This is a genomic window from Streptomyces jeddahensis, from assembly GCF_001642995.1.
GTDB lineage: Bacteria > Actinomycetota > Actinomycetes > Streptomycetales > Streptomycetaceae > Streptomyces > Streptomyces jeddahensis.
Genome location: NZ_LOHS01000111.1, coordinates 56669 through 114053, shown reverse-complemented (window position 1 = coordinate 114053; position 57385 = coordinate 56669). Strand labels below are relative to the sequence as shown.

Sequence of the window (57385 nt, the reverse complement as noted above, 5' to 3'; positions counted from 1 at the left end):
GCGAGGAAGGACAGCAGCATGCCCAGCTCGACGCCGGTGACCTTGCCGCCGACGGCACCGAGGACGGCGCCGCCCGGGCCGCCGCCGCGGCGCTGCTGCATCTTGTCGAGGAGGGGCTTGAGGATCTCCCGGAACCCGGCGACGTTGGCCCGGACCCAGCCGGGCCGGTCGACGACGAGCACGGGGGTGTCGTGGGCCTCGTCGGTGGCCAGCCGGGTGAAGCCCCGGACGTGCTCCTCCGATGCCTTGGCATGTCGGCGCAGTTCCGCGACGACGGCTCGGGCCTCGTCGCGGGTCACCTCTGGGCCCGGCCGCACGAGCCGGGTCGCGGTTGCCACCGCGAGATTCCAGTCGACCATCTCGGTGCCACCGATGCTCGTCATGCGTCAACGGTACGTGAGCGTGTCCGGCTGCGGTGGGTGTTGGCTTGCCCAGCTTTGGCTGGACGTACGGCTAGGGGTGCCGTGCGTCGTGGTGCTGTGCCCACCCTCCCCCATTGCCTTAAGGGCATGGGAGGTACCCCCATCGCCCCAGCGGAACGATTGCCCACAGCAGTACAGCGGTCCCAAGCGCCCGCGCCCGGCGGCGTCAGCTGCAACCGCACGCCGCCAGTGCTGACGCCGCTCTGTCCAGGGTCGACTGGGCCGTCTTCGGGTCTGTCGTGCCTGTCGCCAGGAAGGCGAAGGCCAGGAGGCGGCCGTCTGTGTCGACGACCGTGCCCGCGAGGGTGTTGACGCCGGTCAGGGTGCCCGTCTTGGCGCGTACGAGGCCGGTGCCGGGGGCGTCCGCGACGTCGGCGTAGCGATTGCGCAGCGTGCCGGTGAAGCCTGCGACCGGCAGGCCCGTCAGGACCGGGCGCAGTTCCGGGTGGTCCGGATCGGCCGCTCGGGCGAGGAGAGCGGTGAGCAGGCTTGCGCTGAGCCGGTCGGCGCGGTTCAGGCCGCTGCCGTCGGCGAACCGGGCGCCGGTCAGGGGGAGTTTCAGCTTCTGCAGCTGCTCGTGGATCGCCTTCGCGCCGCCGTCGAAGCTCGCGGGATGGCCCGTCGCCAGCGCGGTCTGCCGGGCCAGTGCCTCCGCGATGTCGTTGTCGCTGTTCGTCAGCATCCGCTCGACCAGCGCGGAGAGGGTGGGGGACTGCACCGAGGCCAGCTCCTCGGCGCGGTCCGGCGCCTTGGCCGAGGACGGGTCGGAGGGTTCGGTCTTGATGCCGTGGTCGCGCAGCAGCTTCGCGAACGTACGCGCCGCGTCCGCCGCCGGGTCCCCGCTGCGCGGCGCCGGACCGCTGGCGGAATCGTCGAGGCGCCCCTCGTCGGCCATCAGCGCGCTGACGGGCGCGATGTTCCCGTTGAGGCCGATGGGGTGCACCAGCGGACCCGAGTACAGCGACGTGTCGTAGCGGAGGGAGATGGTGTCCACGCCCTTGGCCTTGAGCGCGCGGGCCGTGTCCTCGGCCAGGGTGCGCAGGCTCGCGTTGCCCTTCGCATCCTTGCGGGCGGTGAGCGTCGGGTCGCCGCCGCCGACCAGTACGACGTTCGCGGCTTTCCCGGAGCCGGGCCCGAGGACCGTACGCGTCGTGATGCGGTGGTCAGGACCCGCCGCGGACAGCACCGCCACGGCCGTCGCGATCTTGGTGGTCGACGCGGGCGTGAGCGCCTCGCCCGCCCCCTTGCCGTACAGCTGCTTGCCCGTGGCGGCGTCGACGACGGCCGCCGTGCGCTGGGCGCCCAGTGAGCCGCCGTTCAGCAGCGGGTCGAGCACCTTCGCCAGTGCCCGCTCCTCGGGGACGGCTGCGGAGCCCGTGCCGGCAGGTGCCGCGAGCGCGGCCAGCACGGAAGGAGCGCTCGGGGCGGCCGCCGGTGTCTTCCGGGCCCGCGCGTCGGTCCCGTCCTTACGGGAGGCCGGGGTGCCGTGATCTGCGCCACCCCGGTCCTCCAGGGCGGCGGCCCGCTCCCGCTCGGCCGTACGCTGGCCGGAGTCCCAGGGACCGGCCGCGGCGACCGAGCCGGCCGCGAGGGCCAGGCCGGCGACGGCCGCGCCCGCCGTGAGCTGCCAGGTTGCGAGTTTCGCGAACCGCACCCCGCACCGCCTCGCGAACCGCCCAGCCGTCAGCTCTGGCACGAGCACCAGCCCCTTTCGCGATCACACAACTGCGTGAGGGACACTTAATCACTGCGTCTTGCCGCGGGACCGCACCACGGCAGGCCCGGCCACACGTCCGGCCGGGTATCCGGGGGCCCGCGGCGGAGCCGTTTGACACATACGGCCCCGGGAGGATGCAGCACCACCCGATGAATGTGCATGTATGTGCTGATCATGGAGGAGCCACCGGTGGAGTTCGACGTCACGATCGAGATTCCGAAGGGTTCGCGTAACAAGTACGAGGTGGACCACGAGACCGGTCGGATCCGCCTGGACCGTCGCCTCTTCACCTCGACCAGCTACCCGGCCGACTACGGCTTCGTCGAGAACACCCTCGGCGAGGACGGCGACCCGCTGGACGCCCTGGTCATCCTGGACGAGCCGACGTTCCCCGGCTGCCTCATCCAGTGCCGCGCCATCGGCATGTTCCGGATGACGGACGAGGCCGGCGGCGACGACAAGCTGCTGTGCGTCCCGGCGCACGACCCGCGCGTGGAGCACCTGCGTGACATCCACCACGTGTCGGAGTTCGACCGCCTGGAGATCCAGCACTTCTTCGAGGTCTACAAGGACCTGGAGCCCGGCAAGTCCGTCGAGGGCGCCAACTGGGTCGGCCGCACGGACGCCGAGGCCGAGATCGAGCGTTCCTACAAGCGCTTCAAGGAGCAGGGCGGTCACTGACCCCCGCATTCCCGGACGGGCCGCGTGATCCCTTACGGGACCGCGCGGCCCGTTCGTGCGTCCGCGTCCGTCCGGGGATGCACGTATCCGTGCGCATACTGGGGCGTACTGGATGTCCAGACGAGTCGTACGAAAGGCGGGGCAACAGTCCGTGGCTCACCCCGAGGCGGAGGACCGCAAGCCGCAGTCGGACGAGGCGAGGAGCGCCTTCATACAGCCGACCGGCGTGGTGTCCCCACCACCGGCGGCCGAGGACGAGTCGCAGACGACGTCCGAGTTCGCCATCCCGGACGGGCTGGCCGCGCCGCCGGCGGCCACGCAGGAGCCGGAGGGCTCGGCGTTCAGCACACCCAGCGCGTACAGCGCCCGGCACACCGTGCCCACGTTCACTCCGCCGTCGGGCATCCCCATGGTCAGGCTGACCAAGGAGGCTCCCTGGCAGGACCGGATGCGCACGATGCTGCGCATGCCGGTGGCCGAGCGCCCGGCGCCGGAGCCCGTGCAGAAGCACGACGACGACTCCGGGCCCGCTGTTCCGCGCGTGCTGGACCTGACCCTGCGTATCGGCGAACTTCTGCTCGCGGGCGGTGAGGGCGCCGAGGACGTGGAGGCGGCGATGTTCGCCGTCTGCCGGTCGTACGGCCTGGACCGCTGCGAGCCGACCGTCACGTTCACCCAGCTGTCGATCACGCACCAGCCCTCGCTGGTGGACGACCCGGTGACGGCGTCGCGGATCGTCCGCCGCCGGGGCACCGACTACACGCGGCTCGCGGCCGTCTTCCAACTGGTCGACGACATCAGCGACCCGGATACCGAGGTCTCCCTGGAGGAGGCCTACCGGCGCCTCGCGGAGATCCGACGCAACCGGCACCCGTATCCGGGCTGGGTGCTGACCGCGGCGGGCGGCCTGCTCGCGGGTGCGGCATCGGTCCTGGTCGGCGGCGGCTTCATCGTGTTCGTCGCGGCGGCGGTCGGCGCGATGCTGGGCGACCGGCTCGCCTGGCTGTGCGCGGGGCGCGGGCTGCCGGAGTTCTACCAGTTCGTGGTGGCCGCCATGCCGCCCGCCGCGATGGGCATCGTCCTGACGCTGGCGCACGTCCCGGTGGCGGCCTCCGCGGTGGTCACCGGTGGGCTCTTCGCGCTGCTGCCGGGGCGGGCCCTCGTGGCGGGCGTGCAGGACGGGCTGACCGGCTACTACATCACCGCGTCCGCGCGACTCCTAGAGGTCCTGTACCTGTTCGTCGGCATCGTCACCGGTGTCCTGGTGGTGCTCTACTTCGGCGTGAAGCTGGGCGCCAAGCTCAATCCGGACGCGGCGCTGCTCACCGTCGAGCGCCCGGTGTGGCAGATCGCCGCCTCCATGGTGCTGTCGCTGGCCTTCGCGGTGCTGCTCCAGCAGGAACGGTCCACCGTGCTGTTGGTGACACTGAACGGCGGCGTGGCCTGGGTGGTGTACGGCGCCCTGCACTACGCGGGCGGCCTCTCACCGGTGGCGTCGACGGCGATCGCGGCGGGTCTGGTGGGCCTGTTCGGCCAGCTCCTGTCGCGCTACCGGTTCGCGTCCGCGCTGCCCTACATCACAGCCGCGATCGGCCCGCTGCTGCCCGGTTCGGCCACCTATTTCGGCCTTCTGTCGATCGCTCAGAACAACGTCGACAAGGGCATGGTCTCGCTCACGAAGGCCGCTGCGCTTGCGATGGCCATCGCGATCGGCGTGAACCTGGGGTCGGAGATCTCCCGGCTGTTCCTGCGGGTGCCGGGCGCCTCGGCGGCGGGCCGCCGCGCGGCCAAGCGGACGCGCGGCTTCTGATCCGTACGCGTACCGGCTGATCCGTACGCGTACCGGCTGATCCGTACGCGTACCGGGGGCCCGTCAGCGCTTGGCGTGGCGGCCGCGCTGGGTCGCCGGAGCCACCGTGTCCCGGTCGGGCTCGGCGCCCGCCGCGGCGGCCTTCTTGCCCTTGCTGCGGGCGCGCAGCAACTCGACGATGATCGGCAGCACCGAGATGAGGACGATCAGGATCAGGATCGCCTCGATGTTCTTGTGGACGAAGTCGATGTTGCCCAGCCAGGAGCCGAGCAGGGTGACGCCCGCGCCCCAGAGCACGCCACCGAGGACGTTGTAGAGGAGGAACGAGCGGTACCGCATGCCGCTGACGCCGGCGATGATCGGCGTGAACGTACGCACGATGGGCACGAAGCGCGCCAGAACCAGCGACTTGGGGCCGTACTTCTCGAAGAACTCGTGGGCCTTGACCACGTTCTCCTGCTTGAAGAAGCGGGAGTCCGGGCGGCTGAAGAGCGCTGGGCCGACCTTCTTGCCGAACATGTAGCCGGCCTGGTCGCCCAGGATCGCGGCGACGCAGATCAGGGCGATGGCACCCCACAGCGGGAAGTCCAGCTGCTCCGACGTGATCAGCAGACCGGCGGTGAACAGCAGCGAGTCACCCGGCAGGAAGAAGCCGAAGAACAGGCCGGACTCGGCGAAGACGATGAGGAGCAGGCCCCACATACCGAAGGTGTTGAGCAGGTAGTCCGGATCCAGCCAGCTTGGTCCGAGCGCAAGCGTCATCACGGTTCCGGGCTCCTGAGGGGTCATAGGGGGCAACATGGCGGTCCTGGCCGCACAAAGTTACCAACGCGAGGTGACACCGCCAGGTTCCCCCGGCTTCTTCAGGGTGCACTGTGCGCGAACTGGGGCAACCTTTGGCCACCCCAGCCGCATTCGTCCCCGACCTGAGCCAGCGCCCGGTCCTGATCCTGGTCCTGGCCCTGGTCCGTCAAGGTCCGGACCGTGGCCCTCGTCCCGGTCCCTCCGGGTCAGGCCGCGCGCCGTGTGGCGTTGGCCACGATCGCGTCCCGCAGATGGACCGCGAGCCCCGGCCGCATGGAGTCGTAGAACTCCTTGAACCGCTCGTCCGAGACGTACATCTCGCCGAGACCCCGGTGGATCTCGAGGGTGCACTCGTAGAACCACTTGGTGATGTGCTGCCGGTGCTCCTCGGCCATGTCCATGGCCCGCTCGCCCGACGACGGCTCCCCGTCCGCCATCAGGGCGTCGTAGCGCGCACCCCAGTCGGCGACCTCGTCCTGCATCCGCTTCCAGTCCGCCTTCGTGTAGCGGGCGGCGCGCCGCTGGGATTCGGCGTACGCCTCCGTGCCGCCCCAGCGTTCCTCGGCCTCGTCCGCGTACGCCTCCGGGTCCTTGTCCCCGAAGACCTCGAACTTCTCCTCGGGCGTGAGATTGATGCCCAACTTCCTCGCCTCCATGGCGTGCTCCACGGCCTCGGCCATCTTCTGCAGCTCGGCGATACGGGCGGTCAGCAGTTCGCGCTGGCGCCGCAGATGCTCCCGCGGGTCCGCTTCCGGATCATCGAGCAGGGCCGCGACCTCGTCGAGCGGAAACCCGAGCTCCCGGTAGAACAGGATCTGCTGCAGCCGGTCGAGGTCCGCGTCGCCGTACCGGCGGTGGCCGGCGTGGCTTCGCTCACTCGGTACGAGCAGCCCGATCTCGTCGTAGTGGTGCAGGGCCCGCACGGTGATCTTCGCGAACCGGGCCACCTGCCCCACGGAGTAGCTCATCGCTCCCGCTCCCTTCTCGGTACGCACGCCACGATGCGGCCTCACGCGACGTGAGGTGCAAGCCCGGATCCGCACCGAGTGCGTGAGTCGCTGCGACTACCCGGCGTCGCCCCTGTGCGGCACCCCGGTGGCATAGGGGTTCTCCTCCCCCTCCGCCAGCACCCCCACAAAGGGCTCCCCCTCCCCCGCGAACGTGTAGGCCCCGCCCTTGATGCGGTCGATCAGACCCTGGGTCCACTCGGCCCCGCGGTCCGCCGAGTACACCCAGAAGTTCATGATCTCGCCGATGTGGCCGAGCTGTTCGGGACCGTCCGCCGGGGTGTAGTACTCGGTGACGGCCGCGCGCCACTCCCCTATGGCGCGCACCCGCTCCTCGAGGAGTTCGAGCGCCTCCTCGCGCTCCAGGTCGACCATGAACCCGAGGGCGGCCGACAGGACGTCCGGTTTCTGGTCGTAGGCGGTCAGGGACTCGCGCAGCAGCTTGAAGTACTCGCGGGTGCCCTTGTCGGTGACCTCGTACTCGGTGCGCGGCGGGCCGCCGGCCGTGGAGGGCGCGATCTCGTGGGCGTGCAGCAGGCCCTGCTTGGCCATCTGCTTGAGGGCGTGGTAGATCGAGCCCGGCTTGGCGTTGGACCACTCATGGGCGCCCCAGTACTCGAGGTCGTTGCGCACCTGGTACCCATGGGCCCGTCCGTGCTGGCGGACCGCACCGAGCACCAGCAACCGGATCGCCGACATCCCACGCCCCTCGCTCCATGCTGGTCAACTTTGACCAGCGTAGCCCTGCTGCATGGCCACGAGCTCGAAGGCGGTCCTGCCGTCGAGCGACTCACGGATGATGTCGGCGTGCCCGGCATGCCGGTCCATCTCGCTGATCAGCCGGAGCAGCAGCCAGCGCATCGAGACGCGCTCCTTGGGGAACCACGGCTGGTCCGGCAGCGCGAAGGTGTCGTTCAGGCTGGGCACCGCCCGGATGAACTCCTCGGTCTGGCGGGCGATCTCCGCCCAGTGCGCGAGCTGCTGCTCGACCGTCTCCTCGCCGACGAGCTGGAAGCACTCGTGCCAGGTCTCCTCGGTCCGCTCGACCGGCGGCTGCTCACCCTTGGCCCGGTCCACCCAGCTCTGCTCGGCCTCGGCCACGTGCTTGAGCAGCCCGGACAGCGACAGCTCGCTCGCGCAGGGCTTCTTCGCCGCCTGCTCCTCCGTCAGGCCGAGGAGCGTCCGCCGGATGCCGCCGCGCGCCTCCTCCAGGAAGCCGAGCAGCGCTCCGCGCTCGTCGCCGTGTGCCTCTGCGGGAACGTGCATGACCATGACCGGGCCGCCTTTCGTCGGTGCGTTGCCGCTTTCGGTACGTACGACGCTAGGCACCCATGCGGTCAGCCTCGGTCCGCAACTGCGCGGTCCGATCCGCAACTGCGCGGAAGAGCCGCGGTGAGGCCCGGACTCAGAGCGGGAACTCGCTCCGCCCGTGCTGCACCGAGATCCACCTCTTGGTGGTGAAGGCGTCCACCGTGGACTCGCCGTTCAGCCGCCCCAGGCCCGAGTGCTTCTCGCCTCCGAAGGCGACCAGCGGATCGTCGTGCACCGTGCCGTCGTTGACGTGCACCATGCCCGTCTCGAGACGCCGTGCGAAACGCACCGCACGCTCGATGTCGGCCGCGTGCACGGCACCGCTGAGCCCGTACGGCGTGTCGTTGGCGATACGTATCGCCTCCTCCTCGCCGTCGAACGGGACGAGGAGGGCCACCGGGCCGAAGATCTCCTGCCGCAGCACGGGCGAGTCCGCCGGCAGCCCGGTGAGGACGGTCGGCTCCACCAGGTTGCCCATGGTGCGCCCGCGTACGAGCGCCGTGGCACCGTCGGCGAGCGCCTGGTCGACCAGGGTGGTGAGCGCGTCGGCCTGGAAGGCGTTGATGAGCGGGCCGATGTGGGTGTCCGGATCGCGCGGGTCGCCGGTCTTCAGCGCCTTGACCCGGGCGGTGAACTTCTCCGTGAACTCCGCTTCCACCGAGCGGTCGACCAGGATGCGGTTGGCGGCCATGCAGACCTGCCCCTGGTACACGTAGCGGCTGAAGACCGCGGCGTCCACGGCGTAGTCGACGTCCGCGTCGTCGAGGACGACAAGCGCGCTGTTCCCGCTCATCTGCAGGATGACGCGCTTGAGGTGGCCGGCCGCCACGGAGGCGATGTGCCGCCCCACGCGGTCCGATCCCGCGAACGAGATGACCTTCGCGAGCGGATGCTCGATGAGGGCGTCGCCGATCTCGGCGATGTCGGTGACGATGACGTTCAGCAGCCCGGGCGGCAGGCCCGCGTCTTCGAAGATCTGGGCGATGAGTCCGCCGCCGACGACAGGCGCGTTCTGGTTGGGCTTGACGACGACGGCGTTGCCCAGGGCCAGCGCGGGCGCGACCGACTTGAGCGTGATCAGGAACGGGAAGTTGAAGGGGCTGATCACCGTCACGACACCGGCGGGCTGCCGGAAGACGCGGCTCTCCTTGCCGGGGACGGGCGAAGGCACGATCTGCGCCTCGGGCCCCATCGCGATGTGCATCGCCTCGCGGATGAACTCCTTGGCGAGATGCACCTCGTACCGCGCCTTGGTCCACGTTCCGCCGAGCTCGTCGACGATGGCCTCGACGATCTCGTCCTCACGGGCCTCGGTGATACGCAGCGCCCGCTCGAGCACCTGCCGTCTGTCGTAGGGGCCTGCCTGCGACCAGGACTTCTGGGCCCGCTCGGCGGCACGGAAGGCGGCGTCGACCTCGGAGACGGTGGCAACCGTCAGCGCGGCGAGCTTCTCACCGTTGTACGGGTTGAAGTCGATGATGTCCCACGAGCCGCTGCCGGTCCGCCACTCGCCGTCGATGTACTGGTGAGCCAGGTCGGTGAAGAAGGACATGCGATCCCCAACTGCGAGAGGCAGACGCCTGATGAGACGTCATCGTACTTGTGTCTTATATGAGTTGGAGCAGCCCTCGGAGCACGTCCCGCGATTGGGCCGGATCCGGACTCTCGCTCTGCAGCCGGTCCATGGCTTTTGCGTACTGTGTGACGTCTTCCCGCTTGTCCAGGTAGAGCGCGCTGGTGAGCTGTTCGAGATAGACGACGTCGGACAGATCGGACTCGGGGAAGCTGAGCACCGTGAAGGCACCGCTCTCACCTGAGTGCCCGCCGAAACTGAAGGGCATCACCTGGAGCCTCACATTCGGCCGCTCGGACACCTCGATCAGATGCTGGAGCTGACCGCGCATGACGTCCCTGCTGCCGTAGGGCCGGCGCAACGCGGCCTCGTCCAGGACGACATGGAAGTCCGGAGCACGTTCGGAGACGAGTAGCTTCTGGCGCTCCAGGCGCAACGCGACGCGCCGCTCGATGTCGGCCGCGCCAGCACCCTCTCCCATGCCGCGCTCGACGACCGCGTGCGCGTACGCCTCGGTCTGCAGCAGGCCGTGCACGAACTGGACCTCATAGACACGGATGAGGGATGCGGCGCCTTCCAGTCCCACATACGTCTGGAACCAGCCGGGGAGCACGTCCGAGTAACTGTGCCACCAGCCCGCGACGTTGGCCTCCTTCGCAAGGGCGAGCAGCGCGCTGCGCTCGGCCTCGTCCGTGACGCCGTACAGCGTCAGCAGATCCTCCACGTCCCTCGCCTTGAAGCTCACCCGTCCCAACTCCATGCGGCTGATCTTCGATTCGGACGCACGGATCGAATAACCGGCCTTCTCGCGCGTGACGCCGCGCGCTTCCCGTAGCCGCCTGAGCTGTGAACCCAGGAGGATGCGCCGCACCACGGAGCCTCCGCCAGGGCTCAGCGCCTGGGGGGACCCCCACGACTCGCCTGCGGTCACTTCGTCACCCTTCCCAACGTCTCCAGAGGCCGAAGTCTGCCACTAAAACGCTCCACCCCGTACTCGTCCGGTTACAGAAATGGAAAGGCTTTCGAGGAGTGACGGAAGCAGACAGAGGAAGAAATGCATAAGAATCGGGTCAGGAATGCTCAACTCCGGCGCGTGCACGTGCATCTGCCCTTGCATCTGCCGAACGCATTCGGAACCATGGTCTCGCACCACCGCAGTATCGCCGCGACCGCGAATCCCGGGAGTGCCTCGCATGGGGATGAATGGATCGACCATGCTCGAGCCGTTAAGGCAGGGGCTTCCCCCGATAGACCCCGCAGCCGTCTCCACCGCAGCGTCCTGTTCTCTGCCCGCCCGCTACGAAGCGGTGCGCGAGGCGCGGCAGTTCACCGGTCGAACGCTCTCTCAGTGGAACCTGTCGGAAAGATTCGACGACGTCGCACTGGTCGTCTCCGAGCTCGTCACCAACGCGCTGCGGCATGCACTGCCCTCCGACACCCCGCGCGACGACGAGCCGCCCGTGCGGCTGCACCTCATGCACTGGACGTCGCGCCTGGTGTGCGCGGTGCGCGATCCCAGCCACCAGAACCCCGTCGCCCGCGAGACGGAGGAGGACTGCGCCGCCGAGTCGGGCCGCGGCCTGCTGCTGGTCGAGTCGTTCGCCGACAGCTGGGGCTGGCACCCGCTCGCCGGCGCGCTGACCGGCAAGGTGGTCTGGGCGCTGTTCCGCCTGCCGACCGACTAGTCGAGCCCGGCGGCTTTCGTATGCCGGTGGTCTACGCGCGTTGTTACGAAGAGTCGCCCCCTGATCGCGCTCAGCCGCCCGCGATCAGATGGTCGAACTCGCCGTCCTTGATCCCCAGCAGCATGGCCTCGATCTCCGCGCGCGTGTAGATGAGCGCGGGGCCGTCGGGGAACCGCGAGTTGCGTACGGCGACGTCGCCGCCCGGCAGTCTCGCGAACTCCACGCATGAACCCTGTGAATTGCTGTGCCGGCTCTTCTGCCAGGCCACCCCGTGAAGCTCTGTGGCCGCCATGCCGTTGTACACGTCGTGCACAGATCGCTCCCCGTGTGGCTGGGCTGATGCAGCGGTCAACTGTTCGGGATCATAGCTCTGTTCACGTGCCGATGCATGGGCAGATGCACGTGCACGACGGGTGTTCCTACGGTTACAGCTGCGGCGTGCCTGCCCCCGGGTTCGCATTGCATGCGGGAACGGAGGGCTCCGCCCTGGCCATCCCCCGTCTCGCCACTCAGATAAGCGCCGCACACGGTAGAGACGTGTGCGGGGGCGTTCTTGTTCCGGGCCGCCGTTGGGGGTGCGGCCGACTGGCGCTTTGCACAGGTACGAGGCGAGGGCCGGGCCGCAAGAAACAGCCGCCGCAGGCCCCGCGGATCGCGGGCCCTGCGGCGGCGGCAGTTGGTGGGGCGGGGCTACCGCCCCGACGCGCCCGTCCCGTACGGCAGCAACGCCATCTCCCGCGCGTTCTTGATCGCGCGGGAGATCTGCCGCTGCTGCTGCACGGTCACCCGCGTGACCCGCCGACTCCGGATCTTGCCCCGGTCGGAGATGAACTTCCGCAGCAGGTCCGTGTCCTTGTAGTCGACGTACGTGACACCGGCCTGGTCCAGCGGGTTCGGGCGGGACTTGCGTGACGTGGGCTTGCGGTCGCCCTTGCGGGGCATGTCAGACCTCCAGAAGAGAGTCGAAGGCGGGCGGCAGCCGCTTCCAGGCGTCCCGCCCGGCCGCGTACTCCGCATCGGTCAGCAGGCAGGACTCCAGGAGCCGTTTGAGCCCCTCTCGGTCGAGCCCGGGCGAGGTGAAGACGAGGTGCTGGCAGCAGTCCCCGTGCTCCGGGTGCCAGTCGAGCGCGGCGGCGGCCCGGCGCATCGGCGGCACCATGTCCCACGCGGCGTCCGGCAACGAGGCCAGCCAGGGCCCGGCGCTCTCGACGCACAGGGCGCCGCCCGCCGCGTCCCAGGCGAGCAGCGTGTCCGGCCTGTCGGCGAGCCAGAACCGTCCACGGCTGCGGGCCGCCGCGCAGGTCAGGTCCTCCAGGGCCGCGTACAGCCGCTCCGGGTGGAAGGGCCGTCGGCGGTGCCATACGAAGGTGGAGACCCCGCTCTCGTCCGCCTCGGCCGGCAGCAGGGCGCACGCCGGGTGCTGCGCCGCCGCGGCGGCCTCCACGTCGAAGCCCCCCAGCGCCGCGCCCGCCAGGTCGCCGTGGGCGATGGAGACTTGACGGGCGGTCGGGTGGAGCTGGGCGAGCAGCGCCCGGTCCTCGTCGTCGGCCTCGTCGGAGTACGCGACGGCGAGCACGGGGGCGTACTCGAGCTGGCGGGCCCAGGTGTCGGCGACGGTGCGCTGGTCCGTGGCGGCCGCGGCGAGGCCGGCCTCCATGAGGTCGTCGCCGTTGCCGAGGTAGGGCAGCACCAGGGCCGGGTCGACGGCGGTGATCACCGCGGTCACGGGGAAGCCACTCGCGACGACGACCTCGGCCATCGCCTTCGGCTCGACCGAGTCCCACAACTCGACGATGGCCAGCCGTCCGGGAGCACCGGCCGCGGGCGGAGGCGTACCGCTCACCGGTTCGTCCGCGAGCCGCTCCAGCTCCGGCACGAGGTCCTCGCGCAGCGCGCAGCACGCACAGTCGTTGACCAGCGGCGCCTCGCCGGTGGAGAGCACACCGGTGGCGTCGCGGACGGTTCGGAGGACCGTCCCGCCCACGGCCGTCGAGAGGTCGTGGTGCAGGGCGACGCTGCCCGGGACGGTCGCGAGCAGCCGTTCGACGGCTGCCTTCCGGGCGTCCGCGTGCAGCCCGCCGACGATCGCGACGCCGAGCCGGCTCCGCTGCGCCGACGGCTCGGGGGTCTCCATCAGCGGGCCTCGCGAGTGCCGTAGCGGCGCTCGAAGCGCTCCACGCGGCCCGCCGTGTCCAGGACTCGGGCCGTGCCCGTGTAGAAGGGGTGGCTGACGTTCGAGATCTCGACATCAACGACGGGGTACGTGTTGCCGTCCTCCCATTCGATGGTCTTGTCGCTCGTCATGGTGGAACGCGTCAGGAAGGCGTGGCCGGCGGCGCGGTCGCGGAACACGACAGGGCCGTACGCGGGGTGGATTCCGGGCTTCATGTCTCAGGCCTTCCGTTCAGCGCTCTTCGCGGAAGTCGACGTGCCGGCCGACGACCGGGTCGTACTTGCGCAGGGTCATGCGGTCCGGGTCGTTACGGCGGTTCTTGCGGGTGACGTAGGTGTATCCGGTCCCCGCCGTGGACCGGAGCTTGATGACGGGGCGGAGTTCGTTGCGGGCCATGCGGCTAGTATATGAAAACGAATCCCATTTCCAAACGAGACGCAGAGAGAGGTGCACGGCCCATGTCGGCCCACTGCATGCTGACCGGCGCCCAGCCCGGATTCGGCAACAACATCTCCCACTCGCACCGGCGCACGTCCCGCCGCTTCGACCCCAACGTCCAGCGCAAGCGCTACTGGCTGCCGAGCGAAGGCCGGTACGTGCGGCTGCGGCTCAGCGCGAAGGGAATCAAGACCGTCGACACGATCGGCATCGAGGCCGCCGTGGCCCGGATTCGCGCCCGTGGGGTGAAGGTCTGATGGCGAAGAAGAGCAAGATCGCGAAGAACGCCAAGCGGCAGGAGATCGTCGCCCGGTACGCCGCGCGCCGCGCCGAGCTGAAGGAGATCATCCGGCGTCCGTCCAGCAGCGACGCCGAACGCCTGGCCGCCCAGCAGGAACTGCGCAGGCAGCCGCGTGACGCCAGTGCGACGCGGGTGCGCAACCGCGACAGTGTCGACGGGCGGCCGCGCGGATACTCGCGCACCTTCGGGTTGTCGCGGGTGAACCTGCGCCAGCAGGCGCACGCCGGATTCCTGCCGGGAGTACGCAAGTCGTCCTGGTAGCGGCTGCGGCGGTGCCTGGTAGCTTGCTGCGGTCTGATGAGAGACACGCCAGCCAGTGCCGTATCACTGCCGTACGAGTGCCATAGGGGGACACCAGTGACCACCGTCGCCTCTGCCGCGTCTGCCGCGTCTAGCGTGCTCGGGTGGCCGCGGGTGCGGGTCGCCGCAGCCGCGGCCGGAGTCGTGGCAGCGCTCGTTCTGACCGGCTGCAGCAGCGGCGGAGGGGACGACGGCGGCAGCGGCACGGACAAGGGCTCGGACAGCGGCTCTTCCGCGTCCGCCTCGCCGTCCGCGTCGTCGGACTCCGGCGACGGCAACGGCAGTGGCTCGGGCTCGGCCGGCGGACGCCTGGAGGGGAGCTGGCTGGCCACCACCGACGGCAAGGCCGTCGTACTGGTGATCAACGGCAAGCAGGCGGGCCTCTTCGCGACCGGCGGGACCGTGTGCCACGGCACGGCCGAGGAGCAGGCGGGCATGCAGATGATCGCGCTCACGTGCAAGGGCGGCGACGACCGCGAGGGCATGGTCGAGTCGGTCGGCGACACGACGATGAAGGTCGACTGGGAGGGCCTCGGCGAGGAGACCTACCAGAAGGCCGAGGGCGGGAAGCTGCCGACAGAACCGCCGACGGCGTCGCTCCCGGCGTCCTGACAGACCGGAAGCCTCAACGGGCCGTGGGACCCTCTTGGTTCCGCGGCCCGTCCGCGTTGCCGGGCCCGCCGGCCGGCGCGATCCCGCTCCCGCTCCCGGCTCCCGTCTCCGTCCCCGTCCCCGCGCGCCTGGCGCTCGTCCCGTCCAGGGACATGGGCGGCGCGGCCGTGTCGAGAGCGTCGGAGAGTTCGTCGAGGGTCTCCAGGAGCAGGCCCGCTCCCCTGCGTACGACCCGGTCGGGGACGCCCTCGCCGTCCCATTCGTCGAGCGCGGCTCGGACGGCGTCCCACTTGGGTACGCGTCGTTCGCGTACCGCCTTCGCGCCCTGCTCCGTCGACGTGCGCAGCGCCTCGGCGAGGCGGGCGGCGGCGGGCACGGGTGTCGTGCCGCGCTCGGGGAGGTGGGCCTCCATCAGCATCGCGACCCGCGCCATCTGCGCCAGGGCCTCCTCGGCGTCGTCGGCCGCGGCGCGGGACAGGCCGCGGTGGCGTACCGGCTCGGTCCTGGCTCGCGCCGACGCCTGCTGCCAGGCGATACGGGCGTCGCGGGCGGCCAGCAGGGCCTCCCGTACGTCCGGGGACGTGCGGCCCGCGGGGGCGGCGTAGCGGCCGACGACCACGGCGGCGTAGCGGCCGTTCTCCAGCAGCCAGTCGGCGAGCCGCGTGCGCAGCCGCGGGGTCTCCCAGGCCGGATAGACCGCGTACGAGAGCATCGCCAGGAACCCGCCGATGAGGGTCAGCAGGACGCGTTCGGGCACCGTCTGGGTCCACTCCTCGCCGCCCATGCCGAGCAGGAAGACGACGTACGCGGCGACGCACGCCTGCGCGGCGACCTGGCCGCTGCGCATCAGCAGGTACATCAGGCCTGCGCAGACGACGGCGAGTGCGCCCGAGACATACGGTCCCAGGTCGGTGATCTGCACGATCGCCGTGGCCACGGCGACGCCGACGAGGGTGCCGGCGAGGCGGCCGACCGCCCGGGAGTATGTCTGCGAGAAGTCCGGGCGCATGATCATGACGGAGGTCAGAGGGGCCCAGTAGCCGTGGCCGAGGGGCAGGGCATCGCCGATCACATAGCCGGCTCCGGCCACGACGGTCACGCGCAGCGCGTGGCGCAGCACCGGGGAGCCGCGGCGGAACTCCTTCCGTACGGACTTCAGGGCCTCCGGGACGAGGCCGAGCAGCGTGGGCCGGACGAGGACGATCGGGCGGGTGTCGGAGTGGCTGCCGTCGGGGTGAGCACGGTGCGCAAGGTGAGCGTCTTCGGCGGCGGTGCCTTCGGTGGCGCCTTGCCGATCCGGGGCCGCCTGCGTCGCCTCGGCGGGCGCGGCGGCCTCCGCGTCGGGAGGCGCCGTAAGAGAGACAGGGGTGCGCGATGCGCCCGCTGTCTCGATCACGTCCTCCAGGAGAGCCGCCAGCCGGGTGGCCGCGCGCTTGGCGGGGCCGGTCAGGATGGCGGCCGTGTCCGGGGTCCTGAACGCGGCGGCCGCGGTGGGCGGGAGGTCGACGGGTTCGCCGTGCCGGATGGCGTGGGCCGCGGCGTCCAGGATCGCGCCCGAGGCGGCGAGCAGGTCACGTACCCGGGCCCGTTCGGGGCCCTCCTCGGGGACGCCGACCGCCGGATCGGCGAGGGACGCGAGCACCGGACGGATACGTTCCGCGAGCCCGCGGGTCCCGTGCAGCTCGGCGGGGCGGCTGCGGGCCTGGCGGCGGGTGACGGCGGCCGCGTTGCGGGCCTCCATCAGCGGTTCCGGGTCGAACGGCGCGACCGGGTCGTGGCGGAGCCGCCGGGCGTAGTCCGCCTCGCCGGCCAGCGCGTCGGCGAGCGCGTCGCGGTGGGCGCCCCATCTCCGTATCGGGAAGAGCACGATCAGAGCCGCCTGCACCATGCCTCCGACGACCATGATCAGGGCGTGGCCCGCGGCCTGGGCGACCGATGTCGGCAGCGTGACGGTGACCAGCATCATCGCGACGTTCGACGAGGCGATGAGGCCGATGGTCGGGCCCGCGGCCCAGGTCAGCCCGGCGAGGAAGGCCCACAGGGCCAGCAGGGCCAGGAACAGGGCCTCTTGGGAGATCGTGAGGTAGCCGAGGAAGGTGGTGACGGCGAGGCTCGTTCCGGAGGCGAGGGCCAGTTCCGGGCGGGGGCGCCAACTGCGCTGGAACGTGGCGATGGCCGCCTGGAACGCGCCGAACGCGGAGCTCACGGCGGCGACGGGGCCGAGGGCCCACACGCTCAGCGCGATCACGATCGCGAGCCCGGCTGCGCCGCGGAGCGCGACGAGGGGTTCGAGACGCGTCCGCTCGATCTTCAGTCCCGCACGGGCGGTCTCCGTCAGCGCCCGGAGCCAGCTCATTCCGTCAGCGTAAGGGAGGGTTTAGGACATCCGCGGGTTCAGGACATCCGCGGGTCCTGAGAGTGCGGAGGGGTCGCAGAGGACGGCGGCGGAATTGTCAGTGCCTGCTGCAAGACTCGCGGACATGACCGAACGGTGGGTCCTGGCGGCGACCGAGGACGGCGGGGCAGAGCTCGCCGCCCTCGGGCCCGGCGGGCTGCCCGCCGGACCCGTGCGCCGGGAACCCGATCTCGCCGAGTCCGTGCGTTCGCGTCCCGGCGTCACCCGCTGGGTGTGGCGGTCGACGGCCGAGATCTATCCCCGTCTGCTCGCTGCGGGCGTCCGCGTGGACCGGTGCTACGACATCGAGGACGCCGAGACGCTGCTCCTCGGCCACGAGGGCCGGCTCGGCGAGCCCCGTTCGGCGGCGGCCGCCTGGGCCAGGCTGCGCGGCGGTCCCGTACCGCCGGATCCCCCGCAGCGGGCCGCCGAGCCGCCCGGCTCGCCGTCCCCTCTGTTCGAGCCGCGGCCCGCGGAGGACATACCGCTGGACGCGCTCATCGAGGTGTACGCCGACCAGCAGCGCCGCCATGACGCGACCGCGCACCCGGACCGGATGCGGCTGCTGACGGCCGCCGAGTCCGCCGGGATGCTGGTCGCCGCGGAGATGAACGAGGCCGGGCTGCCGTGGCGGGCGGACGTGCACCGCGAGGTGCTGCACGAACTGCTCGGCGAGCGCTACGCGGGCGGCGGGGAGCCCCGGCGGCTGGCGGAGCTGGCGGACGAGGTGTCGGCGGCCTTCGGCCGGCGGGTCCGCCCCGATCTGCCCGCGGACGTGGTGAAGGCGTTCGCGCAGGCCGGGATCAAGGTGCGGTCGACGCGCCGCTGGGAGCTCGAGTCCGTCGACCACCCGGCCGTGCAGCCCCTGATCGAGTACAAGAAGCTGTACCGGATCTGGGTGGCCCACGGCTGGTCGTGGCTGCAGGACTGGGTGCGGGACGGCCGGTTCCGGCCGGAGTACCTGCCGGGCGGGACGGTCACGGGGCGCTGGGTGACCAACGGCGGCGGAGCGCTGCAGATCCCCAAGGTGATCCGGCGCGCGGTGGTCGCCGACCCCGGCTGGCGGCTGGTCGTCGCCGACGCCGACCAGATGGAGCCGCGCGTCCTGGCCGCGATTTCCCGGGACCCCGGCCTGATGGTGGTCGCGGGCCGCGCGACGGACCTCTACCAGGCGGTGTCGGACCGGGCGTTCTCCGGCGACCGCGCCATGGCCAAGATCGCCGTACTGGGGGCGATCTACGGCCAGACGTCCGGCGACGGCCTGAAGAACCTCGCCGCGCTGCGCCGCCGCTTCCCGAAGGCCGTCGCGTACGTCGACGAGGCCGCCCGCGCGGGCGAGGAGGGCCGCCTCGTCCGCACGTGGCTGGGCCGCACCTGTCCCCCGGCGGCGGGCTCGGCCGACGCCGGGGAGGAGGCCGGCATCCCCCAGGACGATCCCGACGAGCAGGCCGCAGGGGGCACCTGGGAGTCGGGGCGCCCGGGGGAACCGGACTTCACACCCGGGTACGCGTCCACGAACACCCGCGCCCGGGGCCGCTTCGCCCGCAACTTCGTCGTGCAGGGCAGCGCGGCCGACTGGGCCCTGCTGATGCTCGCGGCGCTCCGCCGCAGCTGCGCAGGGCTGGCGGCCGAGCTGGTCTTCTTCCAGCACGACGAGGTGATCGTGCACTGCCCGGCGGAGGAGGCGGAGGCCGTGACGGAGGCGATACGGGAGGCGGCTGAGCTGGCGGGCCGCATCGCCTTCGGCGAGACACCGGTCCGCTTTCCGTTCACGACGGCGGTGGTCGAGTGCTACGCGGACGCGAAGTGACTGCCCCTCGGGTGGACTTCCCGGAGGGCCACGTGCCACAACTTTCGGCGGCCTGTTGCCCCGGCCCGGCCGGGCGGTCGATGGTGGAGAGACCGAGGGCGCGGCGTGGGCGGAAGCGGGATGAGGGCCATGGCGGGATCGGGAACCGCGGGGCGCGGCGGAAGACCGGCATGGCGCGAGGACCTCGTCGACGAGACGGCCACGGCCAGGGTCACGGTGGACGCGCAGGGCGTCGTGACCGGCTGGAGCGAGGGCGCACGGCGGCTGCTCGGATACGAGTCGTCCGAGGTCGTCGGACGGCCTGCGGCCCTGTTGCTGGCGGAGGATCCGCCCGCGGGGACGCCCAGGGACCTGGCGGGGCTGCGGCGATGGAGCGGTACGGCGGCGCTGCGGCACCGGGACGGCCACCGCATCGACGTGGCTCTGCTGGCACACCGCCGCAAGCTGAACCGGAATCAGGAGGGCCCGGACAGCGAGTGGTTCCTGGTATCCGCGCTCGACCCGCTGGTGTCCGCCCTCGACGCGCCGGACGGCCCGTCACGGTCTTCACGGTCTTCGGGAGACGACGCCCTGGTGATGTGGGGGTTCGCCCAGTCCACGTGCACGCTGGCCCTCTACGACACCGGACTGCGGCTCCGGCGGGCGAACGCCGACATGGAGCGCGTGATGGGCCTGTCCGAGGACGCCATGCGCGGACTGCGCCTGCCGGAGATCGTGGCCGACCCGCAGGCCGAACTGACCGAAGAATGCATGCGCCGGGCACTGGAGACCGGCGAGGAACAGCAGCTCGAGGTCTCCGTGGGCCTGGCCGGCCATGACCGCGTGACGGTCTGGGCGACGTCCCTCGTGCCCGTGCGGGACGCCGGTGGAGTGCTGCAAGGGGTGCTGCTCTCGGCGCACGACGTCACCGACCAGCATCTGGCCCGGCAGCGGCTGGCCCTCCTCAACGACGCCAGCGTCCGCATCGGCAGCACGCTGGACCTCGCGCGCACCGCGCAGGAGCTCGCCGACGTCGCCGTCCCCGCACTCGCGGACTTCGCCACGGTCGACCTGCTGCCCTCCATCGAAGGCAGCCAGGATCCGCGGAGCGGCCCGGTGTCCGGCACCGTCACGCTCCGCCGCGTCGCCTGCCAGTCCGTCCTGCCGGGATGCCCGGAGGCCGTGATCGAGCCCGGAGCCCTGGCCGCCTACCCGCACGGGTCGCCCGCGGCCGAGTGTCTGGCCGCAGGACGGCCGCTGATCCGCCAGGTGACCGCCGCCGCCGTGGCCCGCTGGGAGAGCGCGGACGGGGACCGGGCCGAGCGGGTGAGACGGTACGGCTTCCACTCGGTGCTGGCCGTCCCGATGCAGGCCCGCGGCATCACCCTCGGGGTGGCCGCGTTCTCCCGGCACCGGCGCCCCGAGCCGTTCGTGGAGGACGATCTGCTGCTGGCCGGGGAGATCACCGCCAGGGCCGCCGTGTGCATCGACAACGCCCGCCGCTACACGACCGAGCGCAGCACGTCCCTCACCCTGCAGAGCAGCCTCCTGCCCCAGCGGCTGCCCCGGCAGGCCGCCGTCGACGTCGCATCCCGCTATCTGCCGGCCAGCGGACAGAGCGGCGTCGGCGGGGACTGGTTCGATGTGATCCCGCTGTCCGGCGCCCGGGTGGCCCTGGTCGTCGGCGACGTCGTCGGCCACGGCATCCAGGCCTCCGCCACCATGGGACGGCTGCGCACCGCCGTACGCACCCTCGCCGACGTCGATCTCCCGCCGGACGAGCTGCTGACCCACCTGGACGACCTGGTCAGCCGCCTGTACGTCGACGACGGCGACGGCGACGGCTCGACGTACAGCACCGCGGACGCCGGCGCGATCGGCGCGACCTGTCTGTACGCCGTCTACGACCCGGTCTCCCGCCGCTGTGCCGTGGCCCGGGCGGGCCATCCCGCGCCCGCGCTGGCGACGCCCGACGGCGGGGTGGAGCTCCTCGACATCCCCGCAGGACCGCCGCTCGGCCTGGGCGGCCTGCCCTTCGAGGCCGTCGAGCTGGAGCTTCCCGAAGGGAGCCTCCTGGCGCTGTACACGGACGGTCTCATCGAGGTCCGCGGCCGCGACGTCGACGAGGGCATCGCCACGCTGCGCGAGGTGCTGGCCCATCCGGCCGCGTCCCTGGAGAGCACGTGCGACGCCGTGCTCCACTCCCTGCTCCCGGGCCGCCCCATCGACGACGTGGCGCTGCTGCTCGCCCGTACCCGCGCCCTGGACACGGACCAGGTGGCCACCTGGGACGTGCCGGCGGACCCTGCCGCGGTCGCCCAGGCCCGTAAGCTCGCCTGCCGGCAGCTGGCCGAATGGGGACTGGACGAGGCGGTGTTCGTCACCGAGCTGGTGGTCAGCGAGCTGGTCACCAACGCCATCCGGTATGCCGCCCCGCCCATCCGGCTGCGGCTGATCCACGACCGCACCCTCATCTGCGAGGTCTCCGACGCCAGCACCACCAGCCCCCATCTGCGCCGCGCACGCACCTACGACGAGGGCGGCCGAGGCCTGCTCCTGGTGGCCCAGCTCACCCAGGCGTGGGGCACCCGCCAGACGCACGGCGGCAAGACGATCTGGGCGGAACAGACGCTGCCGGCGCCCGTCTGACGGGCCTTGCCCTTGATTGGCCTTCCCCTTGATTGGCGTTCCGCTTGGTTCGCGTCCGGCGGTCAGATGCCGCAGCTGGGCGCGGACCAGTACTGGCTCGACCGGTGGTCGACGTGGGTGTGGTCGTTGTGTCCGGGGTAGCCGGGGCCGAGGATGCCGCGGAAGCCGTGGTAGCGGGCGCGCTGCGCGAGGGTGCACAGCGAGTGCGGTCCTGCGGCGAGGTCGGCGGCGTCGCCGTAGAGGTGGCGGCTGTCGGAGGCGCCGCCCACGGCGCTGTTGCAGGCGTAGGAGCGGAAGCCGCTGGTGACGGTGATCGGCTGGTCGCCGAGGGCGTGCCGCAGCGCCTCCAGCTTCCACATGGTGCGCAGAGCGTTGGACTTGGCGGTGGCGGCGCTGACGGCACCGCCGGACCAGTCGCTGTTGCAGTCGTTCAGCTCGCTGTACGAGAAGTGGACGGGCGTGCAGTCGTCGTCCTGGAGGGCGTACAGCTTGTTGAAGGTCTGCGCACCGGCGATGCCGTCGGCGGTCAGCCCGTACGCCTGCTGGAAGCGGGTGACGGCGGCCTTGGTGGCCGGGCCGAAGTCGCCGTCGGTCGCGAGCACCCCGCCGTACCCGGCGTAGCCGCCGAGGCGGATCTGCAGCTGCGTGACGTCGGCACCGGATGTGCCCTCGGAGAGCGTTCTGGACCAGGTGTAGCAGCCGTCCGCGTGCGCGGTGCCGGTGGTCGCCACCGTCCCGCCCACTACACCGATCATGATCATGACAATTGACGCGAGAAGTCTTGCGGTACGCCGGAGCACGGGGCCTCCATACCTGGACGGATGTGGGGAACGACGTGAGACGGGTGCCGAGAGATGTACACCGAGAAGGATGTACGGAGCAGAGAGTGGCGGGGTTGTCGACGCGCGTCAACCCCGCGGGGAGGCGGCCCGGACCGGCGAGGCCGCGGGCCATCACCCGTCATGTGGGCTGCCACCGTCGATGCCGAGCAGAACGGGGCCGACGCGGACCCCCGCACCTGGCGGAGGTCCTTTCCCGGATCCGGCGTGGCCCACAGGTGCCGTTGGCGAGGCTCTGCTGGCGGGGCGCATTCTGGCCGGCGTCAGCGAGCCCGGCACGATCTGGACGGCGGCTAAAGCACGATGATCACGACGCCTCCGTGGACGACGCGGTGATCGAATCGGTGATCGAAGCGATGGTCGAAGCGGTGATCAAATCGGTGGTCGAATCGGTGGTGAGAACGGTGGTCCAAGCAGCGCCACCCGCCCCAGTCACCGCGGTAGCCGCACCAGTAGGTGGTCGCCTGGGTATCCACGGCAGGGGCTGCTGCTGCGGCCGTACCTGCCGAGCCGATCGCGGCGCCACCGCCCATCAGAAGGCTGGCCGCGGACACCGCGACGAGACGCCTCACGCGTTGTCCTCGCATGGTGAATGCACCTATCCCTCCATTCGCCCCGCGCGACTCTGAGCGCACGAGGTGGATGGCCGCAGCCGCAAGGGAGGAGAGGCACGGTCGCGCGGTTACGGGTGTCGCCCCGTGCAACAGCAGCCTGAAGCGTCCCCCTGGTTACGGCCCTACTAGATGTACGTTGGCGGCGCCTTTTGGGATTGGCCGAATCGGCGCTTCCACCTCCTCGTACTGCGCCAGGCTGGCGTCCCCCCCGAAGGCCTCGGCGTCCCTTCGGGCCGGGGCCTGGGCCGACCTCACGGCCGAGCACCGCCATGGTGAGCTTCTCCATCACCGCACTCGGTGATCATGTCCATGGCGGCGGCGAGCGCGTCCTCGCGGGGGCGGAGCGGGGGTGCGGCGGCGGGCTCCCGGGGCGGTCATGCCGCACGCCCCGGCGCACCGCAGCAGCCGATCTCCTGCGAGGCGGGGTTTACCTGACCACGGCCCTCGGCTGCTGCTGAGTGATGCAGTGGATGCCGCCGCCGCCCGCGAAGATCGTACGGGCGTCGACCAGGGTCACCGTCCGCTCGGGGAACAGCCGGCGGAAGATGACGGCCGCGATCTCGTCCCGGGGGTCGTCGAAGCCGCACAGGACGACGCCGCCGTTGCAGAGATAGTGGTTGATGTAGGAGTAGTCGGCCCAGTGGCCGTCGGCCTCCAGGACGGTCGGGGCGGGCACCTCGACGACCTCCAGACGGCGGCCGCGCGCGTCGGTCTGCGCCTTCAGCAGGCCGATGACCTCCTTGGTCACCTCGTGGTCGGGGTGGGCCGGGTCCGGCTGCACATGGGCCACGACCACACCGGGACGGGCGAACGCGGCGACGATGTCCACATGGCCGAGGGTGCCGAAGCCGTTGGGGGTCCCCCCACGCCTTTCGGGCAGTGGGGGAGGATAGTCGCCGGTGAGGCCGCGCGGCAGCCAGATCGCCTTGCGGGTGCCGAGGTGGGCGTGGATCTCTGCCTCCACCTGCTCGCGGGTCCAGTGCGGGTTGCGTTCCGGCCCGAGCTGGACCGTCTCCGTCAGCAGGACCGTGCCCTCGCCGTCGACGTGGATGGCACCGCCTTCGTTGACGAGTTCCGAGGTGTACGTCTTCGCCGAGCCCGCAAGGTCGGAGACGTACACGGCGATCTTCGCGTCGTGCTCCCAGCGCGCCCAGTGCTGGGCACCCCAGCCGTTGAACGTCCAGTCCACGGCGGCGAGTTCACCGGCGTCGTTGGTGAGGAACGTGGGCCCGATGTCGCGCATCCAGGCGTCGTCGAGGTCCCGCTCGACCGTGTCGATGCCGTGCCCGAGCAGAGCGCGCGCCTCGGCCGACTGTCCGGGGCCGCACACCACCGTCACCGGCTCGAAGCGGCGCACCGCGCGGGCGACCGAGGCCCAGGCGATGCGCGCGGCGGCGAGGTCCTCGGGGTCGTCGAAGGTCGGGTTCGGGCCCGGCCACGCCATCCAGGTGCGCTCGTGCGGGGTCCACTCGGCGGGCATGCGGAAGCCGTCGGCGGCAGCAGACATGAGGGATCCTCAGAGGAAGTAGAGGCGGTTGAGGGAGACGGAATCGGCCGGTTCGGAGCGCAGCGGCTCTCCGTCGAGCGTGACCAGCCCCGTACGCTGGTCCACATCGACCGCTCCGGTACGGGAGTTGAGGCGCAGGTCAGCCGGCCCGATGCCGCGCGTGCCCCGTACGGCGACCCTGCGGCGCCGGGTCGGCATCGAGTCGTTGCCCTGGTCGACGGCCGCCTGGGCGACGAAGGCGACCGAGATGTCGGCGGGCGTGGCGCCGTGGGCCCCGAACTGCGGGCCGAGGACAAGGGGTTCGCAGGTGTCGGTCGCGGCATTGGGGTCACCGACCACGCCGTACGCCGGGAAGCCGGCCTTGAGCACCAGCTGCGGCTTGGCGCCGAAGTACTCCGGCCGCCACAGCACGATGTCGGCGAGCTTACCGACCTCGATCGACCCGACCTCGTGGGCGAGGCCGTGCGCGATGGCCGGGTTGATCGTCAGCTTGGCCATGTAGCGCAGGACGCGCTCGTTGTCGTGGTCCTCGGGTGCGCCGAACTCGGCCTTCATCTTCCCGGCCATCGCGAACGTACGGCGGACGGTCTCGCCGGCCCGCCCCATCCCCTGCGCGTCCGACGACGTGATGCCGATCGCGCCCAGGTCGTGCAGCACGTCCTCGGCACCCATGGTCCCGGCGCGGATGCGGTCGCGGGCCATGGCGGCGTCGCCGGGCAGATCGGTCTTGAGGTCGTGGACGGAGACGATCATGCCGTAGTGCTCGGCGACGGCGTCCCGGCCGAAGGGGAGGGTGGGGTTGGTGGAAGAGCCGATGACGTTCGGGACGCCGGCCATCTTCAGCACGTTCGGGACGTGTCCGCCGCCGCAGCCCTCGATGTGGAAGGCGTGGATGGTCCGGCCCTCCAGCACGCGCAGGGTGTCCTCGACCGACAGGCATTCGTTCAACCCGTCGCTGTGCAGGGCCACTTGGACGTCATGTTCCTCGGCGACACGCAAGGCGGTGTCCAGGGCGCGCGTGTGGGCGCCCATGTCCTCGTGCACCTTGAAGCCACTCGCCCCGCCCTCGGCCAGCGCCTCGATCAGGGGCGCCTCGTGCGAGGACGAACCGCGGCCCAGGAACCCGATGTTGACCGGCCAGGCGTCGAAGGCGTTGAACGCGTGCCGCAGCGCCCACGGCGAGTTGACCCCAACGCCCCACACGGGCCCGAACTCCTGCCCGATGATCGTGGTGACGCCGGAGGCGAGCGAGGCTTCCATGATCCGCGGCGACAGCAGGTGGACGTGGGTGTCGATGGCTCCGGCGGTCGCGATGAGCCCCTCGCCGGACACGATCGAGGTGCCGGTGCCGACGACGACGTCGACGCCGTCGAGGGTGTCGGGGTTCCCGGCCCGCCCGATCGAGCAGATCCGGCCCTCCCTGATCCCGATGGAGGCCTTGCGGATCCCCAGCGCCGCGTCGATCACGACGACGTTGCTGATGACGACGTCACAGGTCTCGCGGACGGCGGCCGCCTTGAGGTGCAGTCCGTCCCGGGCGGTCTTGCCGAACCCGGCGAGGAACTCGTCGCCGTAGCGCTGGGAGTCGGACTCGACGCGGATCGTCAGGCCAGAGTCGCCCAGCCGGATCCGGTCGCCCGCGCGCGGGCCGTGGGTGGCGGCGTACTCGTACGGGCTGAGGCGGCGGGCCTCTGCGGGGTGGCCTCCTGGGCGGCTCATCGCTCGACCTCCTGATCAGGTGCTTCTGGTACGCCGAGGTAGCCGCAGGCGGCGGCGCGGCGCAGTGCCTCCTCGCGGGCGCCGGGCGCGTCCAGTGCCCCGTCGACCAGACCGGCGAACCCGATGGCGACCCGGTCGCCCCCGATGGGCACCAGCCCGACCTCGAGGCTCTCCCCCGGCCCGAACCGCACGGACGACCCGGCGGGTACGGCGAGCCGCATCCCGTAAGCCCTTTCCCGTGGGAAGTCGAGCCGCGGGTTGGCCTCGAAGAAGTGGAAGTGGGAGGTGACGGAGACCGGCACGGTGGCGGTGTTGGTGACCGTCAGCCGGTCGGCCGCCTCGGGCTCGGCGTGCTCGGGTCCCGGCAGCAGCGCGCCCGGAGCCCGCTCACCGAGACTCCCGCCGATCGGGTCGCTCACGACCGCGAGCCGCGAACCGTCGTCGAAGACCGCCTCGACATGCACCTCGGTGACGACGTCCGCGACACCCGGCAGCACGTCGTCCGGGCTGAGCACGGATCTGGCGCGCTCGACGGCCTCCGCGAGCCGGGCACCGTCGCGGGCGGCCTCGCAGACGGTGTCCGCGATCAGCGCGGTCGCCTCGGGGACGTTCAGCTTCAGCCCGCGCGCCCGCCGGGCCCGCGCGAGCTCCGCAGCGCCGAACAGCAGCAGTCGGTCGCGCTCGGTGGGAGTCAGCCGCACAGTTCCTCCGGCCACTGGTGGGTGCTGAAAGAGGCGTTCGTATTGCCGTGGTGCATGGCGACGATCTGCTTTCTGTAGAACTACGGGTCGGTCCGGTGACGGAATCACGCCGCTGCGGGAGGCGCGGAGTGGGGCGGGAACGGCGGGCGCCGCCGGGCCGCTCTGGCGGGATCCCATGGCGATGGCGGGTCGCGGCGGATCAGTGCCCGCGACTTGGGCGGGCCGTGCCTCAGTCGCCTCGGTGGACCACATAGCCGCCGGTCACGGTCAGGCGTACCGGTGCGTCTGCCAACTCGTCGGCGGGTGCCTGCACCGGGTCCACGGACAAGGCGGTGAGGTCTGCCCGGTAACCCGGGGCGATGCGGCCTGTGGTGTCGGCCTCCCCCGCGGCGCCGGCCGCATGGGTGGTGCAGCCTTCCAGCGCCTCCAGGCCCGTCAGTCCTGCCCGCCCCGAGGCTGCGCCCCTCGGGCTGCGGGCCGTTGCCAGGACCGCCCGTGCGTCGTAGTGGGCGATCGGCCAGTCCGAGCCAAGGGCGACCGTTGCGCCCGCGTCGCGCAGGTCCCGCAGGCGCCAGGCGTGGGCCGCGCGGGTGGTGCCCAGGCGCCGGGACCATTCGTCCGTGCCGTCGGCCCGGGTGTAGCCGGTGTGCGGCGGCTGCATGGACGCCGCCACCCCCAGCTGCGCGAACCGGGGCAGCAGATCGTCCGGTGCCGTCTCGATGTGCTCGATCCGGTGCGCCCCGCGGCCGCTCGGCCCGAGGCCCGCCACGACGTCCAGGACGTGGCGCACCGCCGCGTCTCCGATAGCGTGCGTGGCCGTCCGTACACCGGCCGCGTGGAGCTTGCGTACGGCGGCGGTGTACGCCTCCGGATCCGGCCAGAACGCCTGCGTGCCCTGGCCGTGGCAATCCGCGTGCTCCAGCCAGGCCGTGCCGCCCTCCACGGTGCCGTCCATGAAGAACTTGACCCCGCCGACCAGCCAGTGCCGCCCGCCCGTGCCTTGCAGCCTGATCAGCTCCTCCAGGGCGGCGGCATCGGCGCCGGGCATGCACCAGGGTGCGAACCGCAGATGCACCGGCAGCACCGTCTCCCGGGCCACCGACTCAACGAGTTCGACATCCCCGCCGTCCATCACGTGCGCCCCGGTCAGCCCGGTCGCCGCCATCGCGGAGAGCAGCTCCAGCAGACGCGACCGGCGTGCGGCGTACGACGGCCGGGGCATGACGTCCGTCACGAGGTCCATTGCGGCGTGCTCGACGAGGTGCCCGGTGGGCCGCCCGGAGGCGTCACACACCACCTGGGAGCGCTGGGTGAAGGCCCGCGGTCCGGTCACCCCGGCTACGGCGAGCGCCGCGTCGCTGGCGAGCGCGGAGTGGCCGTCGTACAGACGCAGGAAGGCTGGTGCTCCGCCGAGTACGTCCTCGACGAGGTCGCGGTTGATCGGCCTGCCCTCGAAGGCATTGTGGTCCAGGCCGTAGCCGATCACCCAGCCATCGATGCGTTCGGCGGTGGCGAGCGCGGTGCGCAGGGCGGCCAGGTCCCTCACTCCGGACAGGTCCGTGCCGGTCGCCATCTCCAGGCCCCACACCGGGTGGCTGTGCGCGTCCACCAGGCCGGGCACGAGGTGCGCACCGTCCAGCCGTACGATTTCTGTGTCCGGGCCGCGCCAGTCGCGTACGTCGGCCTCGTCGCCTACCGCGGCGATCACCCCGTCGCGCACGGCGACGGCGGTGGCCTGCGGGCTGCCGGGATCTAGGGTGCGGACCCGGGCGCCGGTGATGATGAGGTCGGCGGTGGGCATGCGGTGAACTCCCTTGTGCGTACGGTCATTCGGCGGGTTCGGCGGGTTCGGCGGCGAAGTCGGCGTACAGCTGAGGTCGTCTGACGCGCAGCCACCATGCGAGCGCGAGGCCGACGGCGAAGACGGCGGGCGCCACGACGACCAGCAGGGTGTTCACGGTCGGGGATGCTCCGGTGAACAGGTCGATGTGGCTCACAACGAGGACGATCGCCGTGGCCAGCAGGACGGTGGCGGTGATCGGTGCGACCAGGGTGCGCAGGGCGCCCTCCTGGTGGCGGACGCGGCGGAAATAGCAGGGCACGGCGACCGCGGCAAGCAGCTGGAGCAGCAACAGGCCGAGCATTCCTGGGGTGTTGACCCACAGCAGCAGCTGCCCGTACGGGTCCGCGCCGGCCGCCCAGAAGCCGAGGACAACGACTGCGCCGAGGACGGTCTGGGCGATTCCGGCGACGTACGGGGAGCCATGGCGCGAGTGGATCCGGCCCAGCTGCCGGGGCAGCACGCCTTCTTCGGCGAGGGCCAGGGCGTAGCGGTTGATGGCGTTGTGGAAGGCGAGAAGGGAGGCGATGACGCTGGTGACGATCAAGACGTGCATGAGGTCGGCCGCCCAGCCGCCGACGTAGACGGTGATCGCAGTGAAGAACAGGCCGCTCGGGTCCTCTCCGGCCGCCCGCACGACCTCCTCGTTGCCGAAGGCCTGGATCACCACCCACACAATGAACGCGTAGAAGAGCCCGAGGAAGCCGACGGCGAGGTAGGTCGCGCGCGGAACCGTGCGCTCCGGCGCGCGGGCCTCCCGGCGATAGATGACGGTCGACTCGAAGCCGGTGAACGCGGCGAAGGCGAAGGCGAGGACGGCCGCTGTGCCGGGGACGAGGACGTGGGCGGGGGCGAGAGAGGCGGCGGACAGGCCGTGCGCGCCGCCCCTGACCAGCACGCCGCCTGCGAGCAGCACGAGTATCCCGGTCTCGGCGACGAGCAGGACACCCAGCACTTTGGCGCCGAAGTCGATGGAGCGGTAGCCGCCGTAGCCGATGAGCAGCAGGCCGGCGAGGGAGATCGGCAGCCAGGGGACGTCGGCGCCGAACAGGGCCTGCACGGTGTCCTGGGTGGCAGTGGCGAGGAGGCCGTAGACGCCGATCTCCATGCCGGTGTAGCCGACGAGGGCGAGTAGGGCGGCGCCGATGCCGACGGGGCGGCCCAGGCCACGGGTGATGAAGGCGTAGAAGGCGCCGCCGCTCCTGATGTGCCGGCTCATCGTGGTGAAACCGACGGCGAAAACGGCGAGCGTGATGCCGGCCAGGAGGTAGCCGACGGGAGCGCCGATGCCACCGAGCGAGATCGCGAGTGGGGCGACGCCGGCCATGACGGTCAGCGGCGCGGCGGCGGAGACGACGAAGAAGGCGATGTCGGCAGTGCCCAGAGAGCCGGAGCGGAGGGTGGCCGTGGCGGACGGCGCTCCCTCCTGAGGAACCTCAGGGGTGGTCACGGACATGAAGGAAGCCCTTCGAGCGGCGGACGGGAAGGGGTCCCGGCGTGCGGGGGCCGGGGTTCGGGCGTGCAGGATCGCGCCGGCTATCCCGGCGCACTACGGATGACGTGCCCCGGGAACCCCACAAACCTAAAGGCTTTCGGTTTCCGCAATGTAACCTTCCGTTGGGCATTCGGGAAGACCCTCAGGGAGAACGCTGACCATGGGACGGCCGCGCACACCGCTCCTCGACCGTGAGCGCATCACCACCACGGCGCTGCAACTGATCGATGAGCAGGGCGACTTCAGCGTGCCGCAGATTGCCAGGCGGCTCGGCGCGCAGACCGGCTCGGTCTATCACCATGTGGACGGCCGGGACGGCATCGTGGAACTGCTGCGCGAGCGGATCGTGTCCGCGATCGAACCGGCAACCCTGGATCTATCGCCGTGGGACGCCGCGCTCGCGGCCTGGGCGCGCTCGTACCGTGCCGCGTTCGCCGCGCACCCGAAGGCGATCCCGCTGCTGATGACGTCACCCGTACGAGCGCCCCGGGTGCTGGAACAGTACGAGCGGGCAGTGACCCTGCTGCTGGAGGCCGGCTTTGTCCCTGCCGACGTGATGCCGCTGATCATCGCCCTGGAGAACCTGGTCCTGGGGTCGGCCCTCGACCTCGCCGCGCCCGAGACGATGTGGGAACTCACGGAGCAGATTCCCACGCCCCATCTCGCCCAGGCCCTCGCCGCAGTGGGCGAGGGCCGGGCGGACCGGGCGTTCGAGGTGGGACTGGCCGGCTTCATGAACCACGCACGAGCCCTACAGGCGGATGGGACCCAGTAGTGCGCGAATCGAAGATCACACCTCTCGAGGGACGCGATGCGCCGCATGGGAGACGCCTTCATCCCCCGGCAGGAACCCTCGACTGAGACCAGAACTGAGACCGCCGACAGCCGCGGCCGTCGCCGCCGCATTCGCTGAACGAAAAACCCCAGCTCAGAAGGGTCTGAGCTGGGGCTTTGGTGGAGCCGCCTTCGGGATTCGAACCCGAGACCTACGCATTACGAGTGCGTTGCTCTGGCCATCTGAGCTAAGGCGGCTTGCGCGATCACTATGGTGCGATCAGCGGCGCCGCCAAGTCTACACAGTTTCCGGGGGTGCTCCGCACACCCCCGGAATCCACCGGTCCGTCCGCGGCTACGAGCAGCGCTTTCCGTCCTCCGGAGCGATCCCGTCGATCAGATAGCGGTTGATCGCGGAGTCGATGCACGTGCTGCCGCGGCCGTACGCCGTGTGGCCGTCGCCCTCGTACGTCAGGAGCCGGCCGGAGGAGAGCTGGCCGGCCAGGGCCTTGGCCCAGTGGTAGGGGGTGGCCGGGTCACGGGTGGTGCCGACGACGACGATGGGGGCCGCGCCGTTCGCCTCGATGCGGTGCGTCCTTCCCGTGGGCCGCACCGGCCAGTACGCGCAGTTCAGCGACGACCAGGCGAGTGCCTTGCCGAAGACGGGGGACGCCTTCTCGAAAGCCGGGAGCGACTGCTCCACCTGCTCGGGCGAGGTGAAGGCCGGCGGCAGGTCGAGACAGTTCACGGCGGCGTTGGCGAACATCAGGTTCGTGTACGTGCCCTTCTCGCCGCGCTCGTAGTAGCTGTCCGCGAGTGCCAGCAGGCCCGCGCCGTCCTTCTTCTTCATCGCCGCGGTGAGGGCCTCGCGCAGCTGGGACCACGACGCCTCGTCGTACATCGCCGCGATCACACCGAAGGTCCCCAGCGACTCGGTGAGCTTGCGTCCGTCCGAGGAGCCGGCGGCGACGGGTACGGCGTCCAGCTGCTGGAAGAAGGCATCGAGGTTCTTGCCCGCGGCCTCGGCCGTGGTGCCCGGGCCGCCGAGGGGGCAGTCCGTACGCTTCACGCAGTCCTCGGCGAAGGCGCGGAACGCGGTCTCGAATCCGGCGGTCTGCTCCTCGTTCAGCCGGCGGGCGGCCAGCGACGGGTCCATCGCGCCGTCCAGCACCAGGCGGCCGACCCGCTCGGGGTACAGCCCCGCGTACGTGGCGCCCAGGAATGTTCCGTACGAGGCGCCGACATACGTCAGCTTCTCGTCACCCAGCACGGCGCGCAGGACGTCCATGTCGCGGGCCGCCTCGACCGTGGAGACATGCGGCAGGACCGCGCCCGACCGGCTCTCGCAGCCGTTCGCGAACTTCTTGAACGCGGCGGCGAGCGCGTCGGTCTCGCGCTGGTCGTCCGGCGTGATGTCGGTCTGCGTGTACGCGTCCATCTGCCAGCCGTCGAGGCACTCGACGGGCTCGCTGCGCGCCACGCCGCGCGGGTCGACGGCCACCATGTCGTACCGCGCGCGCACCTCGGCCGGATATGCGAGGGCCGCGTACGACTGGAGGTAGCCGACCGCCGAGCCGCCCGGCCCGCCGGGGTTGACCAGCAGGGAGCCGAGGCGTTTGCCGGGGCCCGTGGCCTTCTTGCGGGCGACGGCCAGCTTGATGTCGCCGGAGTCCGGCTTCTCGTAGTCGAGCGGGACCTTCAAAGTGGAGCACTCGAATCCGGGGGCACCGCAGTCACGCCAGCGCAGCTTCTGGCCGTAGTACGCCGAGAGATTCTCCGGCGTGGACCTGGGCAGCGCTGAGAGCGCGGCATCGGTCGTCGAACCGCCCGTCGAGCAGCCGGTGGCGAGCAGCCCGGCGGCGAGGAGGAGGGCGCCAGCCGCCCGGAGCCCGCTTGCCTTGATGTGACGCGTGGTGTTCATCACGCGAGCCTAACCGTACGCAGTGCGATGAACGCGTTGCATAGCGTCACGGACTTGTGCGAGTCGAGCGGCGATCACGTATGGCGTCGGGACAGGGCGGATCACGTACGGCGGGACAGGGCGGGATGTGCAAGTCGCCCCGTCCGTCGCGGGGTCTCGCCCCGTCCGTCGCGGGGTCTCGCCCCGTCCGTCGCAAAGTCTTACCTGCCCTGGTCCGGCGGCCGGTGACGGTCACCCCGCCCGCAGGGCGACCGTCATCGCCTCCACGGCCAGCAGCGGTGCGACATTGCTGTCGAGGGCCTCCCGGCATGCGGCGATCGCCTCGATGCGGCGCAATGTCGACTCGGGCGAGGTGCTGCGGGCTATGCGCTCCAGCGCGTCCTGCACCTCCGTGTTGGCGACGGCGAGACGGGAGCCGAACTGTAGGGCGAGCACATCGCGGTAGAAACCCGTCAGGTCGACCAGGGCCAGGTCCAGGCTGTCGCGCTGGGTGCGGGTCCGGCGGCGCTTCTGCCTGTCCTCGAGCTCCTTCATCACGCCCGCGGTGCCACGCGGCATCCGGCCGCCCTGAGCCGCGCCCAGTGCCGCCTTCAGATCCTCGGTCTCCTTCGCGTCGACCTCCTCGGCGACCTGCTTGGCGTCCTCCGCCGCGGCGTCGATCAGCTCCTGCGCGGCCTTCAGGCACCCGCCTATGTCGCCGACACGGAGCGGCAGCTTCAGCACGGCGGCGCGGCGCTCCCGCGCGCGCTCGTCCGTGGCGAGGCGCCGGGCGCGGCCGATGTGCCCCTGCGTGGCGCGGGCCGCGGCGGCCGCGACATCCGGCTCGATGCCGTCGCGTCGTACGAGCACGTCCGCCACCGCGTCCACCGGCGGCGTACGGAGCGTGAGGTGGCGGCAGCGCGAGCGGATGGTGGGCAGGACGTCTTCGAGGGACGGTGCGCACAGCAGCCAGACCGTGCGGGGCGCGGGCTCCTCCACGGCCTTCAGCAGGACGTTGCCCGCGCCCTCCGTGAGGCGGTCGGCGTCCTCGAGCACGATGGCCTGCCAGCGGCCGCCTGCGGGCGACAGCTGGGACCGGCGTACGAGATCGCGGGTCTCCTTGACGCCGATCGAGAGGAGGTCGGTGCGGACGATCTCGACGTCCGCATGGGTGCCCACCAGCGCCGTGTGGCAGCCGTCGCAGAAGCCGCAGCCGGGGGCGCCGCCGAGCGCGCGGTCGGGGCTGACGCACTGGAGAGCGGCCGCGAAGGCGCGCGCGGCCGTGGAGCGGCCGGAGCCGGGCGGGCCCGTGAACAGCCACGCGTGCGTCATCTTCGACGCCTCCGGCAGCGAGGCGTCCGATGCGGCGGCGGTCACCAGGGCGTCGGCGTCGCGGGCGGCGGCAGCGAGCTGGGCGCTCACCTTCTCCTGGCCGACCAGGTCGTCCCACACGCTCATGGGTCCACCGCCTTTCGTCGCACTTCGGCTTGTCCGGTCCATTGTGGGGCCGCCCACTGACAGTGACGGTCAGGCGGACCGGGAGCCGTACCGCCCCTCAGCGACGCCCCCGGCCGCCCCCGCCCCAGCGCCCGCCGTCGTCCCCGTCGTGGTGGTCCTCGTGCGGCCCCAGCAGTTCGTCCGCCAGGGTCGGGAGGTCGTCCAGAGGGGTCTCCTCGGCCCAGTCGGGCCGGGGGCGGCCCGGGCGGCCCTCGGCGTCGACGCGGGGCAGCTCGTGCGTCCTCTCGTTCGAACCGTCCGGCTGCGGGCCGGCCGGGCGTTCGTCGCGGAAGAAGCCCGGCGGCACCCGGTCGGCGGGATCATCGCCCGGCCGGGCATCGCGTACGGGAGGCAGAACGGCCGTTTCGTCCGCCGCGCCCGCGGGCTCGGCGGGAGCCGCGGGCGGCTGCGGCAGCACCGTCGTCTCCTCCGCGTCCGGGCCGGCGGCCGCGCCACCGTGCTGCACGGGCGGCAGCACGGCCGTCTCGTCGGCCGCGCCCGGCTCCTGCACCGGCGGCAGCACCGCCGTCTCGTCCGCCGCACCGGGCTCCTGCACCGGCGGCAGCACCGTGGTCTCGTCCGCCGGTCCGCCCGAGGCGTCGGCCGGCGTGACGATCGGCGTGGGCACCGTCCGCTCGTTGTCCGGCGACACGCCGGACCGTCCCGGGGCCGTACCGGCCGTCTGCGCCGCGGACGCCGCTGCCGAGGCCGCAGCGGCCTCCGCCGCGAGCCTCCGGGCCTCCTCCGCCCGCAGCAGCGCCTCCTCCGCCTTGCGCTGCTTCTCCCGACGCCGTTCCTCGGCCTCGGCGCGCAGCCGGGCCTCTTCCTCCTTCTGCCGGCGCAGCCGCTCCTGCTCGGCGGCCCGTGCCTGCTCCTCGGCCTCCCGCCGGGCGCGCTCCTCCTCCGCGAGGCGGCGGGCCTCCTCGGCGCGTTGCCGGGCCTCCTCCGCCTGGCGTTCGGCCTCGCGGCGCTGGGCCTCCTCGATCTCGCGCCGCTTGCGCTCCTCTTCCTCGGCACGGAGCTTCGCCAGCTGCTCCTGGCGCTCGCGCTCCAGGCGCTCCTCCTCCGCCTTGCGCGCGGCCTCCTCCTCGGCCTTCCGTCGCGCCTCCTCCTCGGCGGCCTTGCGCGCCTCCTCCTGAGCCTTCACCTCGGCGGCGGAGAGCGGCAGCATCACGTCGAGCCGGTGTCGGATCACGGTCGTCACCGCCTCCGGCTCCTGAGCTGCGTCGACGACCAGGTAACGGCCCGGGTCGGCGGCCGCGAGCGTCAGGAAACCGGCCCGCACGCGCGCGTGGAACTCCGCGGGCTCCGACTCGAGCCGGTCCGGCGCCTCCGTGAACCGCTCCCGCGCCGCCTCCGGCGAGACGTCCAGGAGGACGGTCAGATGCGGGACGAGCCCGTCCGTCGCCCACCGCGAGATCCGGGCGATCTCGGTCGGCGACAGATCCCGGCCCGCGCCCTGGTACGCCACCGACGAGTCGATGTAGCGGTCGGAGATGACGACGGCGCCGCGCTCCAGAGCGGGCCTCACGACCGTGTCGACGTGTTCCGCGCGGTCGGCCGCGTACAGCAGGGCCTCCGCCCGGTGCGACAGACCCGCGGACGACACGTCGAGGAGGATCGACCGCAGCCGCTTGCCGACCGGCGTCGCGCCGGGCTCGCGCGTGACCACGACCTCGTGGCCCTTCGCGCGGATCCACTCCGCCAGCACCTCGGCCTGCGTGGACTTCCCCGCGCCGTCACCGCCCTCCAGAGCGATGAAGAAACCGGAGGCGGCGGGCGCCTGGGCGGGATCCCCGCCACGGAACGCATCCCGCAGGTCGCGCCGCAGCGGCACCCCGGACCGGTCGTCGGTCTTCGCCAGCACCAGCGCGGCCACCGGCAGCAGCAGCGCCCCGACGAGCATCAGCGTGAACGCCGCGCCGCCGTGCGCGAACACGAACTTGCCGCTGGCCAGCCGGTACGGCCCGATCGCGCCCGCCAGCACCGGCGCGGCCACGGCGCCGAGCGCGACGGACACCCGTACGACCGCGTGCAGATGCTCGGTCGTACGCGCCCGCCGGTACTCCTCGGTCTCCTGGTCGAGCAGCGTGTGCCCGGTGTTCGCGGCGACACCGGCGGCGGCGCCGGCGAGCGCCGCGATCAGCAGCACGCTCGTCACATCCGGTACGAGACCCGCGGCGAGCAGCGCCAGGCCGGTGAGCGCCACGGCGAGCGCCAGCAGCCGGCGGCGCGACAACGACGGCAGGACGGACGGCGCCGTCCGGATGCCCACGACGGTGCCGCCGGTCAGCGCGAGCACCAGCAGCCCGTACAGCACCGGCCCGCCGCCCAGGTCCTTGGCGTGCAGAACCGCCACGGCGACCGCGGCCGCGAGGGCCGTGGCGACCGCGGCACAGGCCAGCACCAGCAGCGGAATCGCGTTCGTACGCCCCTTTTCCACGCCGGAGCCCGTCTTGGGGCGGCGCAGACCCTCGAGCGGGGAACGCGCGCGTGGCGTCTGCGCGTCCGGCAGTTCCAGGAAGTACAGGACGGACAGCGACGCGGCGAACAGGCCCGCTGCCACATACGAGGCGAGGGCGGCCTGATGCTGCCCGAACCAGGCGACGCCCGCACCCAGCAGATTGCCGATGAGCGTCACCACGACCAGCCCGACCGCGGCGATCGGCAGCGCCACGAAACCGGTACGCAGCGACAGCCGCCGCAGCGCGTCCATGTGGTCCGGCAGCGGCCGCACCGCGGCGCCCTCGAGCGGCGGCGGGGGCAGCAGCGCGGGCGCCGCGCTCTCCCGGCACACCGTCCAGAAGCGTTCGGCGACGCCCGTCACGAAGGCCGTGACGAGCAGGAGCGCGAGGGCATTGTCCGGGGTCCAGTCGATCCACAGCGGGGCGACGATCAGCAGCGCGGCGCGCACGCCGTCCGAGCCGACCATGGTCCAGCGGCGGTCCAGGGGGCCGCCCGGGGACGTGAGAGAGGTGAGCGGACCGAGCAGGACCGCGCCGAACAGCAGCGTCGCGAGGATCCGCGCCGCGAAGACGGTGGCGACGGCGGTCGCCACCCCGCGGTAGCCGCCACCGAAGGACCCCTCGGAGATCGCCGCCTGGAGGGTCAGCAGGACGAGGACGAGAAGCGCGAGTGCGTCTCCCACCCCGCCCACGAGCTGTGCGCTCCACAACCGCTTCAGCTGGGGCCCGCGCAACAGGGCGCGGACGGCGCGCTCTCGGGAATCTGCGACCAGGGCGTCGTCAGGGGCCGGATTCTGGGCCGGTGGCTGCTCGGCTCGCGTCATCCTGCAAGGGTATCCGGAGGCGGGTACTCCCCGGAGGGCACCCGAACAGTTGGGCGCCCCGGCGCCGGGTGGCGCCGGGGCGTCGCAGGTCAGCCCGGAGGTCCGGGGACCGCTCTGCTCAGTCCTCCGAGGCCGCTCAGTCGTCCGTCACCGCCGAAGAAGCCGCCGTCTTCCTGACGGTGGTCTTCTTCGCCGTGGTCTTCTTCGCAGCCGTCGTCTTGGCCGCCGTCGTCGTCTTCTTCGCAGCGGTCTTCTTGGCGGCCGTCGTCTTCTTGGCGGCCGTCTTCTTCGCCGGGGCCTTCTTCGCCGCCGTCTTCTTGGCGGTCTTCTTGGCCGGGGCCTTCGCCCGCTTCTCGGCGAGCAGCTCGAAGCCGCGCTCGGGCGTGATCGTCTCGACGCTGTCGCCGGAGCGCAGCGTCGCGTTGGTCTCGCCGTCCGTGACGTAGGGGCCGAAGCGGCCGTCCTTGACCACCACCGGCTTGCCGCTGACCGGGTCCTCACCCAGCTCCTTGAGCGGCGGCTTGGCCGCGGCCCGCCCGCGCTGCTTGGGCTGGGCGTAGATCGCCAGCGCTTCGTCCAGCGTGATGGTGAAGAGCTGCTCCTCGTTCTCCAGGGAGCGCGAGTCCGTGCCCTTCTTCAGATACGGGCCGTAGCGCCCGTTCTGCGCGGTGATCTCGACGCCTTCGGCGTCCGTCCCGACGACGCGCGGCAGCGACATCAGCCTGAGCGCGTCCTCGAGCGTCACCGTGTCCAGGGACATCGATTTGAAGAGCGAGGCGGTACGCGGCTTGACCGCGTTCTTGCCCGTCTTCGGGGTGCCCTCGGGCAGCACCTCGGTGACGTACGGGCCGTAGCGCCCGTCCTTCGCCACGATCTGGTGGCCCGTCTCCGGGTCCGTGCCCAGCTCGTAGTCGCCGCTCGGCTTGGCCAGCAGTTCCTCGGCGTACTCGACTGACAGCTCGTCCGGAGCCAGATCGTCCGGAATGTCCGCGCGCTGGTGGCCGTCGGTGTCGCGGTCACCGCGCTCGATGTACGGGCCGTAGCGCCCGACGCGCAGCACGATGTCGTTGCCGACGGGGAACGTCGACACCTCGCGGGCGTCGATCGCGCCCAGGTCGGTGACGAGCTCCTTGAGGCCGCCGAGGTGGTCGCCGTCGCCGTTTCCGGCGTCGGCCGCGCCGCCGTGGCCCCCCGCGGCGAAGCCGCTATCGGGCACTGTCTCGCCGAAGTAGAAGCGCTTCAGCCACGGCACGGCCTGCGCCTCACCGCGGGCGATGCGGTCGAGGTCGTCCTCCATCTTCGCGGTGAAGTCGTAGTCGACGAGCCGGCCGAAGTGCTTCTCCAGCAGGTTGACCACGGCGAAGGACAGGAAGGACGGGACGAGCGCTGTGCCCTTCTTGAAGACGTAGCCGCGGTCGAGGATCGTGCCGATGATCGACGCGTACGTCGACGGGCGGCCGATCTCGCGCTCTTCCAGCTCCTTGACCAGGCTCGCCTCGGTGTAGCGGGCCGGCGGCTTGGTCGCGTGGCCGTCGACCGTGATCTCCTCGGCGGACAGCGCGTCGCCCTCGGTGACCTGCGGCAACCGGCGCTCGCGGTCGTCGAGCTCGGCGTTCGGGTCGTCGGCGCCCTCGACGTACGCCTTGAGGAAGCCGTGGAAGGTGATCGTCTTGCCGGACGCGGTGAACTCGGCGTCCCGGCCGTCGCTCGCCACACCGCCGATCCTCACCGTCACGCTGTTTCCGACGGCGTCCTTCATCTGGGACGCGACAGTCCGCTTCCAGATCAGCTCGTACAGCTTGAACTGGTCGCCGGTCAGCCCCGTCTCGGCGGGAGTGCGGAAACGATCGCCCGAGGGGCGGATCGCCTCGTGCGCCTCCTGTGCGTTCTTGACCTTCCCGGCGTACGTACGCGGCTTGTCCGGCAGGTATTCGGCGCCGTACAGGTGCGTGACCTGTGCACGGGCGGCAGCGATCGCCGTGTCCGACAGCGTCGTGGAGTCCGTACGCATGTACGTGATGTAGCCGTTCTCGTACAGCTTCTGCGCGATCTGCATCGTGGCCTTCGCGCCGAAGCCCAGCTTGCGGCTGGCCTCCTGCTGGAGGGTCGTGGTGCGGAACGGCGCGTACGGCGAGCGGCGGTACGGCTTGGACTCGACCGAGCGCACCGAGAACTGCGTGTTCTCCAGTGCTGCGGCGAGCGCGCGGGCGTTCGCCTCATCGAGGTGGAGGGTGTCGCTCTTCAGCTGCCCGAGCGAGTCGAAGTCGCGGCCCTGCGCGACGCGCTTGCCGTCGACCGTGTTCAGGCGCGCGACCAGCGACGACGGGTCCGACGAGTCGCCGGGGCGGCCGGTCGCGAAAGTGCCGGTCAGGTCCCAGTACTCGGCGGAGCGGAAGGCGATGCGCTCGCGCTCCCGCTCGACGACGAGCCGGGTCGCGACGGACTGGACGCGGCCCGCCGACAGCCGCGGCATGACCTTCTTCCAGAGCACCGGCGAGACCTCGTAGCCGTAGAGCCGGTCGAGGATGCGGCGGGTCTCCTGGGCGTCGACCATGCGCTTGTTCAGGGCGCGGGGGTTCTCGACGGCCTCGCGGATCGCGTCCTTGGTGATCTCGTGGAAGACCATCCGGTGGACCGGGACCTTGGGCTTGAGCACCTCGAGCAGGTGCCAGGCGATCGCCTCGCCCTCGCGGTCCTCATCGGTGGCGAGGAAGAGCTCGTCGGAGTCGCGCAGCAGGTCCTTGAGCTTCTTGACCTGGGCCTTCTTGTCGGCGTTGACGACATAGATCGGCTGGAAGTCGTGTTCGACGTCCACGCCGAGGCGGCGCACCTCGCCGGTGTACTTCTCGGGCACCTCCGCGGCGCCGTTGGGAAGGTCGCGGATGTGCCCGACGCTCGCCTCGACGGTGTAGCCGGGGCCGAGATAGCCCTTGATCGTCTTCGCCTTGGCAGGCGACTCGACGATGACGAGTCGGCGGCCGCCCTGTGCGGTCTCGCTGGTCGGGGACAACTTCGCTCTTCTCTCCGGTCGGCACTCGGTTCTGTGCGGTACGTGGGGTGACGCTGCGGAGTGTGACGGTACATCCCGCCCCCGTGTCAAACGGGAAAAGCCCACAACGGCCACTCGAACGGTAACCCGAGTACCGGTATTCCTGCCGCACGGAGTGGCGACCTGCTCTTTTCCGGGTGGACCCGCGCGGCGAGCGGCGCCGGGCCCGGCTACACGGCCGCCGCCGACGTCACAGGCGCCCGAAGCACCACAGACCGAGCAGCAGGGCGCCCGCTCCGGCGAGGGTCGCGAGGGTCGCCGATGCGACGGGGTTCACACCGTGTGCCACGGGGGCCCCGTGCCGGACCCTTGCCCCGGTCCAGAGCAGCAGCCCGGCTCCGAACAGCACGAACACCGTCCCCGCGAAGATCGCCGGTGCGCTCTCCATGTGCCCCCTGCCCTCCACCACTGGGTTGGGTCCGGTGAGGCTCATGGGGCCCTTGTGCTCCCTGAGTGCCTCGGCTCCCGACCCCTGCGGGCCTTGGCTCCCGGAGTCCCACCCCTGGCTGCCTCGGCTGCCTGCGTCAGCCCGTGGCTTCCTGGCCGCTACCAGACCGACCGGTCCGGAGCGGGAGGCTGGCACAGCCGGACAGCCATGGCGCGAACCCGAGGTGAACAGCAGACGGCATCGCAGCGCGCACTCGGAGGAGCGGCCTCCCTCCGACCCACGCATGCCGGGCCCAGCCGGTGACCCACGCATGCCGGGCCCGGCCGGTTCAGGCCGAGCCCGGCGCCGGTATCTCTCCACTCGACTTCTTGCCGTCGGCCCGGCCCACCGTGCACACGACCTTGGTGACCCCCGCGTCCCAGTCGTCCTTGCCCGGAACCCAGCCGTACACGGTGAGCTCGGCGCCGGACGCCCAGGCCGATTCGTACTTGTTCTCGCAGAGCTTGTTGGCGTTGTCGAGTGCCTTCTTGTGCTCCATGTTCTCCGGGGCCGGGACCATCCCGACGACCTGGTCGGTGTGCGGTTGCGCGCAGTCGGTGAGCGGCGCCCGGTAGGTGTCCTTCTCCTCGACGTAGGTCCAGCAGTCGCCGATGCTCATCTGGCTGACCCACAGGTCCGTGCCCGTGTCACGGAAGTTCCCCACTTCACCGCCGATCGGGACATGGCGTCCCAGTACGAGGCATGCCGTGCCGCCACCGGCCGCCAGGAACCCGTCCTTCGCCGGCTTGAGGGCGTAGGAGCCCGCGTCGGGCATGGCCGTCGCTATCTCCTCGGTCTGCTGCTCGCAACGCCTCGCGCCCTCGCTGAGGGCCTGGTCGTAGTCCTTGGCGACGTCGACGGCCACGACCTGGCCGTCCGGAATGTCCTCGGAGCAGTCCACGACCCCGAGGTTGGGCACGGACTTGAACGCCTCTCCGGACCAGACGGCGTTCACACAGTCGCCGACCCGCAACCGCTTGGTCAGGCCCGCCTCTTCGCCGTACGGATACGTGGGGCCGGTCGGCGGCAGGGAAGCGCTTGGCGATACCGATTGCTTGGCGCTCGTGTCCTTCTTTCCTCCGTCGCCGCCTCCGCCGTCGGCGAGCGAGAGGGCCGCCCAGGTGCCGGTGCCGATGGCGAGCACGACGGCGATCACGATCGCGACGACGGACGCGGCGGGCAGCCGGCGACGCGGGCCACCTGGTCCACCCGGCCCCGGGCTGCCCGACCCCGGACCCCCCGGACCACCGGTCTGCCCGGGCCCGCCGAACGGGGACCCCGACACCCCCGAATAGGGAGAACCGGAACCGGAATAGGGCGCCCCCGGGGCACCGGACCCCACCGCGTACGGATTCCACCCCTCGTACCCGGAGGCACCGCCCTGGACGGGCGCCGGTGAGCCGAACGGCGCGCCCATGGGCGCTCCCACCTGCGGGCCGCCCGGTGTGCTCGGTCCGGACGCCGGGGTCTGCGGTGTGTGCGGTGTTTGCGGGGCCGGGGCGGACTGTGGCGTCTGCGGAGTTCCGGCGCTCGCCCCTCCGGGCGTAACCGGAGTCCCCGGCCCGGATCCGTACCCCGACGCGTGCCCTGCCGCTTGTCCCGCTTGTCCCGCTTGTCCCGCCGCGTGCCCGGATCCGTCCGACGTCGGTCCGGATGCCCATCCCGCCGGTCCCGCCGCCGGCACAGGGTTGATCACCGGCGGAGGCCCGAAGAAACCACCCGCCGGGCCCTGGAGGACCCGCTCCAGACCGCGGGCCGCCGCCTCGGGAGCCAGCCGCCGCACCGGGTCCTTGATCAGCAAACCGTGCAGCACAGGAGCGAGTTGGCCCGCGCGCTGCGGTGCATGAGGGTCCTCGGTGAGCAGGGCCGTCAGCGTCGAGTACTCGTCGTTGCGGTCGAAGGGGCCCCGGCCCTCCACTGCCTGGTACAGCGTGGCCCCCAGCGAGAACAGGTCCGCCGCGGGCGTCGGCGGCTCGCCACGGGCCCGCTCGGGGGCCAGAAAGCCGGGAGTACCGAGGATCCCCGCGGTCGCGGTCAGCCGGGGCTCCCTCGACTCCGGCTGCAGCGCGATGCCGTAGTCCGTGAGCAGCACGCGCGCGTGAGGATCGCCCGAAGCGTCCGGCGCCAGAAGGATGTTGGCCGGTTTCACATCCCGGTGCAGGATGCCGATGCGATGGCCCGCGGTGAGCGCGTCGAGCACCGCGAGCCCGATCCGGGCCGTCTGCTCGGGCGTCCGCGGCCCCGACCGGCGGACCAGCGCGCCGAGGTCGACCGCGTCCGGCACGTACTCCATGACGATCCACGGCAGCCCCTCGTGCAGCAGCACGTCATGCACCGTCGCCACATGCGGATGGCCCCGCAACCGCGCCGCGTGCCGCGCCTCGCTGCGCGCCCGCGCGATGCGGTGGGCGGGCTCCGACGCGTCCATCGGCACATCCGGCATGGCGATCTCCTTCATGGAGACCTCGCAGGCCAACTCCTCGTCGTACGCGAGCCAGACGCGGCCCATGCCGCCCGCGCCCAGGGTCCTCAGCAGCCGGTACCGGCCGTTGATGACCCTGCCTTCACCGTGATCCGGCGTCTCCCCCGCCATGGCGCCTCCCCCGAGACAGCGCGCCTCCCCCGAGGACGCGTGGAGCTGGTCTCACGAAGGTAGCTTCGCAGACACCACTGACAGGAGACCTTTTGCGGATCAATCCCGTCATACCCGACCCCTCAGCCCCATGAGCGCGGTCCAGCCCCAGCGGCAACGGCAACGGCAGTCAACCGTGCCGTACGGCATGGTCAACCGCGCCGTACGGCAGGAATCAACCCGCTGCGGCAGGAGACGCAGCGGAACCCCTACGGAACCGCCGGCTCCAGGAACCCCTGCTCGATCAGCAGCCGGATCTGAGCGGGCGTCCGGTCGCGCAGCAACACCGGGTCCTCGCCGACCAGTTGCGCGATCGCGTCGAGGATCCGTCCCGCGCTCAGCGTGCCGTCGCACACACCCGCGAATCCGGCACCGACCGTGTCCACCTTGGTCGCCCGGCGCATCCCGCGGTGCTGACGCAGCACCACATGCTCGGGGTCCTCGGCTCCGGGCAGCCCGACCTGCTCCTGCACCACCTCGGCGGCGAGCGCGAAGTGCGAGGTCAGCAGCGACGCGTCGTCGTGCGTCCGCAGATAGTCCTGACGCTCGAAGTGCCGCCGCACGGTATCGCCGAGCGGCTGTTCGACCGGATGCGGCCACTCCTCCACCGTGATGGAGGGTTCCGCCGAGTCCGTCCTGCGCAGCGTGATCCATCCGAAGCCGACACACCTGGTCTTGCGGGCCTCGAACTCGTCCAGCCACGCGTCGTACCGCGCGACGTACTCGGCCGGGTCCGTCCGGTGGTCGCCCGCGTCGCGCAGCCACAGCTCGGCGTACTGCGTGATGTCCTGCACCTCGCGCTGCACGATCCAGGCGTCACAGCCGCGCGGCACCCAGGAGCGCAGGCGGTCGGTCCACTCCTCGCCCTCCACCTGCTGCCAGTTGGCGAGGAACTGCGCGTACCCGCCCGGGTTCAGCCGCTCTCCCGCCTGCTGGACGAGCGTCCGGCACAGATCGTCCCCGCCCATCCCCCCGTCCCGATAGGTGAGCCGGGGGCCGGGCGAGATCACGAACGGCGGGTTGGACACGATCAGGTCGTACGTCTCGCCGGCCACCGGCTCGAAGAGCGAACCCTGGCGCAGATCCGCCTCCGGGGCCCCGGACAGCGCGAGCGTGAGCCGGGTGATGTGCAGCGCCCGGGGGTTGAGGTCGGTCGCCGTCACCCGGGTCGCGTGCTGGGCGGCATGCAGCGCCTGGATGCCGGAGCCGGTGCCGAGGTCCAGGGCCGACGCCACGGGCGTACGCACGGTGATCCCGGCCAGCGTCGTGGACGCCCCGCCGACCCCCAGGACGACCCCCTCCGCGCGGCTGCCGATGCCCCCGGCACCGCCGACCGCGCACCCGAGGTCGGAGACGATGAACCAGTCCTCCCCGTCCGGTCCGCCGTACGGCCGCACGTCCACCGTCGCCGCGACCTCGCCGCCGCCCGCCTGAACCAGCCAGCCGCTGTCGAGGCACTCCTCGACCGGCAGAACGTCCGCCATGCGCGCGTGCGCCACGGGCTGCTGCAGCAGGAAGAGCCGTACGAGCGCTTCCAGCGGTGTGTCACCGCGGGTGGCGCGCAGCGCGGGGACGGTCTCACTGCGCGCCAGCGCCGCGTACGCGGGGGCGCCGAGCAGCTCGAGCAGCCCGTCGGCGGTGAAGTCGGCGGCCAGGAGGGCGTCGCGCAGCCGGGCGGCGACGTCGGCCCGCGCGGGCGAGGGCAGGGAGGACAGGGAGGACTGACTGACGGTACTCACGCGACCCATTGTGTCGTCCGGGAGCCGGATCGGCGCGGCCCCAGGTCCAGGGCGCGCCTCCGAGGCCCCCGAAGGGGCGGCGCCGCGTCACCCCTGCGTAGCCGCCGGCGAGGAAGACGCACTCTTGCAGCTCGCCTGCCGCTGCATGGCCTTGCCGACCTCGCCCTCCTCGAGCTTCTGCAGCGCGTCGTTGCCGCTCTTGCTGAGCTTGTCCAGCTCGCTGGCGATGTCCTTGAGGCCGTCGGCGAACTTCGCCTGGTCCTCGGTGTTGAGGTCGTCGACCTTCTTCTTCAGGTCGGCGTACGCCGCGGAGATGCTCTTGAGCTCCTTGACGGCCGCCTGCTGCTTCTTCGCACCGTCGTCGACCGGCGGCGCACCGGCCTTGTCCACGGCGGCGCCGATCGCCTGGTACGCGTCGGACATGTCCTGGAAGGCCCCCGAGTCGGTCTTCTGGACGTCCTCCGGGGTGCTGTTGTCCGAGGTCTGCTTCTGGATCGCGGCGTTGGCGTCCTCGATCGCCTTCGCCTGCGGCTTCACCGCGTCGCAGACCGACTTGGCCCAGGCGTCCAGCTCCTCGTTGCTGTCGCCACTGCATCCCGACAGCGCCAGTACCAGTACCGCACCGCCGGACAGTGCGGCCGCGAGCTTCTTGTTCACCGGATTGGTCCCTTCCATGGCTCTCGGCCCCGGAACATACACGCCAAGTGGGCGACTATCTCATGCCGGACGTCCGATATGAACGCTATTGAAGCCATTTGCACCAAGAGAGAGAAGGGTCACGAGCGGGCAGAAACGGGCGTGCGGCGCGCAGTGACGCGCCGCACGCCCGCTCGTCGAGCCCCGCCCGACCAGGATTCTGACCCGCTGTCAGGAAACCACCGCCGGATCGGCCGGCTTGGACGTCTTCTCGGCGTTGCCTTCGTCACCCACAGCGATGCCGCGCCGCTTGGAGACGAAGACCGCACCGATGATGACGGCAATGGCCACCACCGCGATGAGGATCCGGATTCCGAGACTCGCGTCGTCCCCATAGTTGAATTTGACTACTGCGGGCGCGATGAGCAGCGCCACCAGGTTCATCACCTTCAGGAGCGGGTTGATCGCGGGCCCGGCGGTGTCCTTGAAGGGGTCGCCGACCGTGTCGCCGATCACCGTCGCGGCATGGGCCTCGCTGCCCTTGCCGCCGTGGTGGCCGTCCTCGACGAGCTTCTTCGCGTTGTCCCAGGCACCCCCGGAGTTGGCGAGGAAGACGGCCATCAGCGTGCCCGTGCCGATCGCGCCCGCGAGATAGGCACCGAGGGCCCCGACGCCGAGCGTGAACCCGATCGCGATCGGTGCCATCACGGCGAGCAGGCCCGGCGTCGCGAGCTCGCGAAGCGCGTCCTTGGTGCAGATGTCGACCACACGCCCGTACTCCGGCTTCTCGGTGTAGTCCATGATCCCGGGGTGCTCGCGGAACTGCCGCCGCACCTCGTAGACCACCGCGCCCGCCGAACGCGACACCGCGTTGATGGCGAGACCGGAGAAGAGGAAGACGACGGCCGCACCGGCGATCAGACCGACCAGGTTGTTGGGCTGCGAGATGTCCATCAGCAGGTTCATCGGCGCGTCCCTGCCTGTGACGCTCTCGCCGACCTCCTGTGCGGCGGTGACGATCGCGTCCCGGTACGAGCCGAAGAGCGCCGACGCCGCGAGGACGGCCGTGGCGATGGCGATGCCCTTGGTGATGGCCTTCGTGGTGTTGCCCACGGCGTCGAGGTCGGTGAGCACCTGGGCGCCCGAGCCCGTGACGTCGCCGGACATCTCGGCGATGCCTTGCGCGTTGTCGGAGACCGGACCGAAGGTGTCCATGGCGACGATCACGCCGACCGTGGTCAGCAGACCGGTTCCGGCCAGCGCCACCGCGAACAGCGCCAGCATGATCGACGTACCGCCGAGCAGGAACGCCCCGTACACACCCAGGCCGATCAGCAGTGCGGTGTAGACGGCCGATTCGAGACCGACGGAGATGCCGGCGAGGACGACGGTGGCCGGACCGGTGAGCGAGGTCTTGCCGATGTCCCGCACGGGCCGCCGGCTCGTCTCGGTGAAGTAGCCCGTGAGCTGCTGGATCAGCGCGGCCAGGACGATGCCGATCGCCACGGCGACCAGCGCGAGGATCCGCGGGTCACCGCTCTTGGCCTGGATCGCCGCGTCGGTGACGCCCTTGAGGTCGGCGTACGAGGACGGCAGGTAGACGAAGACCGCGGTGGCCACCAGCGCGAGCGAGATCACCGCCGAGATGAAGAAACCGCGGTTGATCGCGGTCATGCCGCTGCGGTCCGCGCGGCGGGGCGCCACGGCGAAGATGCCGATCATCGCCGTCACGACGCCGATCGCGGGAACGATCAGCGGGAAGGCGAGCCCGGAGTCGCCGAAGGCCGCCTTGCCGAGGATCAGCGCGGCGACCAGCGTCACGGCGTACGACTCGAAGAGGTCCGCGGCCATACCAGCGCAGTCGCCGACGTTGTCGCCCACATTGTCGGCGATGGTCGCGGCATTACGCGGGTCGTCCTCCGGAATGCCCTGCTCGACCTTGCCGACCAGGTCGGCGCCGACGTCGGCGGCCTTGGTGAAGATGCCGCCGCCGACACGCATGAACATCGCGATCAGGGCGGCGCCGAGACCGAAGCCCTCCAGCACCTTCGGCGCATCGGCCGCGTACACCAGCACCACACAGGAGGCGCCCAGCAGACCGAGCCCCACCGTGAACATGCCGACGACGCCGCCGGTACGGAAAGCGATCTTCATGGCCTTGTGCGAGACGGCCGTCAGATCCTTTTTCGGTTCTCCTTCAGCGGGAGTCGCTTCACGGGCGGCGGCCGCCACCCGCACATTGGCCCGTACGGCGAGCCGCATGCCGATATAGCCGGTGGCCGCCGAGAATGCCGCGCCGATCAGGAAGAACACCGAGCGTCCGGCGCGCTGATTCCAGTCGTCTGCCGGCAGCAGCATGAGCAGGAAGAACACCACGACGGCGAATACCGCGAGAGTGCGCAGCTGCCGGGCCAGATAGGCATTCGCGCCTTCCTGGACCGCCGCCGCGATCTTCTTCATGGTGTCGGTGCCCTCGCCTGCCGCGAGCACTTGGCGCACCAGCACTCCGGCGACCACCAGAGCCGCGAGCGCGACGGCCGCGATGACCGTCACGATGAGCCGGTTGTCGTCGGTCAGTACCGCGGCTGCGAAGGTTGAGGGGTGGTCCAGCTGATGAGGGGTAGAAAGCCCCGCCATTCGTCCTCCTTGACGCTTGGGCTGAGCTCAAGATGTGGACGGATTGTAGGTACCAGGCCCTGATCAAAACAGAGCGCGACAAACGGAATCGACCTTGATGTGCTCTTCAGTAAATGATCCCTCAATGCGAACGACAGCCAAACGGAGTAATGGCCTGAAAGCGTTGACGCCGAGCGAATGATCTAAGGAATGATCCAGGGAAATGAAAAAGGCCCTGTTCAACAGGGCCTGAAAAGAAAAACGATCAGAACGCGCGCCCCTCACCCGGGGACGGCGACGGGTTTCATTCGATCACCACTGACGATCACGGCAGTACCGTCGCGGAGGCGGTCGGCCAGCTCATCCGGATCACACCGCCGTGCTCGTCGGCGCTCACCTCGACGTCGTCCACGAGCCCGCTGATGACGGCGAGACCCATCTCGTCCTCCTCCGGCTCGGGCTCCTCGACTGCCGCACCGTCCTCGCCCGGCACCCCATGGGAGGCCGCATGCGGCACCTCGTCGCCGACCTCGATGGAGAACTGCTTCTCCTCCTCGGTCAGCAGCACCCGCACCGGCGCGGTGACGCCGCCGCTCTGGTGCAGCCCGACGGCACGGGTACAGGCCTCGCCGACGGCGAGCCTGACCTCGTCGAGAACGGCCTCGTCCACCCCAGCCCTGCGCGCCACTGCTGCCGCCACGAGTCGGGCGGTCCTGACATGCTCGGGCAGCGCGCTGAAGCGGAGTTCAACGGTGGCCATGCATCCCCCTCGGACGTATGGGCGTGCTCTCGGAAGACCGGGCCGACGACGGCCCGGTCCCCCTGCTTGTGCCACCCCGGGCCGTGGCCCGGGTTACCGGCTCAGTCGGTGGCCGCGACCGCTTCCTCGACCGAGGTGTGGATCGGGAACACCTTCGTCAGACCGGTGATCCGGAAGATCTTCAGAATGCGCTCCTGGTTGCAGACCAGGCGCAGCGAGCCCTCGTGGGCACGCACCCGCTTCAGTCCGCCTACCAGCACGCCGAGCCCGGTGGAGTCGAGGAAGTCCACGCCCTCCATGTCGACGACGAGGTGGAAATTGCCGTCGTTCACCAGCTCGACCAGCTGCTCGCGCAGCTTGGGCGCGGTATATACATCAATTTCGCCACCGACCTCGACGACCGTACGATCGCCGACGGTACGGGTCGACAGGGACAGGTCCACGGATCCTCCAGCACCTTGCTATCGAGCGGTCATCCCTAGGGACACCTCGGCTTGAGCCCCCGAGACGGATCGCCAGCCGCGATGGCATTCAATCACTTACGGGCAGGCGTGCACGACGCCTTAGGCCATTGTCCGTCACCCCAGTGACACACTCGATGCCGATGGCCAACAATCACCGATCCGATCGACGCGCGGGGGACACCACGGTGCGCCCCTCCCCCCGTGCTGTGCTGGACCGGCTCGCCCCGGGCCCGAGCCGGGCTTCCCGTATCACTCATACGGAGCACTTGCCCCCGAGAGCGGGACGCCATGCCATCTGGCCGGACCGTGTCCGCCCCGAGGTCATCGCGGCCGTGCAGGCAGCCGGGATCGAGCACCCCTGGTCCCATCAGGCACTCGCAGCGGAGTACGCCCTGGACGGCGAGTGCGTGGTCGTCTCGACCGGCACCGCGTCCGGCAAGTCCCTCGGCTATCTCGTACCGGTCCTCAGCACCCTGCTCGACGGCGCCGACGCACCCAACGGGCGGGGCGCGACCGCCCTCTATCTCGCCCCCACGAAGGCGCTCGCAGCCGACCAGTGCCGGGCCGTGAAGGATCTCGCGCGGCCCCTGGGCAACGCCGTCCGGCCGGCGGCCTACGACGGCGACACCCCGTTCGAAGAGCGCGAGTGGGTGCGACAGTACGCCAACTACGTACTGACCAATCCCGACATGCTGCACCGCGGGATACTCCCGTCCCACCCTCGCTGGTCCTCCTTCCTGCGCGCCCTGCGCTATGTCGTCATCGACGAGTGCCACACCTACCGCGGTGTCTTCGGCTCGCACGTCGCCCAGGTGCTGCGCCGGCTGCGCCGCGTGTGCGCCCGCTACGGCTCCGAACCCGTCTTCCTCATGGCCTCGGCCACCGCCGCCGAGCCCGCCGTGGCCGCCCAGCGCCTCACCGGACTCCCCGTACGCGAGGTCTCCGACGACGCATCGCCCCGCGGCGAGCTCGTCTTCGCCCTCTGGGAGCCGCCGCTCACCGAGCTCCACGGCGAGAAGGGCGCGCCCGTGCGGCGCACGGCCACGGCCGAGACCGCCGACCTGCTGACCGACCTGGTCGTGCAGGGTGTGCGCACGGTCGCCTTCGTACGATCCCGCCGCGGCGCCGAGCTGATCTCCGTGATCGCCCAGGAGCGGCTGGCCGCCGTGTCGTCGGCGGCCGATACCCCAGGCGACCGGTCGCTCGCCCGACGGGTCGCGGCCTACCGAGGCGGCTACCTGCCCGAGGAGCGCCGAGCCCTGGAGCGCGCCCTCCACTCCGGGGAACTCCTCGGTCTGGCCGCCACCACCGCCCTCGAGCTCGGCGTCGACGTGTCCGGTCTTGACGCCGTCCTCATCGCCGGCTACCCGGGGACACGGGCCTCGCTGTGGCAGCAGGCGGGCCGCGCCGGCCGCTCCGGGCAGGGTGCACTGGCCGTGCTGGTCGCCCGGGACGACCCGCTGGACACCTATCTCGTCCACCATCCTGAGGCGCTGTTCCAGCAGCCGGTGGAGTCCACGGTCCTCGACCCGGACAACCCGTACGTCCTCGCGCCGCACCTCTGCGCCGCGGCCGCGGAGCTGCCGCTCACAGACGACGACCTGCCGCTCTTCGGCCCGGCCACCGCCGAGCTGCTGCCGCAGCTGGAGGCCGCGAAGCTGCTGCGCCGCCGCGCCAAGGCCTGGCACTGGACCCGCAGGGAACGGGCCGCGGACCTGACCGACATCCGCGGTGAGGGCGGGCGGCCGGTGCAGGTCGTGGAGGCCGAGACCGGCCGCCTGCTCGGCACCGTCGACGCCTCCGCCGCGCACGCGACCGTCCACGACGGCGCGGTCCACCTCCACCAGGGCCGTACATACCTGGTGCGGCAGCTGGACCTGGAGGACTCGGTCGCTCTGGTCGAGGAGGCCGATCCGCCCTATTCGACCGTTGCCCGCGACACCACCTCCATCTCCGTCCTCGAGACCGACGTCGAGGTCCCGTGGGGCGAGGCGCGTCTGTGCTACGGCTCCGTCGAAGTCACCAACCAGGTCGTCTCCTTTCTCCGTCGCAAACTCATCACGGGCGAGGTGCTGGGCGAGACCAGACTCGACCTCCCTCCTCGTACGCTCCGCACGCGCGCCGTGTGGTGGACCGTCACCGAGGACCAGGTGGACGCCGCACGGGTCGCGCCGGAGCAGCTGGGCGGTGCTCTGCACGCCGCGGAGCACGCGTCGATCGGCATGCTGCCGCTCTTCGCGACCTGCGACCGCTGGGACATCGGCGGGGTCTCCATACCGCTGCATCCGGACACCCTGCTGCCGACCGTCTTCGTGTACGACGGCCACCCGGGCGGCGCCGGCTTCGCGGAGCGCGCCTTCCACACCGCCCGGGAATGGCTCACCGCCACCCGCCAGGCCATCGCATCCTGCGAGTGCGAGGCGGGCTGCCCGTCCTGCATCCAGTCTCCGAAGTGCGGCAACGGCAACGACCCCCTGCACAAACGCGGAGCCGTACGCCTCCTGACGGTGCTGCTTCAGGGGGCTCCAGCGGACAAGGCACCTGGTGCTGCTGCATACGAGGTGCCTGGTCGTGCGGGATACGAGGCGCCTGGTCCTGCGGTGAGCGGGGAATCCACCGAGGCCTGAGCACGTGGCGCCGGAGCAACAGGTCCCGCCGGGCCCGCCCGCGATCTGACCTCCCCCGTCCACGGGCCGAGGCCGGCCGCCGCAGTGACGTCAGAGATGTCGCCTGACACGGTGCACCGCACGAGCCGGGCGCCTTGTGCCTGAACCACCCGTTCCGCCCGGGCACACGCGCCTGCACTGCCCTCCATCCAGTGGTCCGCCGCGGCAAGCGCCGCCAGGTCGGCGGCACCACCCGCCTCGTGACGCGCGATCACGGCCTGGGCCATGGTCAGCACGGCACCGAACACCAGGCACAGCACCGCGATCGCGCAGACGACCCAGACGGTGGCGGACCCGCGGTCCGATGTGCGGGCCCGCAACAACCGCCAACTCCAGCCCCTGGTCCGGCCGAGCCGTTTCCACCGGCGCCTGGCCCAGCAGCGTCTCATCCGCCACTCACCCCCACCGTCTCCTCCGCCAGTGCCACGGCCTCGTGGCTCAGGCGCAGGGACAGCGCACCGGGACCTGGTGAGTCCGCTGTGACCTCCACCCGGACCAGATCACCGTCCCGCCGCACGGTGACCCGTGCTCCATTCGGTGCGGCCTGCTCCGCCGCCGCCACAGCGACCTCCGGCGGATCCTGCCGGGCCGCCGCACGGGCCCCGGCCCGCGCGGCGTCCACACACTGGATCTGGGCGGACGCGGCCAGCAGCGCCCAGACGAGTCCCATCGCGAACAGCACCAGCGCGGGGAGCACCACCGCCGCCTCGGCCGTCGCGAACCCCTGGTCACGAGGACGCCGTCCCGGCGGACTCGCGGCGGGCCCTGGACGCAGGCCCGGCCCACCGGCGTGCCTCTTGTCCGCCGCCGCATGCGTCTCGTCTCTGCCCGCACGCGTCTGCTGCCGATCCGCTTCCGGCCTCGCCTCAGAACTGAACATCGAGCGCCTTGTCCACGATGCCCTGCAGCGCGGCCATCACCTGACCACTCGTCAGCACCTTGTAGAGCAACGAGGCGAACCCCACTGCCGCGATCAGGCCCATCGCGTACTCGGAGGTGACCATTCCCGCGTCCCTCCGCCGCTTCGCAGATGCCGTACGAACCCTGCGCAACAGGCCACGCACGCGTGCCCGCATCACTTCACACATCCCAACCCCCGGAAAGATTTCAAGACTTCAGTACGTGCAGGCCCTTGCTCGTCGGGCCTTTGTTCCCAGGCCGGAGACCGGCCGCATGTCTTCCCCTCAGCCACCACCCCCGCCCAACACGCCACCCGCCAGACCGATCAGCACCGGGACGACTCCGACGGCGATGAACGCAGGCAAGAAGCACAGCCCGACGGGAGCAGTGATCAGCACACCGGCGCGGCGCGCCTTGGCCGCGGCGGTACGCCCCCACTCGGCCCTGGCCTCCGTGGCGAGCCGCGCGACCGGTACCGCCGTCGGTGCGCCGGAAACACCCGTCCGCTCCAGCAGCCGGGCGAGCGCCTGGGCCCCCGGTATCGCAGCCAGCCGGCGCCATGCGTCCGCAGGTTCGCCGCCGAGCCGCACCTCGGCCGCTCCCCACGCCAGCCACTCACCCACCGGACCGCCCAGTGATCCGCCCACTGCCTGCGCCGCGCTGACCGGGTCGGCGCCGGCTGCGATGCATGCCGCCAGCAGATCGGCGGCAAGCGGGAGTTGCCGTGCTGCCGCATCCGGATCGGCGCTCGGGACCGGTGCACCTGTCCGGCCTGCCTGCCGCCAGCGCAGGGCGCCGTACCCGGCCAACGCCCCGGCCAGGCAGCCCGCGACACCGCCCACGAGCGCGTATCCGGCGCACGCCGCACCGGCGACCGGCGCCCATCGCCGTACCGCATGCCGCACTTGTGCTCCCCTTGCGGGAGTCGCCCGGGTTGCGGTGCCCAGCAGCGCACGCAGTCGGCGCCGCACCGCCCTTTCGCGCCACCCGGAACGCAGTACGTGCACCAGCCACAGCGCGGCCGCTGCGACGCACACCGCCGCCCCCAGCCTGTGGACAGCGTTCACCGCTCCTCCGCCCCTCGTACGATCCTCAGTGCCCACCACAGCCCCGCGCCCTCCAGAACCCCGCCGACGAGCAGGCAAGCGAGTCCCGGCCCTGTGTGCAGCAGGACCCGCAGCGGATCGGCGCCCAGTGCCGTGCCGAGCAGCAGGCCCAGGAGGGGGAGCGCCGCGAGCAGGACGGCCGTTGAGCGGGCTCCCGCCAACTGGGCGCGTAGGTCGGCCCGCTGGTCGCGCTCGGCGCGGAGTGCGCTCTCAAGGCGCTCCAGCCCGGCGGCCAGACCGGCGCCTCGGTCCACGGCGACCCGCCAGCACGCCGCGAGTCCCCCCAGGCCTTCGGCCCCCGGCTCCCGCGCGTCCTCGCAGAGCGCCCTCGGCACGTCCCCGCCGAACCGGGCCGCGGCCACCACGGCGCCCCGGGCGGCGCCGAGCCCTCCCGAATCGCGGGCTGCCACGAGCAACGCCTCGGTGGGCTGCCGCCCGGCGCGCACCTCTCCGGCGAGCGCGCCGCACAGTGCGATCACCGCATCGGCGCGCTGTCCGGTCAGATGCCGTGCCGCCCTGGCCCGCCGCGCCCTCCCGGCAAGGGGCACACCAACTGCCCCGGCGAGAAGCGGCACGAAGGACTCCCCGACGAGCGCGATCATCACCCCAGCCACGAGGCACCACCATTCGGGGCGCAGCCGAGCACGGCACCAGGCCCTCGCCCGTTCCCATGGCGGCCGGACGGGTCCTGCCATCGCGCCGTCCGCGAGCAGCACGCGGGCTCTTCGCGCGGCTCGGTTACGCCCGCCCATCAGCCAGGCCGCCGCTCCCGCGCACACCATCGCCGCGTAAACCGGCGCCGAAGACACCATCCCCGTCACGGCGCCCCACCTCCGAGCAGTCCCTGCAGTCGCTGCCAGCCCCGCTCGCACCGGAAGGCGTCCGGGCCCCAACGCAGCGCGGGCACCGTCACCACGAGCCCAGAGGCCTCCCGCTCCAGCACATGGACCTCCGCAATACGCCGCCGTCCGTCGCGGTCACGGACGAGATGCAGCACCACGGACAGCGCGGCCGCCAACTGGCTGTGCAGCGCCGCCCGGTCGAGACCGGCCGACGTGCCCAGCGCCTCCAGACGCGCCGGCACATCGCCCGCCGCATTGGCGTGGACCGTGCCGCAGCCCCCTTCGTGACCCGTATTGAGCGCGGCGAGCAGATCGACGACCTCCGCACCCCGCACCTCACCGACCACCAGCCGGTCCGGCCGCATCCGCAGGGCCTGGCGCACCAGGTCCTCGAGCGTGACGAGCCCCGCACCCTCCTGGTTGGCGGGCCTGGTCTCCAGGCGCACCACATGCGGATGGTCGGGGCGCAGTTCCGCGGAGTCCTCGGCGAGCACGATCCGCTGGCCCGGCCCGACCAACCCGAGCAGAGCGCTCAACAGGGTTGTCTTGCCTGAGCCCGTACCTCCGCTGATCAGGAACGACAGCCTCGCCTCGAGCAGCGCACGCAGGACCCCCTCTCCACCGGGCGGCACCGTCCCCGCCGCCACCAGTTCGCCCAGGGTGAAGGCACGCGGCCGTACGACGCGGAGAGACAGACAGGTCGATCCCACGGCGACCGGTGGGAGTACCGCGTGCAGTCGCGTCCCGTCGGGCAGCCGGGCGTCCACCCAGGGCCGCGCGTCATCGAGCCGCCGCCCGGCCACCGCGGCCAGACGCTGCGCGAGGCGCCGTACCGCCGACGCGTCTGGAAAGGACACCCCCGTGAGCTCCAGGCCGCCCCCGCGGTCCACCCACACCCGGTCGGGGGCGGAGACCAGGACGTCGGTCACCCGCGGGTCGGCGAGCAGCGGCTCCAGGGGTCCGGTGCCGACCAGCTCGGAGCGCAACTGTTCGGCTGCGCCCAGCACTTCGGCGTCCCCGAGCACCTTGCCCTGCTCCCTCAGTGCCTGGGCGACCCTGGCCGGGGTCGGGTCGGAACCGTTCTCGGCGAGCCACTGCCGCACCCCGTCCAGCAGCCCGGCATCCCGGCCGGCCCGCCCCGCATGTCCGTGGCCTCCTGCCGGTGCGAGGGTCTGGCGGCTCATACGCCCCCTCCTTCGACGGGCACCCGCTCCCAGAAGGCCCGGCAGAACCGCGCCAGTGGGCCGCGCGCTGCCGCCCCGGGCGGCTCACCGCCCGCCTGAGCCGCCGACAGGCCGGGCTCCACCGGGAGTTCTCCCGCAAGCGGCAGCGCCAGGAGCCGCGCCACCTCCTCCGCGGTGAGTCCGCCGGATCCCCCGGTGCCGCGCCCGGCACCCACCACGACCCGCAGGTCCTGCAGCACCATGCCCACCACCGACGCGACCCGCTTCGCCGCGGCAACCGCGCGCAGCTCCGGAGGCACCACCAGCAGCCCCAGGTCCAGTTGGGCGAGGACCTCGGCGGTCCCGTCGTCCACCCGGCGCGGCAGGTCAACGATCACTGAACCGCCCCGCCTGCGGGCGGCGGCGAGCACCGCACGCACGGCCTCCGGCGGCACGACGACCGAATCGGCCCTGTCCCAGCTGAGGATCCGCAGCGCATGCAACTCGGGCAGCGACTCCTCCAGGGCTGCTCCCCCGACCCTC

Annotated in this window: 48 protein-coding genes, 1 tRNA gene and 1 pseudogene (2 of these 50 cut by a window edge); 10 read left to right on the top strand and 40 right to left on the bottom strand. The window is 71.6% G+C overall.

What is annotated here, in order from left to right:
* Both STSP_RS26215 and dacB read right to left on the bottom strand, forming a co-directional pair.
* A protein-coding gene (locus tag STSP_RS26215) for a zinc-dependent metalloprotease (RefSeq protein WP_067282931.1) crosses the window boundary here: on the bottom strand, positions 1–383 show its start. The gene continues 742 nt to the left of window position 1, outside the view; the window shows 383 of its 1125 coding nt (coding positions 1–383); it begins with the start codon at positions 381–383; its stop codon lies beyond the left edge, outside the window.
* A gap of 205 nt (positions 384–588) precedes the next feature.
* Positions 589–2118, bottom strand: a complete 1530-nt coding sequence (dacB, locus tag STSP_RS26210; protein ID WP_067283022.1) for a D-alanyl-D-alanine carboxypeptidase/D-alanyl-D-alanine endopeptidase — start codon at positions 2116–2118, stop codon at positions 589–591.
* A gap of 210 nt (positions 2119–2328) precedes the next feature.
* Between dacB and STSP_RS26205 the strand changes: the two genes are divergently transcribed.
* Together STSP_RS26205 and STSP_RS26200 are read left to right on the top strand one after the other, a co-directional pair.
* Positions 2329–2820 carry an inorganic diphosphatase gene (locus tag STSP_RS26205; RefSeq protein WP_003991985.1) on the top strand — a complete coding sequence of 164 codons (492 nt, stop codon included), beginning with the start codon at positions 2329–2331 and terminating at the stop codon, positions 2818–2820.
* Between the two features lie 112 nt (positions 2821–2932).
* On the top strand, positions 2933–4630 hold the full coding sequence (locus STSP_RS26200) for a threonine/serine exporter family protein (protein WP_067282929.1): 1698 nt from the start codon (positions 2933–2935) through the stop codon (positions 4628–4630).
* Positions 4631–4747: 117 nt separating this feature from the next.
* On the opposite strand, the pseudogene STSP_RS26195 reads toward STSP_RS26200, so the two are convergent.
* The 6 genes and pseudogenes from STSP_RS26195 to STSP_RS26170 form a co-directional block, all read right to left on the bottom strand.
* Positions 4748–5395 (bottom strand): annotated as a pseudogene (locus tag STSP_RS26195) (DedA family protein); the annotation flags it as partial.
* A gap of 245 nt (positions 5396–5640) precedes the next feature.
* Positions 5641–6402 (bottom strand): MerR family transcriptional regulator, encoded by a 762-nt coding sequence (locus tag STSP_RS26190; RefSeq protein WP_067282924.1) that lies wholly within the window; start codon positions 6400–6402, stop codon positions 5641–5643.
* 96 nt (positions 6403–6498) lie between these two features.
* On the bottom strand, positions 6499–7140 hold the full coding sequence (locus STSP_RS26185) for a PadR family transcriptional regulator (RefSeq protein WP_067282922.1): 642 nt from the start codon (positions 7138–7140) through the stop codon (positions 6499–6501).
* Positions 7141–7164: 24 nt separating this feature from the next.
* Entirely contained in the window at positions 7165–7713 is a 549-nt protein-coding gene (locus STSP_RS26180; RefSeq protein ID WP_067282919.1) for a DinB family protein, read from the bottom strand.
* Positions 7714–7846: 133 nt separating this feature from the next.
* Positions 7847–9304, bottom strand: a complete 1458-nt coding sequence (locus STSP_RS26175) for an aldehyde dehydrogenase family protein (RefSeq protein WP_067282918.1) — start codon at positions 9302–9304, stop codon at positions 7847–7849.
* A gap of 55 nt (positions 9305–9359) precedes the next feature.
* Entirely contained in the window at positions 9360–10256 is an 897-nt protein-coding gene (locus STSP_RS26170; RefSeq protein WP_408646361.1) for a helix-turn-helix domain-containing protein, read from the bottom strand.
* Between the two features lie 262 nt (positions 10257–10518).
* Here STSP_RS26170 and STSP_RS26165 point away from each other — a divergent pair, with 262 nt between their 5' ends.
* Positions 10519–11010, top strand: a complete 492-nt coding sequence (locus STSP_RS26165; protein WP_198547441.1) for an ATP-binding protein — start codon at positions 10519–10521, stop codon at positions 11008–11010.
* Between the two features lie 70 nt (positions 11011–11080).
* Here the strand turns inward: STSP_RS26165 and STSP_RS26160 are convergent, their stop codons facing one another.
* The 5 genes from STSP_RS26160 to rpmG form a co-directional block, all read right to left on the bottom strand.
* Positions 11081–11302 (bottom strand): DUF397 domain-containing protein, encoded by a 222-nt coding sequence (locus STSP_RS26160; RefSeq protein ID WP_067283016.1) that lies wholly within the window; start codon positions 11300–11302, stop codon positions 11081–11083.
* Positions 11303–11700: 398 nt separating this feature from the next.
* Positions 11701–11952, bottom strand: a complete 252-nt coding sequence (gene rpsR, locus STSP_RS26155; protein WP_067282912.1) for a 30S ribosomal protein S18 — start codon at positions 11950–11952, stop codon at positions 11701–11703.
* A gap of 1 nt (position 11953) precedes the next feature.
* Positions 11954–13144, bottom strand: coding sequence for a CobW family GTP-binding protein (locus STSP_RS26150; RefSeq protein ID WP_067282910.1), 1191 nt, complete (start codon positions 13142–13144; stop codon positions 11954–11956).
* Complete coding sequence (locus STSP_RS26145; protein WP_067282908.1) at positions 13144–13398, bottom strand: type B 50S ribosomal protein L31; 255 nt, start codon at positions 13396–13398, stop codon at positions 13144–13146. Before STSP_RS26145 ends, STSP_RS26150 begins: the two co-directional genes overlap by 1 nt.
* Positions 13399–13414: 16 nt before the next feature.
* Positions 13415–13579 (bottom strand): 50S ribosomal protein L33, encoded by a 165-nt coding sequence (gene rpmG / locus STSP_RS26140; protein ID WP_003999141.1) that lies wholly within the window; start codon positions 13577–13579, stop codon positions 13415–13417.
* A 62-nt stretch (positions 13580–13641) separates the two neighbouring features.
* On the opposite strand from rpmG, the gene rpmB reads away from it, so the two are divergent.
* The 3 genes from rpmB to STSP_RS26125 all read left to right on the top strand — a co-directional run bounded on the left by rpmB (position 13642) and on the right by STSP_RS26125 (position 14834).
* Entirely contained in the window at positions 13642–13878 is a 237-nt protein-coding gene (gene rpmB, locus STSP_RS26135; RefSeq protein WP_067282906.1) for a 50S ribosomal protein L28, read from the top strand.
* Positions 13878–14183 carry a 30S ribosomal protein S14 gene (gene rpsN, locus STSP_RS26130; RefSeq protein ID WP_067282902.1) on the top strand — a complete coding sequence of 102 codons (306 nt, stop codon included), beginning with the start codon at positions 13878–13880 and terminating at the stop codon, positions 14181–14183. Before rpmB ends, rpsN begins: the two co-directional genes overlap by 1 nt.
* A 183-nt stretch (positions 14184–14366) precedes the next feature.
* Positions 14367–14834 carry a hypothetical protein gene (locus STSP_RS26125; protein WP_232789797.1) on the top strand — a complete coding sequence of 156 codons (468 nt, stop codon included), beginning with the start codon at positions 14367–14369 and terminating at the stop codon, positions 14832–14834.
* A 13-nt stretch (positions 14835–14847) separates the two neighbouring features.
* Here the strand turns inward: STSP_RS26125 and STSP_RS37515 are convergent, their stop codons facing one another.
* On the bottom strand, positions 14848–17190 hold the full coding sequence (locus STSP_RS37515) for an FUSC family protein (protein WP_078067519.1): 2343 nt from the start codon (positions 17188–17190) through the stop codon (positions 14848–14850).
* A 124-nt stretch (positions 17191–17314) separates the two neighbouring features.
* Between STSP_RS37515 and STSP_RS26115 the strand changes: the two genes are divergently transcribed.
* Both STSP_RS26115 and STSP_RS26110 read left to right on the top strand, forming a co-directional pair.
* Positions 17315–19039, top strand: coding sequence for a bifunctional 3'-5' exonuclease/DNA polymerase (locus STSP_RS26115; RefSeq protein WP_067282897.1), 1725 nt, complete (start codon positions 17315–17317; stop codon positions 19037–19039).
* A 129-nt stretch (positions 19040–19168) separates the two neighbouring features.
* The gene (locus STSP_RS26110; RefSeq protein ID WP_067282895.1) at positions 19169–21667 is read left to right on the top strand and encodes a SpoIIE family protein phosphatase; all 2499 of its coding nucleotides are present in this window, start codon (positions 19169–19171) and stop codon (positions 21665–21667) included.
* A gap of 62 nt (positions 21668–21729) precedes the next feature.
* Here the strand turns inward: STSP_RS26110 and STSP_RS26105 are convergent, their stop codons facing one another.
* The 7 genes from STSP_RS26105 to STSP_RS26075 form a co-directional block, all read right to left on the bottom strand.
* Positions 21730–22467: a D-Ala-D-Ala carboxypeptidase family metallohydrolase gene (locus STSP_RS26105; RefSeq protein ID WP_232789796.1), complete on the bottom strand. Its 738-nt coding sequence runs from the start codon at positions 22465–22467 to the stop codon at positions 21730–21732.
* Positions 22468–22799: 332 nt separating this feature from the next.
* The gene (locus STSP_RS26100) at positions 22800–23078 is read right to left on the bottom strand and encodes a hypothetical protein (RefSeq protein WP_232789795.1); all 279 of its coding nucleotides are present in this window, start codon (positions 23076–23078) and stop codon (positions 22800–22802) included.
* A 469-nt stretch (positions 23079–23547) separates the two neighbouring features.
* Positions 23548–24627 carry an agmatine deiminase family protein gene (locus tag STSP_RS26095; RefSeq protein WP_067282887.1) on the bottom strand — a complete coding sequence of 360 codons (1080 nt, stop codon included), beginning with the start codon at positions 24625–24627 and terminating at the stop codon, positions 23548–23550.
* Between the two features lie 9 nt (positions 24628–24636).
* Positions 24637–26346: an urease subunit alpha gene (locus STSP_RS26090; RefSeq protein WP_067282885.1), complete on the bottom strand. Its 1710-nt coding sequence runs from the start codon at positions 26344–26346 to the stop codon at positions 24637–24639.
* Positions 26343–27047, bottom strand: coding sequence for an urease subunit gamma (ureA, locus tag STSP_RS26085; protein WP_067282882.1), 705 nt, complete (start codon positions 27045–27047; stop codon positions 26343–26345). Before ureA ends, STSP_RS26090 begins: the two co-directional genes overlap by 4 nt.
* A 229-nt stretch (positions 27048–27276) precedes the next feature.
* A complete protein-coding gene (locus tag STSP_RS26080; protein WP_067282881.1) occupies positions 27277–28848 on the bottom strand; it encodes an amidohydrolase in 1572 nt (523 codons plus the stop codon).
* A 25-nt stretch (positions 28849–28873) separates the two neighbouring features.
* Entirely contained in the window at positions 28874–30343 is a 1470-nt protein-coding gene (locus tag STSP_RS26075; RefSeq protein ID WP_067282880.1) for an APC family permease, read from the bottom strand.
* A gap of 199 nt (positions 30344–30542) precedes the next feature.
* On the opposite strand from STSP_RS26075, the gene STSP_RS26070 reads away from it, so the two are divergent.
* On the top strand, positions 30543–31157 hold the full coding sequence (locus tag STSP_RS26070; RefSeq protein ID WP_067282877.1) for a TetR/AcrR family transcriptional regulator: 615 nt from the start codon (positions 30543–30545) through the stop codon (positions 31155–31157).
* A 180-nt stretch (positions 31158–31337) separates the two neighbouring features.
* Here STSP_RS26070 and STSP_RS26065 read toward each other — a convergent pair.
* The 12 genes from STSP_RS26065 to bldG all read right to left on the bottom strand — a co-directional run bounded on the left by STSP_RS26065 (position 31338) and on the right by bldG (position 50144).
* Positions 31338–31414 (bottom strand) — tRNA-Thr (locus STSP_RS26065).
* A 97-nt stretch (positions 31415–31511) separates the two neighbouring features.
* The gene (locus STSP_RS26060) at positions 31512–33077 is read right to left on the bottom strand and encodes an alpha/beta hydrolase (RefSeq protein WP_067282875.1); all 1566 of its coding nucleotides are present in this window, start codon (positions 33075–33077) and stop codon (positions 31512–31514) included.
* A gap of 231 nt (positions 33078–33308) precedes the next feature.
* Positions 33309–34514, bottom strand: coding sequence for a DNA polymerase III subunit delta' (locus STSP_RS26055; protein ID WP_067282872.1), 1206 nt, complete (start codon positions 34512–34514; stop codon positions 33309–33311).
* Positions 34515–34611: 97 nt separating this feature from the next.
* Positions 34612–37842, bottom strand: a complete 3231-nt coding sequence (tmk, locus tag STSP_RS26050; RefSeq protein WP_067282870.1) for a dTMP kinase — start codon at positions 37840–37842, stop codon at positions 34612–34614.
* Between the two features lie 136 nt (positions 37843–37978).
* On the bottom strand, positions 37979–40852 hold the full coding sequence (topA, locus tag STSP_RS26045) for a type I DNA topoisomerase (RefSeq protein WP_067282867.1): 2874 nt from the start codon (positions 40850–40852) through the stop codon (positions 37979–37981).
* A gap of 229 nt (positions 40853–41081) precedes the next feature.
* Positions 41082–41279: a hypothetical protein gene (locus STSP_RS26040; protein ID WP_067282864.1), complete on the bottom strand. Its 198-nt coding sequence runs from the start codon at positions 41277–41279 to the stop codon at positions 41082–41084.
* Positions 41280–41607: 328 nt separating this feature from the next.
* Complete coding sequence (locus STSP_RS26035) at positions 41608–43911, bottom strand: serine/threonine-protein kinase (protein ID WP_067282861.1); 2304 nt, start codon at positions 43909–43911, stop codon at positions 41608–41610.
* Between the two features lie 248 nt (positions 43912–44159).
* Complete coding sequence (locus STSP_RS26030; RefSeq protein ID WP_456300511.1) at positions 44160–45689, bottom strand: DUF7059 domain-containing protein; 1530 nt, start codon at positions 45687–45689, stop codon at positions 44160–44162.
* An 87-nt stretch (positions 45690–45776) separates the two neighbouring features.
* Complete coding sequence (locus STSP_RS26025; protein WP_078067518.1) at positions 45777–46364, bottom strand: small secreted protein; 588 nt, start codon at positions 46362–46364, stop codon at positions 45777–45779.
* 192 nt (positions 46365–46556) lie between these two features.
* Complete coding sequence (locus tag STSP_RS26020; RefSeq protein WP_067282855.1) at positions 46557–48962, bottom strand: sodium-translocating pyrophosphatase; 2406 nt, start codon at positions 48960–48962, stop codon at positions 46557–46559.
* A 304-nt stretch (positions 48963–49266) separates the two neighbouring features.
* The gene (locus STSP_RS26015; RefSeq protein ID WP_067282852.1) at positions 49267–49701 is read right to left on the bottom strand and encodes an ATP-binding protein; all 435 of its coding nucleotides are present in this window, start codon (positions 49699–49701) and stop codon (positions 49267–49269) included.
* Between the two features lie 101 nt (positions 49702–49802).
* Positions 49803–50144: an anti-sigma factor antagonist BldG gene (gene bldG / locus STSP_RS26010; protein WP_010986038.1), complete on the bottom strand. Its 342-nt coding sequence runs from the start codon at positions 50142–50144 to the stop codon at positions 49803–49805.
* A gap of 155 nt (positions 50145–50299) precedes the next feature.
* Here bldG and STSP_RS26005 point away from each other — a divergent pair, with 155 nt between their 5' ends.
* Entirely contained in the window at positions 50300–52792 is a 2493-nt protein-coding gene (locus STSP_RS26005; protein WP_232789799.1) for a DEAD/DEAH box helicase, read from the top strand.
* Here the strand turns inward: STSP_RS26005 and STSP_RS37510 are convergent.
* From STSP_RS37510 to ssd, 7 genes are all read right to left on the bottom strand, one after another.
* Positions 52681–53220 carry an Rv3654c family TadE-like protein gene (locus tag STSP_RS37510; protein ID WP_078067517.1) on the bottom strand — a complete coding sequence of 180 codons (540 nt, stop codon included), beginning with the start codon at positions 53218–53220 and terminating at the stop codon, positions 52681–52683. The two genes, STSP_RS26005 and STSP_RS37510, sit on opposite strands and share 112 nt — an antisense overlap.
* A complete protein-coding gene (locus tag STSP_RS26000; protein WP_408646360.1) occupies positions 53217–53528 on the bottom strand; it encodes a TadE family type IV pilus minor pilin in 312 nt (103 codons plus the stop codon). The genes STSP_RS37510 and STSP_RS26000 overlap by 4 nt, the downstream gene beginning before the upstream one ends.
* 169 nt (positions 53529–53697) lie before the next feature.
* Positions 53698–53919 (bottom strand): DUF4244 domain-containing protein, encoded by a 222-nt coding sequence (locus tag STSP_RS37505; protein WP_078067515.1) that lies wholly within the window; start codon positions 53917–53919, stop codon positions 53698–53700.
* A 96-nt stretch (positions 53920–54015) separates the two neighbouring features.
* Positions 54016–54798 carry a type II secretion system F family protein gene (locus STSP_RS25995; RefSeq protein ID WP_067282848.1) on the bottom strand — a complete coding sequence of 261 codons (783 nt, stop codon included), beginning with the start codon at positions 54796–54798 and terminating at the stop codon, positions 54016–54018.
* Positions 54795–55649 carry a type II secretion system F family protein gene (locus tag STSP_RS25990; protein WP_067283008.1) on the bottom strand — a complete coding sequence of 285 codons (855 nt, stop codon included), beginning with the start codon at positions 55647–55649 and terminating at the stop codon, positions 54795–54797. Before STSP_RS25990 ends, STSP_RS25995 begins: the two co-directional genes overlap by 4 nt.
* 5 nt (positions 55650–55654) lie before the next feature.
* A complete protein-coding gene (locus STSP_RS25985; RefSeq protein ID WP_078067514.1) occupies positions 55655–56863 on the bottom strand; it encodes a TadA family conjugal transfer-associated ATPase in 1209 nt (402 codons plus the stop codon).
* Positions 56860–57385, bottom strand: the 3' portion of a protein-coding gene (ssd, locus tag STSP_RS25980) for a septum site-determining protein Ssd (RefSeq protein WP_067282845.1). Its footprint extends 590 nt past the window's final position; only the last 526 of its 1116 coding nucleotides appear in the window; its start codon lies beyond the right edge, outside the window; the stop codon is at positions 56860–56862. Before ssd ends, STSP_RS25985 begins: the two co-directional genes overlap by 4 nt.

Excerpts from the sequence above, each read along its gene's own strand:
- STSP_RS26060 (WP_067282875.1), bottom strand. The coding sequence starts at position 33,077 with ATGAACACCACGCGTCACATCAAGGCAAGCGGGCTCCGGGCGGCTGGC.
- STSP_RS26165 (WP_198547441.1), top strand. The coding sequence starts at position 10,519 with ATGGGGATGAATGGATCGACCATGCTCGAGCCGTTAAGGCAGGGGCTT.
- STSP_RS26075 (WP_067282880.1), bottom strand. The coding sequence starts at position 30,343 with ATGTCCGTGACCACCCCTGAGGTTCCTCAGGAGGGAGCGCCGTCCGCC.
- STSP_RS26175 (WP_067282918.1), bottom strand. The coding sequence starts at position 9,304 with ATGTCCTTCTTCACCGACCTGGCTCACCAGTACATCGACGGCGAGTGG.
- STSP_RS26180 (WP_067282919.1), bottom strand. The coding sequence starts at position 7,713 with ATGGTCATGCACGTTCCCGCAGAGGCACACGGCGACGAGCGCGGAGCG.
- STSP_RS25985 (WP_078067514.1), bottom strand. The coding sequence starts at position 56,863 with ATGAGCCGCCAGACCCTCGCACCGGCAGGAGGCCACGGACATGCGGGG.
- STSP_RS26110 (WP_067282895.1), top strand. The coding sequence starts at position 19,169 with ATGGCGGGATCGGGAACCGCGGGGCGCGGCGGAAGACCGGCATGGCGC.
- STSP_RS26200 (WP_067282929.1), top strand. The coding sequence starts at position 2,933 with ATGTCCAGACGAGTCGTACGAAAGGCGGGGCAACAGTCCGTGGCTCAC.
- STSP_RS25990 (WP_067283008.1), bottom strand. The coding sequence starts at position 55,649 with ATGGTGTCTTCGGCGCCGGTTTACGCGGCGATGGTGTGCGCGGGAGCG.
- STSP_RS26145 (WP_067282908.1), bottom strand. The coding sequence starts at position 13,398 with ATGAAGCCCGGAATCCACCCCGCGTACGGCCCTGTCGTGTTCCGCGAC.
- STSP_RS26095 (WP_067282887.1), bottom strand. The coding sequence starts at position 24,627 with ATGTCTGCTGCCGCCGACGGCTTCCGCATGCCCGCCGAGTGGACCCCG.
- STSP_RS26070 (WP_067282877.1), top strand. The coding sequence starts at position 30,543 with ATGGGACGGCCGCGCACACCGCTCCTCGACCGTGAGCGCATCACCACC.
- STSP_RS26160 (WP_067283016.1), bottom strand. The coding sequence starts at position 11,302 with ATGGCGGCCACAGAGCTTCACGGGGTGGCCTGGCAGAAGAGCCGGCAC.
- STSP_RS26040 (WP_067282864.1), bottom strand. The coding sequence starts at position 41,279 with ATGGAGAGCGCACCGGCGATCTTCGCGGGGACGGTGTTCGTGCTGTTC.
- STSP_RS26055 (WP_067282872.1), bottom strand. The coding sequence starts at position 34,514 with ATGAGCGTGTGGGACGACCTGGTCGGCCAGGAGAAGGTGAGCGCCCAG.
- STSP_RS26020 (WP_067282855.1), bottom strand. The coding sequence starts at position 48,962 with ATGGCGGGGCTTTCTACCCCTCATCAGCTGGACCACCCCTCAACCTTC.
- STSP_RS26190 (WP_067282924.1), bottom strand. The coding sequence starts at position 6,402 with ATGAGCTACTCCGTGGGGCAGGTGGCCCGGTTCGCGAAGATCACCGTG.
- STSP_RS26185 (WP_067282922.1), bottom strand. The coding sequence starts at position 7,140 with ATGTCGGCGATCCGGTTGCTGGTGCTCGGTGCGGTCCGCCAGCACGGA.
- STSP_RS26090 (WP_067282885.1), bottom strand. The coding sequence starts at position 26,346 with ATGAGCCGCCCAGGAGGCCACCCCGCAGAGGCCCGCCGCCTCAGCCCG.
- STSP_RS26115 (WP_067282897.1), top strand. The coding sequence starts at position 17,315 with ATGACCGAACGGTGGGTCCTGGCGGCGACCGAGGACGGCGGGGCAGAG.
- rpsR (WP_067282912.1), bottom strand. The coding sequence starts at position 11,952 with ATGCCCCGCAAGGGCGACCGCAAGCCCACGTCACGCAAGTCCCGCCCG.
- STSP_RS26035 (WP_067282861.1), bottom strand. The coding sequence starts at position 43,911 with ATGGCGGGGGAGACGCCGGATCACGGTGAAGGCAGGGTCATCAACGGC.
- STSP_RS26015 (WP_067282852.1), bottom strand. The coding sequence starts at position 49,701 with ATGGCCACCGTTGAACTCCGCTTCAGCGCGCTGCCCGAGCATGTCAGG.
- rpmG (WP_003999141.1), bottom strand. The coding sequence starts at position 13,579 with ATGGCCCGCAACGAACTCCGCCCCGTCATCAAGCTCCGGTCCACGGCG.
- STSP_RS37505 (WP_078067515.1), bottom strand. The coding sequence starts at position 53,919 with ATGTGTGAAGTGATGCGGGCACGCGTGCGTGGCCTGTTGCGCAGGGTT.
- STSP_RS37510 (WP_078067517.1), bottom strand. The coding sequence starts at position 53,220 with ATGAGACGCTGCTGGGCCAGGCGCCGGTGGAAACGGCTCGGCCGGACC.
- STSP_RS26005 (WP_232789799.1), top strand. The coding sequence starts at position 50,300 with ATGCCGATGGCCAACAATCACCGATCCGATCGACGCGCGGGGGACACC.
- tmk (WP_067282870.1), bottom strand. The coding sequence starts at position 37,842 with ATGACGCGAGCCGAGCAGCCACCGGCCCAGAATCCGGCCCCTGACGAC.
- STSP_RS26025 (WP_078067518.1), bottom strand. The coding sequence starts at position 46,364 with ATGGAAGGGACCAATCCGGTGAACAAGAAGCTCGCGGCCGCACTGTCC.
- STSP_RS26080 (WP_067282881.1), bottom strand. The coding sequence starts at position 28,848 with ATGCCCACCGCCGACCTCATCATCACCGGCGCCCGGGTCCGCACCCTA.
- STSP_RS26150 (WP_067282910.1), bottom strand. The coding sequence starts at position 13,144 with ATGGAGACCCCCGAGCCGTCGGCGCAGCGGAGCCGGCTCGGCGTCGCG.
- rpsN (WP_067282902.1), top strand. The coding sequence starts at position 13,878 with ATGGCGAAGAAGAGCAAGATCGCGAAGAACGCCAAGCGGCAGGAGATC.
- rpmB (WP_067282906.1), top strand. The coding sequence starts at position 13,642 with ATGTCGGCCCACTGCATGCTGACCGGCGCCCAGCCCGGATTCGGCAAC.
- STSP_RS37515 (WP_078067519.1), bottom strand. The coding sequence starts at position 17,190 with ATGAGCTGGCTCCGGGCGCTGACGGAGACCGCCCGTGCGGGACTGAAG.